Source organism: Lentzea sp. NBRC 105346, from assembly GCF_030269605.1.
GTDB lineage: Bacteria > Actinomycetota > Actinomycetes > Mycobacteriales > Pseudonocardiaceae > Lentzea.
The window spans coordinates 249,085-306,755 of record NZ_BSTQ01000006.1 but is presented as its reverse complement, the minus strand read 5'-3'; the positions used below and the strand labels follow the sequence as shown (position 1 = coordinate 306,755).

The window sequence follows — 57,671 nt, the reverse complement described above, 5'->3', positions numbered from 1 at the left end:
ACCTGCTGCGGGTCGCGGCCGAAGATGGACTCCGGCGGCGCGCCGTTGCCCGCCATCGGGTTGAAGATCGTGCCGTCGCCGACGTCCTTCCAGTCGACGTGCTGCGGGATCGGCGACCACGGCGCGTGGCTCGACACCATCGGGACCGCGGCCATGATCGGGCCCTGCTGCTTGTCGCGCACCTGCTTCTGCAACGCCGACAGCGTGTACTGGTCGGGCATCGTCGCGTAGCTGAACCGCGGGCCGCGGTAGCCGAGGTCGTTGGCGGTGTAGATCTCGTTGTAGCCGAAGAAGTTCCCCTCCGGCCACGCCTGCGTGATGCCGGGGTAGACACCGGCCGTCTGCCAGTTCGCGCGCTTGAAGGCGCCGTTCAGCGTCAGCCGGTCGCTGGTCGTCAGGTTGCGGTAGCGCTGCTGGTTGTCGATCCACAGGCCGGACAGCAGCGTGGCCTGCGCCATCCAGCTGCCACCGCCCGCGGTCGGTGAGGTCAGCAGACCGCTCCTGGACTCGTATCCCTTCGCCTTCAGGCGCGCGGTGCCCTGGGTCAGGGTGGCGGAGACACCGGGGTCGTCGATGGCGTTGCGGCCGTAGCTCTCCACGAACGTGACCACGACGTCCTTGCCGCGCAACGACTGCAGCAGCTCGTTGCCCGGAGTGTCGCGGTAGGCGTCGATCGCGGCCTCCTTCGCGAACTCCTCCTGGTCCTTGATGCCGTCACGGACCTGCGTCGCGTGGCTGTACGCGAGGGCGGCGGCGCTCTGCGACGCGACGGGAACGCCGAGGATCGCGCAGACCAGCCACACGATGCCCAGCACCCGGACCGTGCGCGTGGCCAGCACGTGCCGCCGGGAGGCGACCTTGGTGATCCGCACGACGGACACCGTGACCAGCGCGATCACGCCCAACGCCAGGACTATCGCCGCGATCACCGCACCGACGGCGGCTCCCTTTCCGACGGTCACGTCCAGGAAGTCGACCGCCGGCTTGAACAGCGGCCAGTCCAGCACCAGGTCGAACGGCCGGTAGAGCACGAGGTCGAAGCCCGCGTCCATGATCTTCAGCAGGAGCAGGCCGCCCAGGACCGCGCCTCCGAGGATCGCGCCGATCTTGCGGGCCCGGCCGGGCAGCAGGAGCAGCAGGCCGACGCCGAGGATGCCCTCGATCGGCAGCTTCGCCAGTTCCTCCAGCGAGAAGCGTTCGAGGTCGTACGGCACGACGAGGGCGAACAGCACCAGCAGGCACGCCAGGACCGTGGTCACCTTGGCCGCGATCCCGCGCCAGCGCGGACGTTCGCCTTCATGCGTGGACAAATCCCCAGACCCTTCTAACGGCGGCTTGCTTTAGGGGAAACGCCCCACGCACCCCGGTCGGTTCAGATGGCTGGCGAACGTGACGTTCGGGGACATGGATGTCCACAAACGTCACGTTCGCTAGACGGCACGGCCGAAGCGGGCGCTCCACTCGGCCAGCATCGTGATCAACTCGGGCGGGGAACGCACCTCGAACTCGGCTCCGATCGAGCCCAGAGCCATCGCGGGCCAGTCCAGCGAGTCGGTGTTCATCCGCACCAGACACGACCCCGCGTCGATCTCCTCGATCGTCGCCCACCGCTCGAGCCGCGCCCGCACGACCTCGGCCGTCGCGTGCACGACCACCTCGACCGCGTAACCCGCCTGACGCTCCTTGAGGCCGGCGCGGACGAACGCCGCCGCGTCCTCGCCGGGCAGCTTGCGCGGCGCGAACCGGGCGCCGGTGCGGCGCGGTGACGTCAGCCGGTCCATCCGGAAGGTGCGCCAGTCGTGCCTGGTCAGGTCATAGGCGACCAGGTACCAGCGGCGGCCGAGGGGCACCAGCCGATGGGGTTCGACGTGCCGCTCAGTCGCGGCCGCGCCGTGCCCGGTGTAGCCGAACTCGATGCGTTCGGAATCGCGGCACGCCTGCGCGACCACGATCAGCACCTCGGGTTCCAGCGGCGGCGGCCCGGCGTACTGGCCGAACCCCGACGGCACCGTGACCGCCCGCAGCGCGTCCACCTGTCGGCGCAGCCGCGGCGGCATGACCTGCACGACCTTGGTCAGCGCGCGGATCGCGGACTCCTCGATCCCAGGGATCGCGCCCTGGGTCGCGGCCTGCATTCCGACCGCGATCGCGACCGCCTCGTCGTCGTCCACGACCAACGGCGGCAGCGCCGCACCCGCTGCGAGCTGGTAGCCGCCGTCGACGCCGCGGTTGGCCTCGACGGGATAGCCCAGCTCGCGCAGGCGGTCGACGTCCCGGCGCAGCGTGCGCACGGAGACGCCCAGCCGGGTGGCCAGTTCCTCACCCGGCCAGTAGCGGTGCGTCTGCAGCAACGACAGCAGGCGCAGCGTCCTGGAGCTCGTGTTCGCCATGTTCTTCAGGGTTTCTCAAATTTAGGACAGAAACTGACCGGAGGGCGTCTTACTGTAGTTCCTGTCGAACCGAAGCGAGAAGGAGAACCCGCGATGACCAGCACCGAACAGCTCACGGGCGAGCGTGCGGACCTGCTCGAGACCCTGCAGGCGCACCGCAGGTTCCTGCTGTTCACCGCCAAGGACCTGACCGACGAGCAGGCCAAGGCGACCCCGACGGCGAGCGCGTTGTGCATCGGCGGCCTGATCAAGCACGTCGCCGCGACCGAGAAGAGCTGGTACGAGTTCATCGTCGAGGGCCCGAAGGCGATGGAGTTCAACGAGGAGATGTACGCCGAGCACGAGCGGCAGTTCCGCCTGCTGGAGGGCGAGACGCTCGCGGGTGTGATCGCCGAGTACGAGCAGATCGCCGCGGCCACCGACGAACTGGTGCGCACGGTCGACCTCGACCTGAGCCACGAGCTGCCGCCCGCGCCGTGGTTCCCCAAGGGCTCCAAGCGGTCCGCGCGCCGCGTTTTCGTGCACATCGTGGCGGAGACGGCCCAGCACGCGGGGCACGCCGACATCATCCGCGAGACCCTCGACGGCCAGAAGACGATGGGCTGAGTGCCCGCATGTGGCATGAGGGGACCCTTCATAGCGGTCAGCGCTTGCAAAGCTCCCCTCATGGCACATCCGATTGGGTGAAGGTGAGGGGTGGGTTAGGCACGGCGGTGGTTTGGTGCCTGTTACGGGTGAACGCCGTGTGCGGCCGATTAACGGTTGTGCACAACCCCCATCCCGGAGAGAGGCGACGCCGTGCCCGAGGCACTCGAGGACGACGACGGCTTCGCCGACTTCTTCCGCCGCACCCGACCGCTGCTGACCAGGACGTTGACCGCGCTGACCGACGACACCCGGATCGTCGAGGACGTCGTGCAGGAGTCGCTGCTCATCGCGGGCCACCGCTGGGCCGAGGTCGGCGGGTACGACAAACCCGAGGCCTGGGTGATCAAGGTGGCGCTGCGCCGGATGCGCCGCTGGCAGGCCGGCCACCGCGAGACCACGCTCAAAGCCGTGCACGACGTGCCGCACGACCCGATCGCGCAGCGCGACGACCTCGACGAGCTGCTCGCCGCGATCCGAGGCCTCTCACCCAGGCGGGCCGAGGTGATCGTCCTGCACCACCTGCTGGGCTACTCGATCGCCGAGGTCGCGGAGGTCCTGTGCGTCACCGAGAACACCGTCCGCACCCATCTCAGCCTGGGCCGCGCCGACCTGAAGGCGAGGTTGCGATGAACCTCGACGACCTCCTGCACGACGCCGCCGTCGCCATCCGCGAGCCCGACACGACGTTCGTCCCCCTCCGGACGAACGCGGAGACCCTGCGCAAGCTCGACGACGACGTCGAACTGATGGGTGCGCTCGAACGCGCCTACCGGGCCGCGGAGCAGGCCGAACGGCTCGGCAGGCCGATCGACGCCGCCACGTACTTCCGGGTCGCGGCCGACCAGAACATCGGTGACGCGGCGGTCCGGCTCGCGACCCTGCTGTCCGAGCTCGGTGAGGCCGAGGCCGACGAGTGGTTCGCCGTCGCCGAACAGGAGGGCTTCACGACGTTCCCCCGCGAGCGGTTTCTCCAGCACGCCGCGGCCGTGACGGTCGGGATCACGAAGCCCCTGCGAAACCGCGCCCACGTCAGCCCCGCCGAGGTGAGCCGGATCGAAGCCGCCACGCGGGCGTTGCGCACGCTCGACCGCCAGTACGGCGGCATCGCGTGCCACGCCGCAGTCCTCGACCACGTGCGCGCGCTCGACCCCTTCCGCGGAACCCGGAACGACCGGCTGAACGCCGCGATCGCCGACGCGTACGACCTGGCCGGTTGGACGGCGTTCGACGCCGGTCAGCCGGCCGCCGCGCACACGTACTTCGCGACCGCCATGTCGCTGGCGGGCGAGAACACCGCGTTGATGGCGGACATCATGTCCCACGCGGGCCGGATGTACCTGCACCACGACGAGCGCGACACGGCGTTGCAGCTCTTCCAGCTCGGGCAGCTGCACGCGCGGAACTCGGGTTCCGCGGCCGCGATCGCCAAGCTCACCGCGCTGGAGAAACAGGCACGCGGGTGTCCGCCGGAGATCGATCTCACGGCTCTGCGGCAACAGAAACGGGTGCGTGGACAGACGATTGTTCTCACGGCACTCGCCCGGAACCGGCTGGCCGACGGCGACTCCCGCGCGGCCGCTGAGCTGGCGGAACGCGCGCTGGACGTGTCGGCGCGGCTCCGGTCGCAACGGGCGAACGACCACCTGCGGGCGCTCGGCGAGGAGGCGGAGGAGCTCGCGGACCGGATCGCCGCCAGGTTGGCGTGCGCCACATGACGTTTGGCGCGCGTCGAACCTCGGGTATTCGCCTGTCGTCTTGAGAAGACAGGACAAGAGGGGTTGGTTCATGTGGAGGACACGACGACCGGTGTGCCACTGACGCATGAACTTCCGGACTCGGCCCCTTCGTTGATCAGAGTCCGCCGCTGGGTCGCCACCTGGCTTCACGACCTCTCCGACGATCTCAAGCTCGACGTCATGACGATCTCCACCGAGCTCGTCAGCAACGCCTACGAGCACGCGGCAGGACCGCGTGGCGTCGAGCTGCATCGCACCGGGCGCACGGTCCGGATCGAGGTGCACGACAGCAGCGTGGAACGGCCGAAGCTGGGCGTGTACGGCACCCGAGGACGCGGTCTCGTGCTCGTTCAGGGCCTCTCGACCCGCTGGGGCGTCATCGACCGCCCCGACGGCAAGACGGTGTGGGCCGAGATCACCACGTGACGGGCAGCTCGTAGAGCCCGCAGATGGGCGCGTCGAACCTGAACCGGACCTCCTCGAACGGCACCGCGACCCGCAGCCCGGGAGCGCGTTCCAGCAACGCCCGCAACGCCACCCGCATCTCGACGCGCGCGAGCGTCTGGCCGAGGCACTGGTGCACACCGTCGCCGAACGCGAGGTGACCGCGCGCCTTGCGGCGGATGTCGAGCACGTCGGGATCCGGGTACACCGAGGGATCCCGGTTGGCCGCGAACAACGACGCGATCACACCGTCGCCGGCGCGCATCCCGTCGCCGTCGCTGGTCACCGCGCGCACCACGCCCTGGTGCACGGGGCTGAGGTAGCGCAGCAACTCCTCCACCGCACCGTCCACATCGGACGGCCGCAGCGTCGCCCACTGGTCCGCGAGCGCCAGCACGGACATCGCGATCGAGTTGGCCGTGGTCTCGTGGCCACCGACGAGCAGCAGCACGACCATCCCGACAACCTCGTCCTCGGTCAACGCCTCGGAAAGGCGTTTCAGCAGACCTTGGCCGGGCAGGAGCGCGCGGATGTAGTCGTGCAGTTCGTCCAGCGCCGCCTGGACCTCGGCGGCGGACCGCGTGCGGTCGTGGTGCGCGCGGCTGCGTGAGGAAAAGAACTCCTGGTCCTCCGGTGGAACGCCGAGCAGCAGGCAGATCACGTCCGACGGCACCGGCATCGCGAACCCGGCGACCAGGTCGGCCGGTTGCGGACCGGCGAGCATCGCGTCGAGCCGCGCGTGCGTGATGCGTTCGATCTCGGGCCGCAACGCCTCCATCCGGCGCACGGTGAACTCGCCGGTCAGCAGCCGGCGATAGCGGGTGTGCAGCGGCGGGTCCGTCACGAGGAAGCTGCCCGGTGCGGCCTTCTTGTCCACAACCGGACGCAACTGCGGGTAGCCGGGCCGGCTCGGGTCCGAGCTGAACCGCGCGTGGTCGCGCAGCACCGCGCGCACGTCGGCGTACCTGGTGACCAGGTGGGCGTCCTGGCCGTGCCGCAGCCGGACCAGGCCTTCGTGAGAGCGCAGGCCGGCGGGCGGGTCGAAACCGTGGGAGCGCGGCATCGGATAGTCCACGAGCCTCGACCCTACCGACGACCTGCGGATTGATGCCTTGGATGCGGTAAGGGATCCTTCGTGCCGTGATGCTCTACGAGAAGTCCGCGCGGCGTGCCGTCGAGTGGCTGCTGGAACACACGCCACCCGAGGACGTCGTGGCGCACTACAAGGTGCCCGCCTTGTTCTGCCTCGCGGGCTACCCGCGGGAGGCGCAGCGACGGCTGGACTTCATCGAGGCGCGCTTCGGCACCGAGGACGGCGACTTCGTCACCGCGCCGGGCGTGAAGAGCTCGCACGAGGCGTTCCAGGAGTTCTGGTGCTACCCGAACGGCTGGATCGCGCTGGCCGCACACCGGCGTGGCGCGTTCGTCCTGGCCCGGCGTGCCTACCGGCACCTGCTGACCTACGAGGCGCCCGCGGGCGGCTGCTGCGCGAACCGCCTGGGCATCCCGGACGCCCTGTCGACCGCACACCTGGGCTGCGTCGCGCTGCAGCTCGGTGACGTGACCACCGCCCGCGACGCGGGGCGTTGGCTGAGCGAGCTGCTGACACGCCAGAACGGGCCCGAGTTCCGCGTCCGCGGGCTGGTGGAGGACACGAGCTTCCTGCACGTGGTGCATCCGGACGAACCGGACCAGGCGTACTTCATGCTCGGCTACCCGATGGCGTTCCTGGCGAAGCTCTACCAGGTCACCGGCGACATGCAGGCGCTGCAGGCGGCCGTCGCGTTCGCCGACTACGCCTTCCGCTGCGGCGACCGCCTGGTCACCTCGCGGCTCGCGCACAAGGTCGCGTGGGGTGCCGCCGTGCTCGCGCGCACCACCGGTGAACAGCGCTACGCCCGGCTCGCCACTGCCATCGCCGACAACCTCGTCGCAGCTCAGGCCGCCGATGGCTGCTGGTCCCCCGACGCCGAGGACGTGCAGAAGTTCGACGACACCGCCGAGGTCGCGCTCTGGCTGCTCGAGATCTCGGCGGATCTCGCGGGCTAAGCTCGCGGCCGTGCGTCGTGCCTTGATCGTTGCCGCTTGCGTCCTGACCGCGGGCTGCGGTCACGCCGCGTCCGCCCCATCCGGTCCGGTTGCCCCGATCTCGTCGGTGTCCGTGCCGTCGCTGACGCCGAACTGCCCGGACACCGGGTTCGACTGCGACATGCAGACCCGGATCGCGGCTGTGGAGAAGTACGTCCTCACTCGGCCCGGCACCGTCGGCATCGTGCTGCGCGACCGGAAGACGGGTGCGGTGTGGCGCAACGCGCACGCCGACGACATGGTGTGGACCGCGTCGACGATCAAGCTGGCGATGGTCGTCAACCTGTTCGAGCGCAACGCCGCGGGCAAGATCACGCTGACCGCCGAGGACCGCGGGCTGATCCAGGCCATGCTGCACAGCTCGGACGACAAGGCCGCCGATACTTTGTGGAAGCGCTACTCCGGGCCGACGTTCAACGCCGCTTTTCCCGCGTATGGCATGACGTCGTTGGTGGCGCAGCGCGGGTACTCGTCGACGTTCCCCTACTGGGGGTTCGAGAAGTGCACTCCCAACGATCTCGACCGGCTCATGACCTACGTGCTGGACAAGGCTCCTGAGCGTGACTACATCCTGTCGCAGATGCAAGGGGTCGGGCCTGAGCAGCAGTGGGGTGTGTGGCGGTCCGGCGCCGGGGCCAAGAACGGGTGGTCCGAGGAGGACGGCGGGTGGGTGATGAACTCCGTCGGGTTCGCCGGGCCGGGGCGGCGGTACACGTTGGCCATCATGAACAACCTGGCTGGTAAGGGTGGGTATGACGAGGGGCGGGCGACCGACACGGAGGTCGCCCGCATCCTGCTCGACGGCCGGAACTAGACCTGTCCACAGATTCGGCTGCAGCCCCGGATTCCGCGCCAGAACTGTCAGACCCAGTCGATAGGCTGGAATCGGGGGGCGCCCCCGCGGGCTCGCGGAGTCAAACTTCCGCCGCGAACCCGTCAGCTCCGCCGAAACGCCGGAACCCAGGCCCGCGGGCTCGTGGTGTCAGACCTCCGCCCCGTCCAGGAAATCCCGCACCGCCAGCAACCCCGCCGCCACCCGGTCCCGATGCGCGCACAACACCCGCACGCGTTCCGCCGCCTCCCCCACCAACCGGTCCAGCGCCGACTTCTGCTCGGCCCGCCGCGCGACCATGGCCGTGTCGAAGTCGGACATGATCTGGCGGCGCAGCTCAGCGGCCTCGTGATCGAGCTCGTGCCGCCGCCGCACCGCGTCCTCAGTCATCGAGGCGACCTGCTGGTGAGCGTTGCGCATCAGCGTCGTGTGCTCGGACTGGGCCTCACGGCGCAGCGCCTCGATCCCGTTGACCAGCCAGTCGTACCGGCGGCGCAGCCGTTCCTGCGCCTCGCGGGTGGCGGTCCAGCCGCGTTCGGCCAGCGCGAGCGCGCGTTCGGTGATCTCCTCGGCCTCGGCCTGAGCCTGTTCGATCATCTGGCGGGCGTGTGCGGTCGCACGGTCCAGGTCCAGCGGGCCGCGAAGCGAGGAGTTCTCGCGGCGTGCGGCCTCCAGCTGGGCGGCCAGTGCGTCTGCGCGCGTCAGCGCCGCGTCGCGGTCGGCGATGAGGGTGCGCAGCTCGTTCTCGACGTTGCGGACGTAGAACCGCACCTGGTCGCGGCGGTACCCCGGCCAAGCGGTGTCGAAGCCGGTGCGTAACGGCAGGAGCTCCTCGGTCGTCATGCGCGCACCACACCCAGCGTCGAGCGGCACAGGCCACCGATGCCGCCCAGCGGCGCGCCCGGCGTGTCCGGACGGAGCACTCGGATCCGGGTGCCGCCGAGCAACGCCGTGCGCACGGCCTCGTCCGCGCACCACGTCGGGTCGGGGTGGACGACCAGCAGTTCCTGCACGCGGCCGGTGGCGAGTGCGTCCAACGTCGACCGCGGGCCCTCGACCCCCAGCCCGCGGTCACGGCACCGGCCGCTGAAGTCGGCCACCGCGTCGTCGGTCCACCGGCGGGCGGCCGCCCGCATGATGTCGGCCACGCGGCGGGCGCGGGAGCGTGGGCCCGAGGTGAGGTGGTGCACCTCGATCACCGGGGACAGCCGCCGGGCGAGCGCGTGCGCGGTGAGCCGGTCGCCGCACACGACCAGCAGGCGCGAGCCCGTCCGGTCCAGCACCGCCTCGCACGTCCGCAGCACCGAGGACGCCGCACAACCGGTGTGCTCGCCCGCGGGCACCGCGTAGAGCTCGGCGCCGGTTTGCCCGACGACGGCGATGACGCACGCCGGGCGTTCCTGCAACCACGCAAGCACCGGAAGGACATGTGCCGGCCAGGTGTAGCGGCCTAGGTCGGGCTGCGTGAAGCCGGACACGGGCAGCACGCGTGGTTCCAGGGAACGGCCGGCGAACGCCGCTACCTCGGCGCGGCCCGCGATCGCGTCGTGCAGCGCCCGGATCGTGGGCGGGTCGGCGCCGTCGCTGCGCAGCTGGTCCGCGACCCGGATCCAGCGCACGCTCCACGGCACCGCCGACGCTCCCATGTAGACGGACGCGACGGGTTCCCCGGTGTCCAGGATCTCGGCGAGGTCAGCCAGGTGAGAGGTCATGGCGCAGAGCCTGGCGGCCGGTCCGTCCGGCGGTCGTCACACCACCGGGGTGAATGCCGATCAGCAAACTCACCTGTCACGGACGAAGTGGCGCGCCACACGTGTGTTGACGATCGATCGGGCGGCCTTGAGGAGGGGTCGCTTGTCATGAGCCGACAACCCGATCGCAAAAGATCACGTCGTGTCGTACTCGTCGTGCTGCTGTTCGCGCTGGCTCTCACGCAGACCGGACCCAACAGCTGCACTGCGTTTGTGGGAACGGCACTGCTCCCGTTCGGCCTGCCGAGACTGCTGGCACCGGTGGTGCGCGCCGGATTATTCCTGGCACACGTATTCGAGCCCGGCGAGCACAGAATCACCTCTGAAGATGAATCCGGATCGGCGGAACAGGAGAAGTGCAGGTATGCCAAGGGATGACGAGTCCCCCGCGGTGCCTCCGAAGTCGCGCGTCCCGTCCTCGGCCGTGCCGCTCGTGCGCAGGGAACGACTTCTGTCCACATTGGAAGAATGTGTGACGAGCTCACCGCCACCGGTCACGGTGGTCACCGGACCCGCCGGAGCAGGCAAGACAACGCTGCTGGCGGACTGGGCGCGAGCGTCGGGGAAGCGTGTCGCGTGGGTGACGGTCGACGAGCACGACAACCGGCCGCCACACCTGTGGTCCGCCGTCCGGGACGCACTCGTACTCAGCGAGGCCTGGCCGGACCGTGGCGTGCTGGACGCGGTTCCGTTGCGGGAACCAGGTTTCGCGTCCGCGATCATCGCCGCGTTCGAGCAGGTCACCACGCCCGTGTGCCTGGTGCTGGACAACGCGCACGAGCTACGTGAGGGCGACGTGCTGGTCAGTTTGGACCTACTCGTGCGCCATACGCCGGACCAACTGAGACTCGTGCTCGCGTTTCGGTATCCACCACCGCTGCATCTGTCCCGGCTACGCGTCGAAGGACGGTTGCGGGAGGTCGGCGCGGAGCAGCTGGCGTTCCGCCAACCGGAGGCCGAGGAACTGTTCGCCAACCACCTCGTGCGCGTGACACCGGACGAGGTCGCCGGACTGTTGCGTGACACCGAGGGCTGGACGGGCGGACTGCGGCTGGCGGCGATGGCGCTGAAGGACGGCGGTTCAGCGGCGGCGTTGCCGATGTTCGACGGCGAGGACGAACGGGTGGCGGACTATTTGGTCGAGGAGGTGCTGTCCCAGCACCCCGAGCACGTCCGGGACTTCCTCGTCGCCACCAGCGTGTGCGACTCGCTGTCCGCGGACCTGGCGGGCGCGGTCGCCGGCTGCGAGGACGCCGGCGCGGTGCTGGACCTGTTGGACCGCACCAACTCGCTGGTGACGAAGATGGACTCCCGCGAGCGGTACCGATACCACCCGGTGCTGCGCGGGTTCCTGAGCGCGGAGCTGCGGCGCACCCGTCCGGCGGACCGGGAGCGGTTACACCTCGCCGCCGCACGGTGGTACGCCGGCCGCGACGAGCCGATCGCCGCGCTGGAGCACGCGATCAGCGCGTCGGACGGGGAGCTGATCGGCGAGCTGATCGAACAGTCCGGGCTGCGCGAGATCCTGTTGCAGGGCGGGGAACGGTTGCACGAGCTGCTCACCACGGTGCCGCAGCACCTGCTCGGCCGTCCGGTCGTCGGGCTGGTCGCGGCGTTGGCGGCACTGGACGCCGGTGACCCCGCGGCGGCCGACCGGGTGCTCGATCAAGTGGGCCGGTCGGCGCATCCGTTGCGGTCGGACCACTTGCGCGCGTTGCACGCGACGGTCCTGGTGCACCGGGCGCGGTTCGACGGCAACCACGCCGAACCGTTGAAGATCATGAGCCGGACGCCGGCGGGCAGCACGGGCCAGCCCGAGCTGGACGGGATCGCGTTGCTCAACCGCGGTGTCGCGGCGTTGTGGCGTGGTGAACACCGGCAGGCCGAAGCCGACCTGACGCGCGCGTTCGAGCTCGCGCGCACCGAGGGGTACGACCACGCCGTGCTGCAGTGCCAGGTGCATCTCGCCGCGCTGGCGATCGCGTCCGGCGACGTGGCGTCCACGGTGTCGCGAGCCCAGTCGGCGGTGTCGTTCGCGGAGGAGAAGGGATGGGAGTCCGAACCGGTATGCGGCCTGGCCTACGCACTGCTCGGCACGCACGCCTACCAGCGGCTGGCCGACGCGGAGGCCCGGCAGCTGGCCGCGCGGGCGGTGTCCACGCTGACCAGGCGCAGTGACCCGACAGTCGAGCTGTCGGCGTCCATTTTGGACACGGTGGTGTCGTTCGAACACACCGCGGACCCGCACGCGGTCGCGGCCGACCTGTGGCGCAAGTGGCGTGAGCTGGACGGCATAGAGGTCGCGCCACCGTTGGTCGCCTACGTGGCCCCCGCCGCGCAACGGATGGCGTTGCGCGTGGGCGAACAACAGTGGGCGGCCGGCATCGCGGACCAGCTGGAGTCGATGCTCGGCCCGTGCGGCGAACACGCGTTGCTGCAAGCGGTCCTGCACACCCACCACGCCCGCACGAGCCAGGCGCGCAAGGCGATCGCGCCGGTGCTCAGCGGCGAGCTGCGCCCGGTCGTCGCCACCACGGCGGTCGACGCGTGGCTGCTGGAGGCGACTCTCGTCGACCGCGCGGGCAGTCCCCAGCAGGCGCACCAGGCGGTCAGCAAGGCGCTGGCGCTGGCCGAACCGATCGACGCGATCCGCCCGTTCCACAACGCGGGCAAGCCGATCCGCGACCTGCTGGCGTCGGGCGCCGGGCGGTTCGGCCGGTTGGACCCGTTCGCGACGACAACGATGACGGCGCTCCCACCCGTGGCCGCCGACTCGGTCGACGTACTCACCAGCCGCGAACGCGACCTACTCGTCGAACTGCCCTCGATGCGCACGGCCGAGGAGATCGCGGACGCCATGTTCGTGTCCGTCAACACCGTGAAAACCCACCTGCGCGGCATCTACCGCAAGCTCGGCGTGAACCAGCGCCGGGACGCGGTGATCGTCGCCAGGCAACGAGGACTCATCTGAATTCCTTGGAGGATCCGTGTTCTCGCTGGAGGAGTTCCTCGGCAAGGTCGTGCAGGCCATCGTGCGCGACCTGCCGGGGTTGCGAGGAGTCGACATCGCGGCGTTACGCCCACGCCAGCCGCACCACGCACCCGTCGTGTTCGCCGCGCACGGTGTGGCCGTGGATCTGCAGGACCTGCAGATGCGCAACGTTTCGGGCCCAACGTTGTGCGCCGCGCAGGGACATCGGCCGATTGTCAGCAAGGACGTGTGGCACGACCAGCGGTGGCCGCGGCTCAGTCTGGCCGGTGCCTGTGCGTCCTTTCCGCAGTCGTCGGGGTTGCTGCACTCGACCCGCGGTGCCGTCGCGTTGCCCGGGCTGCACGACAACGGCAGTCAGATCGTCGTGTCGGCCTACTTTTCCGAGGCGCCCGATGATGACGTGGTCGGTGTCGTCATGCGGCACGAGCGCCTCGTCGCGGCCGCGATCGTTGCCGCTTCCGCGTTCTCCGGGCCCGTTGAGCGGACCCGGCGGGTGCTCTCGGTGCTGCAGTCGCGGGCCGATGTCCAGCAGGCTCAGGGCGTGATCATGGCTCTGTGCCGGACCGATCCGCTGACCGCCGCGGCTCTGTTGCACGACATCAGCAACCGGTCGGCATTGCTGCCGGGCGAGCTGGCGGCGGAGCTCGTCCGGTTCGTCGGGGATCCCGGCGCCGTCTCGATCACGCATCCGAAGGCGCGTCGAGTGGCCAGTGAGTTGTGGACCACGCTCAACCTCACACGGGACGGGTGAGGCGGTGAGGTGTTCGCGCCGCGCCTTTCGCGCGGCGCGAACGCCCTGGTCAAGCGGATTCGCGTGTCAAGGGGCCGCTCTACCCCCGGATCGTCACCGAGGACCGCAGCGGAAGGTTGCGCGAAGAGGTGCCGACCGAGATCTCGTGCGCACCGGGCACGACCTTCCATCCGGAGTCCCACATCGAGAACGCCCGCGCGTCGAGCCGCATCGTCACCCGCTTCGACTGCCCCGGTTCCAGGCGCACCTTCGTGAACGCCTTGAGCTGCCTCGGCGGTTCGCCGGCCGCCGACGGGAACCCGACGTACACCTGCACGACCTCGGAGCCGGCCCGATCACCGGTGTTGGTGACCGTCGCGGACACCGACACCGGCGGCCCGGTCCGTGACACGGTCAGCCGGTCGACCTGGAAAGTCGTGTACGACAGCCCGTGCCCGAACGGGAACAACGGCTCGATGTTCTCCTGGTCGTACCAGCGATATCCGACACCGAGCTCCTCGTCGTAGCGCACCTCGCCGTTCTCACCGGGGAACCGGGACTTGGCAGCGGTCGGCGCGTCGGCGAGTGAGCGGGGGAACGTCACCGGCAGCTTCCCGGACGGCACGGTGTCGCCGTACAGCAGTCCGGCGAACACCGGGCCGATCGACTGACCGGGGAACCAGCCCTCCAGCACCGACTTGACCGAACCGATCCACGGCATCGAGACCGGGCTACCGGACTGCAGGACGACGACGGTGTTCGGGTTCGCCTCGGCCACGGCCGAGATCAGCTCGTTCTGGCCGCGCGGCAGGTCCATGTTGCTCAGGTCCGAGCCCTCGGCGCTGATGACGTCCGCGAACACCACCGCGACCTCGGCCTCGCGCGCGAGCCGGACGGCCTCCTGGACCGGCGAGGACCCCGGCAGGCCCCACCCGAGGCGCACGCTCGCGTCGCCGCCGTTCTCGTAGAACTCGACCCGGATGTCGACCGGCTCGCCCTTGGTCAGGTCGACCGAGGCCACCTCGGTGTGCGCGCCCTGGTCGCGCCAGTTGTCGATCACGCGCTTCCCGTTGACGTACAGGCGCGAGCCGTCGTCGCTCGTGAGCGAGAACGTGAACGTGCCCGACTCCGGTGGCGTGAGCCTGCCGCCGAACGACGCCGACCAGTTGTCCGCGGGCACCTCGTTGGCGGGCTTTCCGGTGCCCCAGTTGAAGTCCACGGTCCGTTCCGGCCGGGTCAGCAGTTCCGGACCGGAGAGGTCCTTGCCCGCGAAGAACTTCCCGGTGAGGCCACTGAACCGGTTCGCGGGCACGGCGGGCAGGGCGGAAGCGGTGCCCGGACTGTAGGTGACCCGGACGTCGGAGCCGGCCCGGTCCTGGATGGCACGCAACGGGCTGACCACACCGGGCGGCGTCGCCACCGGGTTGCCCAAACCGCCGGTCGTCTTGACGTTCGCCTCGGCGCCCTCACCGATGACCGCGATCGACCGGGGTGCGTTGAGCGGCAACAGTTTCCCGTCGTTCTTCAGCAGCACCGCGCTCTCGTCGGCGATCTTCCGGGCGATCGTGGCGTGCTCGGGCCGGGCGGCGGGCGCGCCGGGGTTGCGCACGATCGGGTTCTCGAAGAGCCCGAACCGGAACAGCGGGCGCAACACGTTGCCCGCCATGGCGTCGAGCCGGGCACCGGAGACCTGTCCGTTGCGCAGCGCGGTCTTCAGCGCGGTGCCGAAGTGGTCGCCCGTCGGCATCTCCATGTCGAGCCCGTTGTTCGCCGCCGGCACGGTGGACTTGGTGCCGCCCCAGTCCGACGTGACGAACCCGTCGAACTTCCACTGGTCGCGCAGCACCTCGGTGAGCAGGTAGCGGTTCTCGCAGGCGTTCACGCCGTTGACCCAGTTGTACGAGCACATCACGGACGAGGCCCCGCCCTCGCGGATCGCGGCCTCGAACTGCGGCAGGTAGATCTCCTGCAACGTCCGTTCGCTCACCACCGAGTTGTCGGACGGCGAGAACCGGTCGGTCTCCTGGTTGTACGCGGCGAGGTGCTTGACCTGTGCCAGCACGCCCTTGCTCTGCATGCCCTGGATGTTCGCGACGCCCATCCGGCTCGTCAGATAAGGATCTTCACTGTATGTCTCGAAGTTTCTTCCCGCCCTGGGATCACGGATGATGTTGACCATCGGCGCGAGCGCGACGGATGTGCCCTTCGTCTTGTGCTCGGCGCCCTCCACCTCGCCGTACTGCCGGACGAGCCCGGTGTTCCACGTCGCGGCGGCCCCCACCGGTGCGGGCAGCTGGGTGACGCCGGAGAGCAGCCCGCCCACGCCGTTCGGCCCGTCGTGCAACAGGAACGACGGCACGCACACGCGCGGGATCGCCGGGATCACCCCGGCGAACGGGCTCGCGCCGTTCGCGCCGTGCACGACGGACAGCTTCTCGTCGATCGTCATCGCGCCCAGTACGTCGCGAACCCGTTCCTCGATCGGCGCGGACGACCCCACCCAGGGACAGTCCGCGCGCGCGTCGGCGTGAGCCGGCGCGGTCAGAGTGCTTGCGGCCAACACGAGCACCACGGCCGTGCGCAACATGCATGCTCCTTCTGACAACGTTGTCGGCACGTCGCGGCGGCGGGCTCCCGATCCTTCCCGCTCCCCCCACTACCCCGGCATCCGCCATTGGTGCGGGTTTTGCGGGACTGGACCGGGAGCCAGGTCTGCTAGCGGCGTGACTCGTCACATTGCGCGAAATCCCACGACAACGTTGCGAGCCAAGCCATCAGTCGGCCTTGTACGAGCACAACGCCCAGACCACCACGACGTCGAACGCGATGATCAGCATCGACCACAACGGGTAGTACGGGAGGAACACGAAGTTGGCGATCATGCTCAGCCCTGCCAGCGTGATCCCGGCGATGCGCGCCCACAGGGCGCCCCGGACCACACCGAACCCCGTGAGCGCTATGAGGATTCCGAGCACCAGATGGATCCAGCCCCAGCTGGTGACGTCGAGCGAGTAGAGGTAGTTGTCGGTGACCACGTAGAACTCGTTGCGGAACAACGCAACCAGCCCGGCCAGCCCCTGATAGATCCCGACGCAGACCATCAGGACGCCGGCGAACAGCGCGAACCCCGCGGCCCAGCGGGTGTCGGTCGAGTACTCGGTCTGTTTGGTCATAGTCCACGATCGGCGCGAATCCGGCGGGGACGCATCACCCGGCCCGAGTGATGTCACCGCCGGGTAACGCGTGGTCGGCTCGATTCATGGACCTCTACCCCCCGATCGCGGACCACGGCCTCATCGGCGACCTGCAGACGGCGGCGCTGGTGTCTGCCAACGGCACCGTCGACTGGTTCTGCTGCCCCCGGTTCGACTCGCCGAGCGTCTTCGCCTCGCTGCTGGACCACGAGCGCGGTGGCCATTTCCAGGTGTCGCCGCTGTACCAGTCGTACGAGAGCAGGCAGCTGTACTACCCGGACTCCGCGGTGCTGATCACCCGGTTCACCACCGAGTCGGGGACCGGCGAGGTCGTGGACTTCATGCCGCCGGCGGGCAGGCAGCCGACCGGAAACCACCGCCTGGTGCGGATGATCCGGTGTGCGCGCGGCCGGATGGAGTTCGACGTGGAGATCGCCGCGCGTTTCGACTACGGCCGCCGCGGGCATGCGGTCCACCTGACGGGTGCGGGCGTGGTGCTGGACAGCGGATCACAGACGTTGACGCTGCATGGCTTGCCGGACAACGCTTCCGTCACCGACGGCGAGACCGTGCGCGGCTCGTTCACGCTCGCCGCGGGCGAGGTGCGTGGCGTCGTGCTCGAGTCCGACGCGCCCGGTCCGCCCAGCGCGATCTCGCCGGAGCGGTTCCAGCAACTGTTCGACGAGACCGTTGCCTTCTGGCACGACTGGCTGGCCGGTTCGACGTACCGCGGCCGCTGGCGCGAGGCCGTGAACCGGTCCGCGATCACGTTGAAACTGCTGACCTACGCCCCGACCGGCGCGATCGTCGCGGCGCCGACCGCCGGTCTGCCGGAACAGATCGGCGGCGAGCGCAACTGGGACTACCGCTACACGTGGATCAGGGACGCGTCGTTCTCCGTGAACTCGTTGCTGGCGTTGGGTTTCACGTCGGAGGCCCGCGACTTCGCGCAGTGGCTGGGCCGGCGCTACCGCGAACGCCCGGAGCACTCCGACGGTCCACTGCAGATCATGTACCGCGTGGACGGCACCCCGGACCTGGACGAGGAGGTGCTGAACCACTGGGAGGGCTATCGGGGATCGAGCCCGGTGCGCGTCGGCAACGACGCCGCGGGTCAACTGCAGCTCGACATCTACGGCGAGGCCCTCGACAGCCTGCACGACGCCGAACGCAACGGCCTGCACATCGGCCACCGCGGCTGGCAGGCCGTGGTGTCGCTGCTCGACTGGCTGGCCGAGAACTGGGACCGCGCTGAGGAAGGCATCTGGGAGACGCGCGGCGGTCGCGCGGACTTCACCTACGGCCGCGTGATGAGCTGGGTGGCGTTCGACCGCGCGGTCCGCCTGGCCGCCCGCCACGGCCGGCCCGGTCCCCTGGAACGCTGGCGCTCGCTGCGCGACTCGGTGTACGCCCAGATCTGGGAACGCGGCTGGCATCCGGGCCGGCAGGCGTTCGTGCAGCAGTACGACTCCGACGTGCTCGACGCGTCGTTGCTGCGCATGCCGAAGGTCGGCTTCGTGGCGCCGACGGATCCCCAGTGGCTCTCCACGCTCAGCGCCATGCGGACCGGACTCGTCACCGACAGCCTCGTGTACCGGTACGACCCCGCTTCGTCGCCGGACGGGTTGCGCGGCTGCGAGGGGACTTTCTCCTTGTGCACCTTCGGTTATGTCGACGCGCTGGCGCGGGCCGGTGAGCTGACGCAGGCGCGGCTGGTGTTCGAGAAGATGCTGACCTACAGCAACCACCTCGGGTTGTTCGCCGAGGAGATCGGGCCGACCGGGGAGCAGCTGGGCAACTTCCCGCAGGCCTTCACGCACCTGGCGCTCGTGGACGCGGCGATCACGCTGGACCGGGCGCTCGACGCCTAGTCCGGCGGATCCAGCTCATCCGCCTTCTGCCGCAACAGCACGATCCCATCCGGACGTTCCGCCACCCGCATAGCCATGACCGCCGCGTACAAGTGAGTCGACGCGGCCGGATCGCCCTCCTCGGCCAGATAGGCACGGTTCAGCTCGGCCGTGCGCATGGTGTGCGAGATCAACGCCAGCAGGGCGCGAACCCGCGGGCGCACGTCGTGGCGGCCTGCAAGCCACGCCTAGTCGGCGGATCCAGCTCATCCGCCTTCTGCCGCAACAGCACGATCCCGTCCGGACGGTCCGCCACCCGCATCGCCATGACCGCCGCGTACAAGTGAGCCGACGCGGCCGGATCGCCCTCCTCGGCCAGATAGGCACGGTTCAGCTCGGCCGTGCGCATGGTGTGCGAGATCAACGCCAGCAGGGCGCGGACCCGCGGGCGCACGTCGCGCGGCGTCGTCGAGTCGATGATCGGGGAGACGCGCGTCCAGACGACCTCGGGGGTGTCCGGCGGCTCGACCTGGTTCATCGCGGACAGCGTGAACGAGAGCGCGGCCATGTGCAGTTTGAGGGGCAGTTCCTCGGTCGGCATCAGGGCTTCGAGGCTCGCCGTGTCGCGTTCGAAGTAGGCGATCGCCAGGCGCAGGCCCTTGCCCCGCATCCGGACCCTGGTCTCCTCGTCCGCGACGATCCACAACTCGCGCGACGACGGCGACGACGACTCCGGCGGCTGCATCCGCCCAGTGTGACAGTGAATGATCGACTCAACACGCACCGTGGGGGACCTGGGCGTGCCAGGTCCCCCACGAGCCGGTCACTCGGGCAGGTCGTGGAACTCCACGATCTCCCGGACCTCGACCTCGATCTCGTCGAAGAGCGCCGCGTACTCCTTCGCGAGCGCGACGGCCTCCGCCTTGTCCTTGGCGTTCACCAGCGCGAACCCGCCGATGACCTCCTTGGCCTCGGTGAACGGACCGTCCACCGACGAGATCGCCTGGTTGCGCGCCTTGCGGACCTTCGCGCCACGCTCGGACGGGTGAACGCCCTCGGCCGTGATCAGGATGCCCCGCTTCGTCCAGTCCTCGATGAACTCGCCCATCTGCTCAATGAACTCCGGCGTGGGGTTCCACGCGACGGGGTCCGCCTCGTCCACCCGGTGCACCATCAGAAACCGCATTGCCGCTCCCGTATGTCTCTGGCCGGTCCCGCTGACCTGCCGTCACGTCCGCGTCGAACGACGGCACGCAGCTTTCGACAGTTACTACCTCGCGACTTCAGCCGGTGTCACGGAAACGGGTGAGGATTCGGGTTGAGCGAAAACCCCGCCAGCCTCGGCAGGCCGTGCAGACGGCGATTGGCGTGCCCGAACGTGATCGGCACGGTGCCGGGGATGATCACCTTGACGCACGACAGGCCGGAGATCCGGTGCTCGGGCGTGGTCTGGTCGACCACGATCACGTCCATACCGCGGGACAGGTACCTGTCCACCAGGAACAGGAGGTCGTCGCGCAGATCCGCCGCGCCAGGCACGGGAGAACCGAACGCACGCACCGGCGAGGAGTCCAGGAACGAGAACCGGTCGAACGCCTCGTGGGCGCCGTACAACGTGGTGTGGTCCTCCAGTTCCACCACCAGGTCCGGGTCGTCGATCATTAGCCGTGCCTTGGCCGCCAACGCCGGGAAGGTCGCGCGCAGCACCGCCGTGACGTGCCCGACCTCGCCCAACGCGTTGAGGACGGCTCGTTCCAGGTCGAGGTGCGCACCGCCGGCGCACACCACCTTGGGGATGTCGAAGGCGTCGGACGGGCTCACGGCCATCGCCCACGCGCACGGCACGCCGGTCTCCGTCGTCGTGTCGTACACCGACAGCCGGTAGCCCGTCGCCAGCTCGATCGCGGCGGCCTGCACCGGCACGGACCGGTCCCGCGCGCTGTCCAGGTCGACCCGAAAAGGCGGCGTGCGGGTGTACCAGGAGTAGAGGAACGCGTCACGCTCGGCGACCTCCAGGATGCCGTGCAGGATCGCCTCCTCCAGGCATCCGCCCAGCGCACACCCGTTGGAGCACTCGTAGACCAGCCGGCCGCCCGTCCGGTAGTACGCGACGGACTCGGGCACGAGGATCGGCTCCGCCCGGCCGAACGAGTAGCCCCACACCCAGGGGAGCACCTCGTCGGCGTCGAACGGCCGGTACCGGAAACCGGGCCGCAGGTAGTCCTCGGGCGCGTGCGTGCCCAGCTGCCGCGGGTCGAGCGCCTGGCCGGCGAGCTCCCGGTAGCTCGACCGGACCGACGTCCGCTTGCCGCCCGGCTGGAAGCCGCCCCACCGCTCCAGGGCCTCCAGGACGGCGGTCCGCTCGCTGGACCGGTAGTCGCGGGTCTGCCCGCACCCGACCTCGATGTCGCCGTCGCGCGTCGGCAGGACGGCGTTCGTCACGGCCAGGCCGCCCAGCGTCGCCCGCTCCAGCACGCGGATCATGCCGGTCTCCGCGTCGAAGTAGGTGTCGAGGACGTCCGGCAGCGTGCCGACCCGGTAGTTGTCGGGGGCCCGCTTCGGCCGGGACCGCAGGGAAAGCACCTCGGGCCCGTCGTCGGGCAGGTTGCCGCACCGCGGGCACAGCGGTTCGGGCAGGAAGCGGTGGCGGGTGACCCGGAGCGACGCCAGATCCACGAACAGCACGGCGTCCGTCGTGCGCTCGAGCGCCTCGATCTCGTCGGCGACCAGGGCCGCCACGGTGTCGCACGCCAGCGCGGTCGGTGCGACCGGCGGCCGGTGGTCGAGTGAACGCCGCAGCTCGAAGCACACCGGGCAGGTCGACGGCCCGATGACGACCCGGCCGGGTTCCTCCCGCACGGGCAGCCCGCGGTATCCGCCCAGCGACCGTTCGATGGCGGCCGTCATGGTCACGTGATCACCACGGTCACCAGGAACGGCATCACCTCGTGCAGCCCCGCGTCCAAAGCCTCGACCGACACGTGATGTCCCTGGCCTTCCAAGGCCTTTATCAACGTCCGCGCGTCGTGCACCGCTCTTGTGCGAACCGGCTGCACCGGGCCCCGCGCCGCCGGCGGCAGGTCGGGCACCGGCGGTGGAGCGTAGGGCTCGCCGTTCTTCGTTGCCTGATAAGACAACAAGGTGTCGTGCAACCCGTCCCGCAACGCCTCGGCCGCCGTCACCCCGCAGCCGTAGGCGACGGTCCGGCCGTCGAGGCAGCACGCGAACGTCGGCACGCCGAGCGAGCCGGTCACGTCGTACACCTCGAGCGGCAGGCCGGTCGCCTTCAGCAGCGTGACGTACGGCCCGGCCTCCGGCAGCGTGGCCGGATCGACCGCCGGGAAGAGTCCCGGCGGCTCGGCGACCGTCAGCGTCCGACATCGCGCGACGAGCCCGGCCGTCACGGACTCCTTCCAGCTGTAACCGGCGAACGCGGGCACGCCCTCCCGCCGTGCGGCGTACAGCTCCAGCCCGCGCAACGCCGCGTCGTACCGCGCCCGTGCGAAGTCGAGCGCGCTGCCGACGACGTGCTCGTCCCCGACTCGGGCGCGCGTCACGTGCAACGGCGACTGCGTGAAGTCGTGCTCGTCCAGCTCGTGGAGCACGCCGAGCCACTCGTCCACCAGCGGCGCGATCCGCCGCGAGAACTCCTCGTCGGTCAGCTGCTCGATCCGGTCCCGTGGCGCGCCGGACCGCAGGAAGCCGTGTTCCGTCGTCCACAGCCCGTCCAGGTCCACCCGGATCGCCTTGCGCGACAACGGAACCGCACCCGTGACAACGCGGAAGATGTGCTGCACGAACTGGTTCGCGGCCACGGTGACCGCGACCGCGCTCACCGTTCGCGGCGCCTGGTCCCCCAGGCGCGTCCAGGGATCCGCGCAGTCCGCCAGCCATGCCGCGCCACCGGTGATCATCGCGTGCCACACTCCCTCGTGCGCGCGGTCCAGCCGGTGGGCGCGATCGACCATCGGCCGGTCCGCCACGTGGAGCACGAGATCGGCGCCACGTACGAGGCTGATCAGGCCGACGATGTCGACGTGCCGAACCCCGGACTGCCGCAGGGCGCGCGCGACCGCCGTCGCCAGCCGTCCCTCCCCCACCACGAAAGTCCGGCCGCGGCGCCACTTCTCGAAGGCGTGCGGCGACCCGGCCAGCTCGATCTCGGGCGCGAACTCGGCGAGCTCGTCCGCCGACAGGCCGTGCGGCAGGTCGGTGATCTCACGCACCACGCCCTGGCGGAGCAACGCCGACAACAGGCGTTCGACGTGCTCCCGTTGCGGTGACTCCAGGTCCGCGGTCAGGTCGGTCAGGGAACGCGTGCCGTCGAGGTGCGGTGCGAGGCGCTCCACCCACGGGCGCAGCGACGGGACGACGTTCCAGTCCGGCCGCAACAACAGGCCGCTCACGCGGGCCTCCCCAGCATGAACTCGCCGACGCTGTTCTCCACCAACGGATCCCGCCCGGTCGCCTCGGCGAACGCCTGCGAGTCCCCCGCCCCGACCGCGCACGGCGCGAGCCCCATCGCCGTCGCCACCAGGTACATGGTCTGGAACAGCACCCCGACGTGCTTGAGGATCGCCGAGTACGGGATGGCCTCGTACTTCCACATCAGCCGCCCGAACCGCGCCGCGACCACGATCAGCACCTGCGGCTCGGCCGCGCCGGTCCCGCGCGCCGCCGCGATGAGCAACCGCCGCACCGCCGGATCTGTCGACGACCGGACCAGCCGCAGCACATGGTCGTGCGAGTCGTAGTGGTACATGCCCGGCGCGACGCCGGCGGCGTGCCGGATCACCGGGTACAGCTCGAGCTCGCCTGCGGCCCCGCCGTTCGGGTACGGCCGCGCGGCCAGTTCCTGGTAGCCGTCGTGATGCACGGAATCGGTGCGGCCACAGCGATACAGCAACTCGCCCAGTTCCCCGGCCGTGATGGGGTGGTCGTCGTCGTGCACGCGGATCGACCGGCGGGTCTCGAGCACCTCGGTGAGCGACGGGTCCTTACGATCGCTGCCGGGCTTGGCCAGCTCCACGACCGGTCCGGGATACTCGGGCGGCCGGACCGGCAGTGGCTCGAACCTGCCGTGCGCCCAGTAGGTCGCACCGGTGCGGTCGCCGGGAACTCCCCGGCTGCGGTGGTGGAACCACAGCTCGTGCGGTCCCCACTGACTCAGCCGCAGCTCGTCGTCCTCACTGCCCGCGGGCACGAGCACACCCGCCCAGGCGAGGTCCAGCCGCATTCTGCCGTCCACAGTAGACTCCAGCAGCGCGGCGACGACCGATGCGTCGTGAACCCGGATCTCGCACCAGGACCGCGGCGACTCGATGACCAGGCCCCAGTCGCCCTGCCGCATGACCGCGAACCGGGACAGCACGAGCTCGCCGTCGTCGAACGGCCGCGGGGGCGGCGGGGTCAGTGGCATGATCGTGTAGATCGGATGCCCGTTGTCGACAACGGTGGTGGCGAGCCAGCCACCGGAACGCAACCGGTCCAGCAGCTCATCGTCCAGGTCGTGCGGATCGAGCGGGCCGGAGGCGAGCCGGCGCAGCGCGGCGTCCTGAGCCGCGGTGCGCGGCCCGATGTCCTGCGCGTGCGGCCACGCCGCCAGCAGCCGCCGCCCCCGCGGGGTGACGACGCCGTGCACACCGGACCGCAACACCACGAGCTCTCTCATCTGCTCACCAACTCCAGTGCCGACACGCCATAGACCTCCTCGACCGCGTTCGCGGCGAGGTGGCAGAGCTGGAACCGTTGCGCCTCGGTCACTCCGATGCGCTCCAGGAAGAGGTAGGTGTAGTTCAACATCACCCGGAAGACCGCGAACCGCACCGACGGCCGGACCGTGCGCTGCCACCGCTCGTTCGCGAACATGGCCAGGTGGAACGGACTCCACGACGCGTTCTCGTCGATGTCGGGCAACGACAGCTCGCCGGTGGCGACCAGCCGGTGCGCCCGTTGCCGCAACGGCAGCAGCAGCTCGATCCACCTGTGCGCCAACGGTTCCCGGCCGGCGACGACCGCCTCGACCCGCGTGGTGAGCGCCCCTGCGTGTCGCGCGTAGTGCGCGTCCCACGACGCCCGGACCTCCGGGCGCGCGGTGTGCAGCACGGCCTCCGCGTGCGAACGGAACGACACGGCTCCCCGGAGCACGTCGAGGCCACTGAGACCGTGTGCGGTCGCGATCATCACCGTGAACGCGGCGTTGGGTCCGCGGAGGTCGGCCGCGAGACCCGCGGTGGTGGCGTGGAAGTCGGCCAGCAGCCGATCGGGATTCACGAACCCTCCTCGATGACCGGCCGGGCAGCCAGGTAACGCAGCACGTCGAGGCGCCAGGACGCACCCGTGAACGCGGCGCCGCGCCCGCCGAGGCCGGCCGCGAGACCCGCGGTGGTGGCGTGAAAGTCGACCAGCAACCGTCCGGGATTCACGAACCCTCCTCGATGACCGGCCGGGCAGCCAGGTAACGCAGCACGTCGAGACGCCAGGACGCGCCCGTGAACGCGGCGCCGCGCCCGCCGAGACCGGCCGCCAGTTTCGCCGTGGTGGCGTGGAAATCGGCCAGCAGCCGTCCGGGGCTCATAAACCCTCCTCGTTCAGCTCGATGACCGTCCGCGCGGCCAGATAACGCAGGTAGATCTCCTCGGTGATGGACAGTCCGAGGCGGTTGCACACGAGATGCGCACAGATGTCCAGCACCGGCAGCACGTCGTAGAGCCGCCTGGACGCGCCGGTGAACCCGGTCTGCGGCGGCACGAACGCTCCGCACAGGGTGAGCTCCGCCAGCCGGTCGCGCAGCCGGCGCACCGAGGCCCGCCACTGCGCCAGCGGGCCCGCGCCGGGATGCCGGAGGATCCGGGTGCCCAGCGTCAGCAACCGCGGCGCCTGCCGGTGGAAGCGCTCGTTGAGCTCGTCGGGCCCGAGCACCGCGTCGGCCCGGCGCGCCACCGCGTCCAGTACGTCGCAGGCCAGCCGCGCTAGCCGGTCGACACCGGGTTCGCCGCACAGCCAGGTCGAGAGGATCAGCGCGAACGCCGCGGTGTCACGCTGTTCATGTGTGGGCCGGCCGCGCAACACCCGCAGCGCGATCTGGCTGGACTCGGCGAAATGCCGTTCCACGGCCTGCAGCGACGCACCCCGGCCGTACCGATCGTGCTCGGGCCGATACGTGATGAAGGCAAGAGAGTTGTTGGGCGCCAACGACTTCGCGTAGTCGTCCAGTCGCTCACCCCGGGCGAACTCGGCGGCCATCAGCTCGTACTCGTCGGGCCGCATCCGTTGTTCGCTCGGATGCGCGGCGAAGTACTTCTCGGCGTGCTCCTCGATCCGCACCCGCACCCGTGCGACGGCACCGCTCGTGGGCAGCACCCGCAGCCGCAGGTGGTTGCCGCGCTCCCAGTAGCGCAGGAAGAACCACGCCGACGCCAGTCCCTCCTCGACCAGCCCGTCCGCGACCGGAGCGGCGAGGTCCACCGTCAGCCCGTCCAGATTGTCCTGGTAGAACAGATGCGCACTCACCCACGACGTCATCGCGCACCCGCCAGTTCGATCAGGAACTCCACGACGCTCGGGTCGTCCGGATCGGGACCACGCGCATCGCTCAACTCCGGCAGCGCCTCCTCGAAGACGACGCACGCGGCCGACGCGGTCTCCCGCTCGAACAGGCCGAGCAGCAGGCTGCTGGAGAAGTCGATGTAGATCGGTTTGCGCGACTTGGAGAAGCCGGCATGGCTGCCGCCGTGCCATGCGCGCACGTAGCACCGGTCCGGAATGCCGTTGGCGCGCAACCAGTCCAGCAACCGCAGCAGGTGGCCGGCGTCCGGTTCGCCCTTGTGCCGCGCGGGCACGAGCCCCGCGGGGATCAGCCACTTCTCCCGGCCCAGCACGACCCGCCCGACCTCGATGCGCGGCCGGTGCACCGGCTCCTCGGGTAGCTCGACGCTGCCGGACCCGGTCAGCATCCGCAACGACGGGTGGGTCAGCAGGGCGCGCGGGCCGAACGCCTTGGTGAGGAAGCGTGCCGCCGGTGGCAGGGCGAAGCCCGCCTGGTTGCCCAGGTGCAACGGTGTGATCGTCGTGTCCAGCGCGGACAGCGACACGAGATCGCGTTCCACGTCGTGCCGGACCGTCAACTCCGCCAACGGGATGCGCTGCGGCGACGGCCGGTCGCCGACCGTGAACGGGTAGTCCACCTCGAGCCCGGCGCTGGGCAGCCGCGCGTTCAGCGTCGAGCCGAACAGGCCGCTCAACTCGGCGAGCGCGTGTCCCGGCGGCGGTTCCCAGCCGTCCTCGTCGACGATCGCCTCGCCTGCCTGCGCGATGAGATGCCGCACGCGGGCGATGCCGTGGCCGTACCCGCTCATCATGGTGCTCAGCACGAGTCGCACGTCACCACCACCGTCCACAAGGGACTGAACGAAGCAGCCGACCGAGTCCGGCGGGATGATCCACTCCGGCCAGGTGGCCGCGAGCTCCGCCAGCGCGGCCGGGTTCACCCGCACCCGCCCGTCCGGGTCGGGCTCGGGCAGCGCGATCCGCCGGGCCTGGGCCCGCAGGTTCTCCAGCAGCCGCAACCGGGGCAGCCGGAACTCGGCGGGTCCCTCGAACCACGGTGCCTCCGAGCTCAGCAGCGCCCGCAGGTCCGCCGCGGCGGCGGTCCCGGCAGGGTCATCAGCAGCCAGGTCCTCCTGAACCCGCCGGTAGACCTCGAGGAACGGCACCGAGCTGCCGGCGCCGAAGCGTTCCCGGCAGTAGGTGCCCAGCGCGAGCTGCAGCGGCACGGCCCGGTCGAAGATCGCCAGGAACCGGCGCAGCACGTCGAGATCGTCCAGCGCGAGACGCCATTGGGCCAGCGACAGCGTGGCGGGCCGGTGCCGGACGACCGAGGTCTCGTGCACCGCGTCCCCGAGCGGCGTGACCGCGACGTCGAGGTGGGTGGTGAGCTCGTCGACCGCGCTGTGCACGGCGGCCAGCCGCTCGCGGTGGCCGGTGATGTCGGCGACCGGCACCGGGCGGCGCAGCTCGTCGTGCAGCTGGCCGACGAGCTTGGCGGTCTCCGGCTGCGAACGTGCGTCCAGCCAGTCGCGCAGGTCGCCCCACCAGTCGAGCGAGAAGTCCGCGACCGGCACGAAGAGCTCGAGCACTCCGGCGGTGACGAGGCGATCGACGAACCGGCGCGCGACCTGGATCGACTCGTCGCAGGCCAGCGCCAGCCCGGCGCGCAGCGCGGCGAGCGTCATGCCCTCCCGCCCGGCGATGCGCAGGCACTCCCGCACGGCCTTGGTGGCGAGCAGGCCGGTGATCGGCTCGGCCGGGGGCGCGCCGAGGAACCGCAGCCGCTCATCCGCTTCGTGGACGCTCGGGTTGACCCGCACGCGCACCGCGTCGGCGAGCTCCGGACAGGTCACGAGGGCACCCTTGACGGCGTCGAGATAGGCGCCGTCGAGCTCGAGCACACACTCCGGCTCGCCGGGGCCGGCGAACGCCAGCGCGGGACCACGCCGGGCCCATTCGCCGATGCCGGTGGTCATGAACGTGCTGTAAGGGCTGGTCTTCGCGGCGGCGCGGGAGACGTACTTGGCCAGCCGCAACAGCTTCTGCGGTTTCGGCCGGCGTCCGGGATCGGCCAGCCACCGGTGCGCCTCGTCCAGCAGCGTGGGGGCGGACAGCGCGAGACCGCGCCGCAGCCGGGGATCGGCGAGCGTCCAGCGCAGCGCCGTGAGCTCGGAGTCGCGTTCGAGGACGAGCAGGTCGGCGAGCCGCGTCTCGTCGTTCGCGGCCGCGGCCAGGCGGTCGATCCACTCGCACACCTGCCCGCGCAACGGTTCGCCCAGCACCTCTGCGACCGAGTCGTTCCACACCCGAGGTGGCGGCGTCTTCGAGCCGTGCAACGCGCGCCGCAGTCCCACGAGCTCAGGACGCGCCTGCGAGGTGGACCCGATGATGTCGAACAAAGCGTCCGCGAGAATGGCACCACGTCCGGTGAGCCACGATTTCTCGCGAATAATCCGCTGGGCCAGTCGAATCGATCCCGCGCGCCGCAGACCGTGCACCGCGGACACCGGCAGACCGGCCACGCGCACCACGGGCCCGGACCGCACGCGCCAGGAGTCAGCTGAAGACATCGCACTCTCCCCCATGGCGGGGGTGGTGCCGCCCCACGGCTGGCAGGGCGGCACCACCGTTGATCAGCGGCTCGTGCTGCAGCTGGTCTTGTGGTAGCTCGACGCCGTCAGTTCGGTGCCGTGGCCGGCCGTGAGGGACTCGATCTCCAGTCCGTCGGTGTCCGTGAGGTCGAACACGTCAAGGTCGTTGAGATCCAGGGACTCGCGATTCATTTCATCCTCCGATGTCGTTCAAATTCGAACAGCGCGCTGCAAACGATTTCAGCAGCGCCGCATCGAGGCGTCAATCGCGATCGGAGAGATTGCAGAAAAGATGAAATCCCGTGTTACGTAAGCTCTGCGGTCTTCGCGGCCCACGCGACCAGTTGAGACCGGGACTCGATTCCGAGCCTCGTCCGGATACTCCGGACCCGGCTCTCGACCGTGCGCTCGGACAGGCCCAGACCTGCGGCGATCTCCCGGCTCGTGCGGCCGCGCGCGAGCAGGCGAAGCACCTCCACCTCGGGCTCGCTCAGCTCGTCCACGGCTCGCGGGTTCTCCGTACCCAGCGCGTAGCCGACGACGTCGGCCAGCTCGACCTCCTGGGCCCACTCGGCGATCGACTCGGCGAGCGCGGCGGGCACGGCGGCCACCGCCGCGCTCTCCGCCTCCCGCACCCGGCCCCGCCACCACGGGTCCGCGACGATCCCCCGCTGGTCGCAGAGGTGCCCCACGGCCGTGAGCAGCCGGAGCGCGCGCTCGGGTTGCTTGCGGCGCAGGGCGAGCATGGCGACGCCCTCCAGCCGCCAGCGGCTGAGCATCATGCTGTCCCGGTTGACCGACAGGGCCTCCGTGAGCAGATCGTGCGCGGCCGCCAGATCGCCGCGTTCCAGCGCGATCACGGCGGCGGTGTGGGCCGTGGAGCTCGAATCCTCCCCCTCCGCCGGGACGCTTCTCGCGAGCTCGACCAGCCGGGCGGCCTGCGCCCAGTCGCCGTGCGCGAGCAACGCCCACGCCAGCCCGTTGAGCGCGTGTGCGTGCTCCCTGGCGTCACCGAGCACGCACGCGACCTCCGCACGCTCGCGGTCGATCCGGATCGCGTCGGCGTAGTCGCCGCGCATGACCGCGAGATACCCGGCCGTGCGCAGCAACGGGGTCAGATCCTCGTCCCGGCCCGAAGCGCGTGCTCGTTCGATCGCCTTGCGCAGCAACTCCTTCGCAGCGTCGGCGTCCCCGAGCATCTGTGCGATCCTGGCCGCCTCACGTACCGCGAGGACCCGGCTCGGCGAGTCCGGATGGTCGTGTTCGAGCTCCTGCACCAGCAGCCGGCGCGTGTCCTCGGCGTAGCCGTAGTTGATCCGAGCCGCCGCCAACGCCCCGGCCAGCAGCAACCGCCGCTCGTCGCCCGGCATCAGGTGGTCGATGGCGTGCACCAGGTTGTCGTGCTCGAGGAGCATCCGCTGCCAGGTGAGACTGCCCGCGCGCCGGACGTCGCCGACCAGGCCCACCAGCCACGCCACCATCCGTTGCCGCACCACGGTTTCCTCGCCGCTGGTGGTCAGTCGCTCGTGGGCGAAGTGCCGGATCGACTCGAGCATCCGGAACCGGTCGGCTCCGTGCCGCGTGACCAGCGACTTGCGCTCCAGGTTCCGCACCACCGCATCGGGTCTCGGGTGCGAGCCGGCCGCGACCGCCCTGGCCGCGTCGAGGTCGAACCCGCCGGCCAGCACCGACAGCCGCCGGAACACGGCCTGTTCCTCGGGCGTGAGCAGGTCGTGGCTCCAGCCGATCGCCGCCCGCAGGTCCCGATGCCGTCCCGGCGCGGACCGCCATCCGCTCACCAGCACGGAGAAGGGTTCGTCGAGCCGCGCGACGATCTCCTCCAGCGGCAACGGCCGCACCAGCCGCGCGGCCAGTTCGACCGCGAGCGGCAACCCGTCCAGCCGCTCGCACACCTCGGTGACCCGCACGAGCGTCTCGTCGGTCAGCTTGAACTCCGGCGTGACCCGCCGGGCCCGGTCGGCGAACAGCTCCACCGCGTCCGTGCCCAACCCGTACACCGGCAGCACCACCTCGCCGGGCAGGTGCAACGCCTCGCGACTGGTGACGAGCACCCGCAGGCCAGGGCACTCGGTGTGCAGCAGCGGCACGAGGTTCCTGCAGTCGTCCAGCACGTGTTCGCAGTTGTCGAGCACCAGCAACGCCTGCTCGGCCACCTCGTGCCACGCCGAGACGCCCAGCGCCGCCGCGACCGCGTCCGCGACCCGTGTCACCGAGGCGAGCTCGACCACCTGCGCGTGCTCGTACCGGCCCGCGAACTCCATGGCCAGCCGGGTTTTACCAGCGCCGGCCGTTCCGACGAGCGACACCAGCCGAGACGTGCGCACCGCGGCCGCCAGCTCGGCGAGCTCCGCCACCCGCCCGACGAACCGGTCCAGGCCGACTGGTTTCGGATGCTTTTCCCGTTGCCGGTAGGCGCGCTGCCGACACGCGTTCGAGCAGTAGCGCCCCCGTCCGGACAGGTCGCGACCGCACGTTACGCATCTCCCCACGAAACACCCCGCACTGTGGATGAACCGATTTCGAGGGTGCCACAAACCGTCACGAAGGAAGACGGCCGTCTCGTTTGGGCGCCTTGGGCTTTCGGGGAACCGACAGGTAATTCGGCAGCGTCACGCGGAACGTCGAGCCGCTGCCCGGCTCACTGCTGACCGACACGCTGCCGCCGTGCGCCTCCACGAGGTGCCGCGTGATCGCCAGCCCGAGGCCACTGCCTCCCGTCGCCCGGCTGCGCGACTTGTCCGCCCGCCAGAACCGGTCGAACACGTGCGGCAGGTCCTCGGCCGCGATCCCCGCGCCGGTGTCGGCCACCTCGACCACCGCGGAGCCGCCGTCAGGAAAGGCGCGCACCGTCACCGTTCCGCCGGACGGCGTGTAGCGAACGGCGTTGGCGACCAGGTTGCCGATCGCCTGGCGCAGGCGCACCGGGTCCGCCGTGAGGTGAGTCGGCGTCGTGTCCGCGGTGAGCGTCAGGTCCCGGCTCTGGTGCGCGGCCACGACCTGGGCGACGACGCCGGCGAGGTCGATCGGCTCGGGGTGCAGTCGCAGCGTGCCCGCGTCGGCGTGCGCGAGGTCGCGCAGGTCGTCGACGAGTCGTTGCAGCAGAAGGGATTCCTCCAGCAGCATCGCGATCAGCGCCGGGTCGGCCCTGGCCACGCCGTCCTGCGTCGCCTCCAGCCACCCGGTGATGTTGCCCAACGGGGTGCGCAGCTCGTGCGCCACGTCGCTGACCAGTGCCTGGCGCTGGCGTTCGGTCTCGGCGAGCCGCTCGGACATCGCGTTGAAACCGCTGGCGAGCTCGCCGAGCTCACCCGACCCCGCCTCGACCCGCACGGTGCGGTCCCCGTCGCCCATCTGTTTCGTCGCGGCGGTCAGCGCCCGGATCGGCCGCACCAGCTGCGTGGCCGTGAGCCACGACGCGAAGCCCGCCAGCGCGAGAATCCCGAGTGCTGTCAACGCGATCCTCGTGACCCCCGCCGTCGACAGGTCGACCGGCCGCGGCTCGTCACCGGTCGGCGTGGTGAGGAACAGCAGCGCGGGCGGTGCGACGTACGGGCGCAGCTGCTCGCGCCGGGCACTCGCGAGACACGCGGCGACCTCGGGCTCCTGCGGGCGCGCGGTGCGGTACCAGTCGATCGACTCCGGCCTCGCCCACTCCAGGTCGTCCTTCACGCGGTTCGGCAGCCGGTCGACGCAGCCGCGCAGCAACCCGATGAGCTCGGTGCTCGCCGCGCGTTCGGTGTCGGTCGGGACGAGCAGCGAGTTGCCGAATGTGCAGTCCCCATCGAACCTCGCGCCCCCATGCTCGGCCCTGGGGTGGCCGTTGGGGGCCTCGACCACCTTGTACATCGGGTCGCAGAGCGCGAGCCGGTCCGCCACCGTGCGCAGCTTCTGGTGCTCCAGCTCGGTGAGCCGGAACGGGCCGACCGCCCGTTCGTCGATGTCGCCCCGGTCTCCCGGCTTGAGCACCAGGTTGACGTTCAGCGGGTCGACCTGCGCCTTGGGGGTCACCGGCAACTGCGGCGAGCTCGCGTCGCCCGAGTCGGCGAGCGGCCGGCGGTCCGGGGTGGTCAGGGCGATGCGGCGGCCGGTCTGTTTCGCCAGCTTGTCCACTGTGGACTTCACGTCGTGCCACGAGTTGTTCTTGGCGGCGTAGCCCAGGAGTTCGTCGTACAACGCCGCGTCGGTCGCGAGGGCGTCGCCCTGCTCCTGCCGGATGCTGCCGGTGGTCGCCTGGCTGGCGAGCCACGCGGTGAGGCCGATGGCGCAACCCGCGATGAGCAACGACATCGTGAAGATCCGGCCGAGGAGACTCATACCAGTTTGTAGCCAATGCCATAGACGGTGAGCAGCCGCTCGGGATTACGCGGGTCGCGTTCGATCTTGCGGCGCAGCTTCATCATGTGCACGTCGACCGTGCGCGCGGTGATGAACCCGTCCTCCAGCAGCTGCCCGCGCGTGAACACGCGCTGCGGCTGAGCGGCCAAAGTGGACAGCAGCCGGAACTCGGCCGGGGTCAGGCTGATCGGCTCGCCGGCGAGCGTGACCTCGTGCCGGATCGGGTCGACGACGAGGTCGCCGACCTTGAGCACGGTGGCCTTCGTCTCGCGCGCCCGGCCGGTGCGCCGCAGGATCGTGCGCACCCGCGCCACCATCTGCCTGGGCCGGAACGGTTTGGTGATGTAGTCGTCGGCGCCGAGGTCGAACCCGAGCAGCACGTCGTCCTCGTCGGCCCGTGCGGTGAGCAGCACGATCGGCACGTCGGACTCGGCGCGCAGCGCGCGGCACACGTCCAGGCCGTCCACCGCGGGCATCATCACGTCCAGCACGAGCAGGTCCGGGTTGCGTCTGCGGGCCTCGTCGATCGCCGCACGGCCGTCGTGCACGACCACCACCGAGTGCCCGTCGTGCTCCAGGTAGCGACGGATCAGCTCGGCCTGGTTCTCGTTGTCCTCCGCGACGAGGATGTGGGCGCACACGCCGGCAGTATGCCGGGCTTCACCGGAGTCAAGCGCGGCGTAAACAGGTTCTTCACAGGTTCCGGCGAACGTCTGTCCCATGCGGACCCGACTCGTTCTCTCGACCTGCGCCGTCACCGCACTCGTGCTGACCGGCGTGCACCTCGGGCAGCGCTCGCTCGCTGAGGAACCGGTCACCCCCACCGGTTCGGTGGCGGCTGTGGCGACTCCCACAGCTCCCTCGAAGCGCGTGTACGCGTCGAGCTCCGACCTGCCGGACGGCGAGGCGATCCCGGCAAGCGGTGCGGGCACGTGGCACGTGGTGCCCGGCACGTCCGCCAAGACGGGATCCGGGCCGCTCGTCACCTACTCGGTCGAGGTGGAGGACGGGGTCACGGTCGACGAGCAGGCGTTCGCCCGGTTCGTGGAGACCACGCTCGCCGACCCGCGCGGCTGGACCGCCAGGGGTGAGCGTTCGGTGCAGCGGGTCGACAGCCGGCCGGCGCTGCACATCAGGCTGACATCCCAGCACAGCGCGCGGGAGATCTGCGGCTACGAGATCCCCGTCGACGTCTCGTGCCGCGACGGGCAGGCGGTCGTGCTGAGCGCGGCCCGCTGGATCCGCGGCGCGGTGGCGTTCGACGGGGATCTGGAGAACTACCGGCGCTACATGGTGAACCACGAGACCGGGCACTTCTTCGGTCAGGGGCACCGGGCCTGCCCGGCCGGCGGCGGGCCCGCGCCGGTGATGATGCAGCAGACGTTCAGCGTGTCCAACGACGAGATCGTCCGGATCACCGGCGGCGTGCCCCAGGGCGCGGACATTCCGCAGGACGGCAAGGTGTGCAGGCCGAACCCGTGGCCGTACTGACCACGGGCCCGGCCGTACGCACTCAGCCCACGGTGCCGCGCACCGCCAGGCCGGCCACATCCGAGTAGAAGCACCCGGCCGCGCTCTTGCCCGGAGCGCAGTCGATCTCGGGATGCAGGGACACCTGGTTGGCCAGGATGGTCAAGCGGAGGAACCGCACCTTCGCCGTGCTCCCGGACGCCAGCGCGATCGGATGCAGCGCGCCGAGCTCCTTGGTCGTGTAGCTCGCCTTGCCCGCGGCGACCCACGTCGTGCCGTCCACCGACGTCTCCACCGTGACGTCCTTGGCCGCCGCGGACGAGTCGTCGCCGCAGGTGCCCGACGGGTCGATCTCGACGGCCGACACGTCGACGGCCTGACCGAGCTTGATCGTGATGGACCTCGGTTCGAGCCCGCCGCCCGCGGCCTTCGTCGCGTCGGTGGACCAGCCGCCGCTGCCCGTGGGCGTCCGCCGCAGCAGGTCGGACGGGCCACAGCCGTACTGGGAGTAGTCGGCGCCGTTGAACGCCGTCACCTCGGCACCCGTCGTCGACGTCGCCCAGTCGCGGCGCAGCGCCCAATCGACGGTGTTCTTGCCGGACCGCACACTCACCGCGCGCTGCTGACCGTCCATGCCGGGGATGAACGCGTACATCTTCGGGTACGTGCCGGGCACGACGTTCTCGATCGTGTAGCGACCGTCCTCGTCGGTCGCCGCCCACTTGTCACCGAAGAAGCCCGAGTCGTGGCCGGCGATCCGCACCGCCGCGCCGGTCACGGGCAGGCCCGTCTCGGAGTCGACGACCCGGCCGGAAACCGACCCGGTGGGCGTGCCCGTGGGCGGCGGCGTGCTGAAGTCCTCGGCCGGCCTGACGTCGGCACCGGTCACCGAGCCCGCGAAGAAACCCATGCCGCGTTTGGCGAAGACCTGCCAGATCTTCGTGTGCGCCTGACCGCCGTTGACGACGGAGTCGGCCTGGAGGATCGAGTTGCGCATGTCCAGGAAGGACGGGCTGGCGGGCGTGAGCTCCATCGCCCTGGTGACCAGCGACCTCGTCAGCGGGACGCCCAGCGCGGTCCGCAGGTCCCACAGCGTCTGCGCCCAGATCTCGCCGTCGGCGTGCACCTCGGCGAAGTCGATGACGCGGCCGTAGTCGCCGTAGGTGTAGCCGCCTGGGCCGGCACCGGGCGAACCGGGGCACTTCGGCGAGGTCGTGCCCACCGGGCAGTCCGTCGGCTCGCTGCGGAAGTTGTTCTGGCCGGCCGAGAGAGCGCCGCCGTTCACGATCTCGCCGGGCTCGGCGGTGTCCTTCACCAGCTTCTTCTCGGCGAGGTAGTCGAAGGCGTACCAGTCGCCCCAGGCCTCGCCCATCGCATAGGACTGCTCGGCGTCCAGAGTGGACAGACCGGAGGAGTCGACGACGAGCCGGTTCGACAGGCCGTGGACGTACTCGTGGAAGACGACCTCCGCCACGTCACCCATGTTGCCCGCGATCAACGTGTCGTTGGGGTCGTCCGGGTTGTGGGTCAGGAACATGCCCATGTTGGGCGGCTGCCCGTCGGGCGGCGTCGCCATGAAAGCGTTGTTGTAGGGCACCTTGTCCTTGCCCACGCCGAGCAGGGTGTGCGCCTCGACGGCGTCGCCGTCGGTCTTCTCGAAGTTGCCCGCGCTGCTGGTGAAACCGATCGGGAACGACGCGAGGTGGTCGTGGAACGTGCCGATGTAGGACAGCACCTGCACCGCGTTCTGCTCGCGGTTGACCTTCCAGGAGCCGTCGGTCTTCGGGTCCCAGGTGCACCGGTACGCCGCGGAGCACGGTGAGCCGACCTTGGTGGTGAAGTCCTTGAACCTGTAGCGGAAGGTGCCGTCGGCGTTGCGGCCGACCTCCTCCTCGGGCTGGATCTTGTAGTCGCCGTTGTAGTCCGATCCCACGTGGGCCACGTTGCCGTCGAGGACCTTGGCGCCGGCCGGCAGCCAGCCGCGCGCGGCCAGGTCGACCTCCTGCTGCTTGCCCGGCTTGGCACCCCAGGCGAGCCCGGTGGTGTCGTCGGAGTGCTTCTGCACGAGGTTCTTGCGGAACAACAGGGTGCCGTCGCGGGCGTCGACGACCTCGAGGTACATCTCGTCGAGCTTCGGCCTGGCGATGGTCGACCAGGCGAGCCGCACGGTGTCACCGTCGAAGAACGCGACCTGCTTCGAGTCCTTGGCGGGCGCCGCCTTCGCCGCGACGCCGAGCCGCTGCGGCAGGCCGCGCACCGGCGAGCCGTCGAGCTGGATGAGCCGGCCGTCCTTGGCGACGTGCGCCTTCAGGCCATTGCCGAACAACGGGACCCCGCCCGCCTGCTGCACGAAGGACAGGTGGTGCGTGCCCGCGGCGTCGACGTAGTCCTTGCGGAGCTTGAGGTTGCCCTGGTCGGCCGCGGTGAGGCCGACGGCGTTCTCGTGCTCCCGCAGGTACCGCAGCGCGATCTCCTGCGCGGGCAGCGAGCTGGGGCCGGTGAGGAACCCGTCGGTGCGCCCGAGCACGCGTGGCGTGCCGGTCAGCTCATCGACGTCGACGAGCGCCTGCTGCCCGAGCTCGGCGCGGATCCGGCCCGTGTCGGCGACCCGCTGGGCGGCGAGCCCGTGTTGCCTGGTCTTGCGGATGTCGAAGTCATTTGTGGTTCTTGTCTTCGCGTCTTCCGGGCCTTTGGCGGCGGCGCCGATGGCGGGCGCTGCCGTGAGCGTGAGGATCGCGGCGCCGGCCACGGCACACGCCGCGACTCGTGACCGCGTTGAACGCAGCATGACGGGATGTCCTCGATTCATCAGGGCGGGGCATCGAAATCACTACCAGCCCGAACCCGCGGGACATCAGACGTCGATCGACCAGGAAACCGTTTCCACAAGTAGCCGTAGGACGCAGCCAACCGAGACGCGCGACCGTCCACTGCGGACTATTTGCACGACTGGCCGGTCAGAACGCCGGCGGGTCGGTGCGCCGTCCGATGGATGCGCGCCGGCGCGTTGCAAATGGCCTGGACCACTTCGGAACGCGGTCACCTCGGCGACCGAGTCCGGTTCACCAGCGCCGCGATCCGCTCGGGCCACAACTCGCGCGACAGGTTGTGCCCCATCCCGTCGAACACCACCCGCAACGGTAGCGAAAACTCCACAATGGACCTTGTGTCGTTTCGCTGACATGAACTGCTTGCGCCTGCAACACTGCCCGCCATGATCGAGACCGCGGCACTGGCCGGCTTCTGGGCGGCCCACGGCATCTGGAGCGTCTCCGACGGCGAGACGCTGATCCCGATCCTCGCCTACGAGCACGCCGACGGCGAACGCGGCTGGGACCGCTACCTGATCGACGACGACATCGGCGTGTCCGCGCGTGCCGCGCAGGAGGCGTTCGAGACCAACGAACACGGCGCACTGCGCGCGGTGCTCGTGATCGACACCTACCTGCACTCCGACGAGGGCCGCCGGGACGCGTTGCTCGTCGAGGCCGTGCGGTACGGCCTGGAGCCGTTGTCGATCAAGATGGCGGTCCCGTACCTCCCGAAGACGGAATCGTCGGACTTCGCGGTTTTCAGCCCGAAGTTCATGGAGGATCCCGGGTTCGACGAGGCCGCGGTTGCAGATGCGTTCTTCGCGGGCGTCGACTCACACGACCATGCCGCGCCCGTGTGGAATGCGCATCTGCACCCGTCGGCGGTCCAGGAGTACTAGCAGCCGACCTTGACCGAGCTCAGCCGCGTCGCGGTGTAGGTGGTGCTGTTGGTGCCGTCGCTCAGGTTGCCGGGCCACCCGAACAGGTGGTCTCCGCGGTAGTTCGGGTCGCTGTAGCCGTGGAAGCACTTGCCGCTGCGGTTGCGGATGGACCAGACGTTGTTGTCGACGCCCTGCAGTCGCAGGTCGCTGGAGCCGACCCGGAAGTAGGCCATCTTGCCGGTGCCGTTGGACCCGGTGAACAGGCACGCGTAGCCGGCCGGGCAGCGGTCGAAGCCGGTCGCGGCCGAGCTCGGGCTCACCATTCCCAGCATCGACACGCCCGCTACCAGGCCGATCATGGCTGCCCTGAAGGACTTTCGCATCTTTCTCCCCTTGTGCGTCTCAGCGTTCGCGCGAAAGCTAGCAACGCTCCGGGGGAGCCCGCGGAAGTTTTCAGCCATTACTGAAACGAACCGGTCCGTCTCGAATGGACACCGCCCGATCGAGTCACATCGGCTCAAAAACTTGACTCATTCAAGAAAACGGGCAAGACTTCGGCTGTGCCCACGGCCTCCGACTTCAAGCGCATGCTGCGCGACGCCTCGTTGCGTGTGACGAGCCCGCGGATCGCAGTCCTGTCCGCGGTGCACCAGCACCCGCACTCGGACACGGACTCGATCATCGGGATCGTGCGCGACGGGCTCGGCGCAGTGTCCCACCAGGCCGTTTACGACGTGTTGCGCGCGCTGACCGCGGCGGGACTGCTGCGGCGCATCGAGCCGCCAGGGTCCCCGGCGCGCTACGAGGCGCGGGTCGGAGACAACCACCACCACATCGTGTGCCGGTCCTGCGGCGTCATCGCCGACGTGGACTGCGCGGTCGGGGAGGCACCCTGTTTGACCGCATCGGATGATCATGGCTTCGAGATCGACGAGGCGGAGGTCATCTACTGGGGCATCTGCTCTGGTTGCTCGACTTCAACCAGTTCCTGAACACCTGGAAGGATTCCCGTGTCCGACAGTCCTAACGCCGTCATCGGAGAGATGAACGAGGAGGGGGCGGGCGGCTGCCCGGTCTCGGCAGGGCGTTTCAACCACCCGACCGAGGGTGGTAGCAACCGCGACTGGTGGCCGAACCAGCTCAACCTGAGGATCCTCCGCAAGCACCCCGTCGTGGCCAACCCAATGGGCGGGGAGTTCGACTACGCCGCCGAGTTCAAGACGCTCGACCTCGACGCCCTGGCCCGGGACGTCGACGAGGTGCTCACCGCGTCGAAGGACTGGTGGCCGGCCGACTTCGGCCACTACGGCCCGTTCATGATCCGCATGGCGTGGCACAGCGCCGGCACCTACCGGATCGAGGACGGCCGCGGTGGCGCCGGCGCCGGCATGCAGCGGTTCGCGCCGCTGAACAGCTGGCCCGACAACGGAAACCTGGACAAGGCGCGCCGCCTGCTGTGGCCGGTGAAGAAGAAGTACGGCCGCAAGATCTCGTGGGCCGACCTGATGATCTTCGCGGGCAACCGCGCGCTGGAGACCATGGGCTTCAAGACGTTCGGCTTCGCCGGCGGCCGCGCGGACGTGTGGGAGCCCGACGAGGACGTCTACTGGGGCCCCGAGCGCACCTGGCTCGGCGACGAGCGCTACTCCGGTGACCGCGAGCTGGAGAACCCGCTGGCCGCGGTGCAGATGGGCCTCATCTACGTCAACCCGGAGGGCCCCAACGGCAACCCGGACCCGCTGGCCGCGGCCCGCGACATCCGCGAGACGTTCCGCCGCATGGCGATGAACGACGAGGAGACCGTCGCGCTCATCGCCGGTGGTCACACGTTCGGCAAGACGCACGGCGCCGCCGACCCGGAGAAGTATGTCGGCGCCGAGCCCGAGGCCGCTCCGCTCGAGGAGCAGGGCTTCGGCTGGAAGAACAGCTTCGGCTCCGGCAAGGGCCGCGACGCGATCACCAGTGGCCTCGAGGTCACCTGGACGTCGACGCCCACGCAGTGGAGCAACGGGTTCCTCAAGAACCTGTTCGAATACGAGTGGGAGCTGACCAAGAGCCCGGCCGGCGCCCACCAGTGGGTGGCGAAGGACGGCGCCGGCGCGAACACCGTGCCGGACCCGGAGGACGGCTCGCTGACGCGTCCGCCGACGATGCTCACCACGGACCTCGCGCTGCGGTTCGACCCGATCTACGAGCAGATCTCGCGCCGCTTCTACGAGCACCCGGAGCAGTTCGCCGACGCGTTCGCCCGCGCGTGGTTCAAGCTGACGCACCGCGACATGGGCCCGATCCAGCGCTACCTCGGCCCGCTGGTGCCGCAGGAGGAGCTGATCTGGCAGGACCGCGTCCCGGCCGTCGACCACGAGCTGATCTCGTCCGACGATGTGGCCGCTCTGAAGGAGCAGATCCTTGCCTCGGGTCTGACGGTCGCCCAGCTCGTCTCGACGGCGTGGGCGTCGGCCTCGACGTTCCGTTCGAGCGACAAGCGCGGCGGCGCCAACGGTGCCCGCATCCGCCTGGAGCCGCAGCGGAACTGGGAGGTCAACGACCCGGACAACCTGGCGCAGGTGCTGCGCACGCTCGAGGGCATCCAGCAGTCCTTCGGCAAGAAGGTGTCGCTGGCCGACCTCATCGTGCTGGGCGGCGCCGCGGCCATCGAGAAGGCCTCCGGCTTCACCGTGGAGGTCCCCTTCACGCCCGGCCGCACCGACGCGACGCAGGAGCAGACCGACGTCGAGTCGTTCGCCCCGCTCGAGCCGACCGCGGACGGCTTCCGCAACTACCGCGGCAAGGGCAACCGCCTGCCGTCGGAGTACCTGCTGGTCGACCGCGCGAACCTGCTCGGTCTCAGCGCGCCCGAGCTGACCGTCCTGGTGGGCGGCCTGCGGGTGCTGGGTGCCAACTACCAGCAGTCGTCGCTCGGTGTCCTCACGTCCACGCCGGGGGCGCTGACCAACGACTTCTTCGTGAACCTGCTCGACATGGACACGGAGTGGAAGGCTGTTTCGGAGGACGCGGAGACCTTCGAGGGCCGCGACCGCGCCACCGGTGCCGTCCGGTGGACCGGCAGCCGCGTCGACCTGGTGTTCGGCTCGAACTCCGAGCTGCGCGCCATCGCCGAGGTGTACGCCAGTGACGACGCGCGCGAGAAGTTCGCGCGGGACTTCGTGGCCGCCTGGGTGAAGGTGATGGACGCCGACCGGTTCGACGTCTGATCTCTCGCCAGCCGAAAGGCCGCTCACCGATTTCCGGTGGGCGGCCTTTTCGCATTGGCGGCGCGTTGGTCCGGCGTTGGCGGCTACCCCCAAGCTCGAGGCTGACCCAGTAACCGCGCGCCCAGGGGAAGCCCGATGTACATCGATGAGCCCGCGAACGCCGCCGACCAGCAGCCGCCGCCCCCGTTGTCCGTGAACGGCCACGCCGTCGCGCTGGGCACCAACGTCAGTGCGGGTCAGGTGTCCCTCGACCCGGCCACCGGCGACCAGCTGCGCAAGCTGCTGCGCGAGCAGATCGACCAGGTGGAGTCGTGGCTCGAGCGCGCGGGCCGGCTCGCACGTCCCGCGCCGCTGGGCACGAACCCGGTGGGTGACGCGATGTCCTCGAAGTTCGAGGCGCGCGCGGACGGCGACCAGCTCTCGTTCATGAACGTGATGACCGCGTACCGCACGGTGCTGGAGCAGACGCACGAGTCGGTCGACACGGCGATCAAGAACTTCGTCCAGGTCGACGACGACCACCACGGCGACATGCAAAAGCTCAGCGGCAGCTGACCATCCCCCTGAGAGCGAGTCATGGCCACCGAGAACTTCCTCGTGCTCAAGGACACCCAGAACTGGGCGTCCCGCTCGCACCGCGAGCTGTACGACTCCGTGCACAACAACAACGACCCCGGCCAGACCGGCCAGATCGGCTCCGAGTGGGGCCAGTTCGGGTCCGAGCTGACCGAGTGCGCGCAGCACATCACCAAGCAGGTCGAAGCGACCGAGACCGGCTGGACCGGTGAGGCCGCGGACGGTGCGCGGCTGGCGTTGAAGAAGCTCGCGGAGTGGGTGACCGAGACCGCGCGGACGGCCGTCGAGCTGGGCAACCGGGTCGCCGAGCAGAGCCGCGTCATGGAGACCGCGCGGGCCAACATGCCCGAGCCCCTGGAGTTCGACTGGGCCCAGGCGGCCGCGACGATGAGCGGGACCGGGCTCGCCGCGTTCAGCGCCTCGGCCGCGGACGTGCAGGCCGCCAACGAACAGGCGCGCGCCGCGCACGACCAGGCCGTCACCGTGATGTCCACAATGGAGCAGGCGTCGCGGACGATCGACGAGTCCACGCCGGTGTTCACCGCGCCGTTCAACCCGGTGACGGGCAAGGAAGAAGCGCCGCCGCAGCCGATGATGCTGCGCAGCACCGAGGGCCCGACGCTCGGCACCGCCGCACCGCCCGCGACCGCGCAGCCGGCCGGCGGTGCCGCCGCTCCCCCGCCCCAGTACCAGCAGCAGTCCGCCACCACCGCGGCGTCCTACGCCCCGCCCGCGGCACCTGCTGCCTCCGCGCCGGGCGGGTACCAGGCGCCGGAGCAGCCGTATTACCGGCCGGACAGCACGACCGCGGCGGCGGCCGCGTCCACGGTGACGCCGTCCGGCACGTACACGCCGCCCAAGCAGCCCGCGTACCAGAACCCTTACTCGGGCAACTACCAGCAGCAGCCGGGCATGTACCCGCCCGCCGCGGCCAAGTCCGGCCAGCCGCCGATGAACAAGGCGCCGCAGGGCGTTCCTCCGCAGAACATGCGGCCGGGCATGCCTGGTGGTGGCGGTGCGGGCGGTGGCGGCCGGGCCGGGTTCGGTGGCGGCTTCGGGCCGGTTCCCGGTGGTCCCGGCGGTGGTCAGACGGCTCCGGGTGGTTCGACCGGCGTGATGCAGCCCGGTCGCGGTCCGGTGATGCCCGCCGGTGGTGCCGCGGCGGCAGCGGCAGCGGGTGGCGGCGCTCCCATGGGCGGCGCCCCGATGGGTGGCGCGCACGGCGGTCGCGGTGACGAGGACAAGGAACGGCGTTCGCCCGGCTACATCATCGGCGGCAACCTCTTCGAGGTGCCCGGCGCGGACCTTCCGCCGCCCGTCATCGGCGGTGCCAAGAAGAAGAAGGCGGACCCGTCGTGATCACTCCCGAGTACCTGCTGACGCCCGCCGAGCTGGACGTGCTGTGGCACGAGCTCGAACTCGGCCGGCTGCCCTACCCGCTCGACGTGCCGAGCGTCGGCGGCACGGCGGACGAACGCGCGCGCATGCGCCGCACACTGCTGGACGAACGCCCTGATCTCGTTGGCGACCAACGACTCGCGGACTTCCTCCGGCTGCTGGCCGAGCACGAGATCGCGGTCGACGCCGTCGCGCACCTCGAACGCCCGGTGCGCGCGGTGGCCGTCTCCTCCGGTGACCGCGCGGTGCTCGCCGTGATCGACAGCGACCGGGTCGGGCTGCTGGAGATCCGGCCCACCGCCCTCGCCCGGTCGATCGTCGAGGTGTTGCCCGACGGTGCCGCCGGTCCCGGTATCGCGTTGTCGTTGCGGCAGGAGACGCTCGACGCGGCGGTGCGGCTCTACGAGGACCCGCCCGAGGATGACGACGATCCTTGGGGCGGCACGGATCTGAACGAACGTGACGCGCTGCGACAGGCCGGACTGTCCGAACAGGACGCCGCCCAGATCGCCGAGCTGGCCGCCGGGCGGGTGGCCGGTGGGCAGTTCGGGGTCTCTCGCTGGTCGCAGTTCCGGACCGAACGCGCCGGTGCGCTCATCACGTGGTTCGACACGCACAACGGCCGGTATCTGATGGTCAACGAGAACGGGTGGCTCTCCTTGTCTCCCACCGACAACGAGCGGATCGCCGCCCGGATCTCCTCGGTGCTGACCACAGTCTGAGGAACCAAAGCGCCCGGCTTCGTAAGGTTAGGCCGCGAGGGCCTGAGCTCGGTATTCAACCGGGCTCAGGCCCTTGAGCGTGGTGGAGATGCGGGTGGTGTTGAACCAGTCGATGTACTCGTGCAGTGTCGCGGTGAGTCCTCGGCGGTATCGGACCTGTTGTGGTGGAACAGTTCTTCCTTCAGACGGCCGAAGAAGTTCTCCGCCGCCGAGTCGTCCAGGCAGTTGGCTCGCCGGGACATCGACTGAGTCAGGCCCGCGTGGTCGAGCAGGGCACGCCAGGAGGCCTGCTGGTACTGGAAGCCCTGGTCGGAGTGCACCAGCGGGTCTGACAGTTTCGGGCCGTCGCGTCAGCCCGGAATCGTCATCCTCGCGTAGACGTTGCGCCGATCCACCTCTAGGTTCGTGGATCCCTCCGGCACGTCCCGCCCGTGCGAGATCGGCAGAATCCGGATCTGGTCGGCCCCGAGCCGGTAGGCCGGCGGAATGTCACTCTGCAACTCGTCCAACAGGCGCGAAACCTCGGCCCGAGTCCAGGCCGCGGCGACATCGGCCCGCTGCTGACCCGTACGAGTGCCGTGCAGCCGGTCGTTGCCGTACCCGTGCAGGTGGATCTCGGGCAGTCGCATCCCGTTGCGGTGCCGCCACAGCGCGGCTTCGACCGTGGTCGAGGCGAGCCCGGTCAGCATGTTGTTCGCGATCCCCGGCAACCGCTGCTCGCCGGACGCCACGCGCGCCGGGTCGAGGTTCTTCGCGTCCGCCATGTCCATCTTGAACTCGGCCGACGTGCGGTTGGCCGCCGTCACCGCCACGAGCGGGTTGGCGACCTGCATCTGCGCGCTCGGGTCGTCGACGTGGCCCCACTTGTCGAAGAACGAGTCGCCGTTCGACTTGCTGTACTGGCCGAGGAACCACATCTGGCCCGGCTGCGGCAACTGGGCGCCGGCGATGCTGTTGATGGCCGTCCGGGCGGCCAGGTCGGCACCCTTGAGCGCCGTCTCCGCGGCCTGCCGGTCACCGCCGACGACGGCGGGGTCGGCCAGTCGCAGGCGGCTGTCCTGGATCACGGCGAGCGCGTCAACGAGCTGGAGCTCCGCCGCGGGCGGGCCCGGCTGCGACTGCAGCCAGGCCTTGACGGCGGGCAGGTTGTGGCCGTGGTTGCGCAGGTTCTCGTTGATGGCCTGGTCCAGCAGGTGCTTGCGGTACCCGCCCTGCCGCACGGTCTCGACGGTGATCTGCATGTCGTTGCTCGCGCTGTTCACCGCGACCGAACCGAAGTGGTAGCCCCACACCTGCGCCAGCTGCTGGCCGGTGCCCGTGCGGGCGAAGTTCAGGCCGTAGTTGGCACCCTGCGCGTCCGGCGCCGCGATCGACTGAATCACGTACGCCTCACCCGGTTGCGCCCACGCGAACTGGTTGACGCCCAGTTGTTCGGCCGCGGCGTCGAGACGGGCGCGTGCGTCGGTGCCCGGCACCAGCGCGGCGCCGTACTGGCGGCCCACGAGCGGCGGGTCGATGGCGGTATCGGCCATGGCGGCGCTCACCTGCTGGGGCGTGAGGCTGTTTGGCCCCAACGGGTTCTGCGCGAACTGGGCCAGTGCGAACGCCATCTCGTGCGTGCCGTTGTACACCAGCGGCCCGCCGTTGGAGACCTTGCCGGCGACCGGCGTCCCGCCAGGCGGGCGCATGATCGCCAGGCTGTGCGAGCCGCCGATCACGCCCTGTGAGAACTCGCTGCAGACGCCCGGTGGCGTGCTGTTGAAGTGCGGCGTGACCTGGAGCAGCGTGGTGCCGTCGTGCGTCACCGTGTTGCCGGGCACCACCTTCAGCCGCAGCTTGCTGCCGACCTCCTTGAGCCGCGCCTGCGCGTCCGCGATCACCTCCGGCGTCGCGTAGAACTCCTTGAACTGCGTGGTGTTGTCACCCAGTGGCAGCGCGATCGTGTTGTCCACGGCGAACATCAGCGGCGGCTGGGCGCCGACGCCGGTCTGGACGACCGGCAGCACCGACGGGAACTGCCCCGGCCGCGTCTGCATCGTGACGTCGCGCGCGTGCCGCAGGAACTGCGGCTCCACGCCGTCGCTGGAGAACTGGTAGTCGTACGTCGCGACCGGCGCGGTGTAGCCGTCGAGAATCGAGGCGGCGTAGTCGGAGTTCGCGTCGTACGCGGAGATCATGTCGTCGAGGAACGAGTTCATGGACTGCCGGTCCGCACCATCGGGGTCCATCACCTCGGCGACACCGGTCTCCGGGTTGAACGTGATGACGTGACCGGCGTCCACATCGGACACAGTGGACTCGGCGTACAGGTCACCGGTGCGGCGGGTCGGCGAGTTCGGCAGCTCGGCGTCGCGGTCGAACGTGCCGGACGGCGTGGCGAGCGCGTCCGCGACCGCCCGCGCCGTCACCGGACCGCTGTTGTGCAGCGTCAACGCGATCTGCGCGACGTCCACACCGTTCGCGATGGTCGCCGCGTGGACCATGAGGTCCTGCAGCTCGGCGGGCGGTAGCCCCAGGGCCAGCACCGCCTGCCCCGCCGGGTTCGCCTCCAGGCCGGCGACCAGCGCCGTGTGCCGTGTGGGCGCGTTGGGCAGCGCGTCACCGATCTCGCGGGCCGCGGTCTCGGCGGCGACCGCGCCGTTGTGGTGTAGCTCGAACGCCACGTGCGCGACCGCCGCCGGCGTGGCCGCCGCGGGGTTCGGGCTGAACTGGTCGACGAACGTCTGCGCGTGCACCATCAGCGACTCGATGTGCGGCAGGTCGAGGTCGGCGAGCACGGCGCCCTCGGCTCCGCCGTCGCGGCGCAGTCCGGTCACCACTGGCGACTCGGTGTGCACCGGCGGCGGGTCGGCGAACACCAGCGCCGGCGGCTGACCGGGGCTGAACCTGATCAGCGGCTCCGCGTCCGGCGCCGACTGCTGGTGGCGCGTCACGATGTCGTTGAAGATCTTCTCCTGGAACGCGCCCTGCGGCTCCCAATACATGTGCGCGCCGTGCTGCACACCGATGTTGCGCTTGGTCAGCAGCCACACGTCGAGGTCGTAGTCGTCGACCTCCAGCGCGCTGCCGTCGTCGGGGCGGCGGATGTGGTAGACGTCGTGGTCGCCGGTGATGTGCCTGAACCCGTTGGGCGTGTTGGCCTGCACGATGCCGTTCTCGATGCGGTACCGGCCCTGCGCCTCCAGCGACTCGAACTCCTCGGCCAGCTCCGCGAACTCCCGCTTGCGGTTCTCGTAACGCTGGCGCACGCGTTCCCGGACGTCCGGATCCAGCGAGTCGTAGTCGGGTTGCCGAGGATCGAAGTAGCCCACCAGGCCGATGGTGTCCGGCGAGGCGCCGAGGTGGACGTCGAGACTGCTGATCGTCTTGGCCTTGATGTCCTTCGGCTTCGGGACCGCGCCCTCCTCCAGCCACCGCACGGAGTCCGGGTTCGTCGGCCGCACGTCGTAGACGAGGTTGAACCGGTCCGCGAGCTTCTGGAACCGCTGCTGGTTCACCTGCGGCATGCCGAACTCGTCCTGCAACCGTTGCGGCGTCAGCGGTCCGCTGATCGGCCGCGGCGACGACCACTCGCCCTCGAGCAGGCGCGGCGGGCGCGGTGCCGTGTCGACCTGCGCGTCCAGGTCGTCGAACAGATCCTCGACGAACGTGTCCGCGACCTTCGGCACCTCGGTGTCGATCTTCGGTGCCTCCACGGCGTTGTGCACCTCGGCGGCGAACCCGTCGGACACCGTCGGGATGTTCACGTCGTCGAGGAACGTGTTGGGCGGCACCGCGTTCGGGTCGATCGCCACCGGCGCGGGCGCGATGTTGAACGACTCCAGCGCCTTCATGCGGTTCTCGATCAGCCACAGGTTGCGTGGCTTCAGCGACGCGTCCGGTGCGTCGATGCCGGCGGTCATGGGCGCGTTGTCGTTGACGACGCGACCCTTGCCGTCCTGGTGCTGGAAGATCGGCTTGACCTTGCCGGTCTCGAAGTACTCGTCGTGCAGGCCCAGGAAGTGCCCGACCTCGTGCGCCAGGCGCCTGGAGTCGGTGTCGGACGGCCAGTTGAGCTGGTTCGCCCGCCCACCGGGCTCGGTGATCTTGATGGCGCCGTGCGCGTCGGCCTTGTTGTCGGTGAACTCGACGGTGACGTGCAGCTGCGCGCCGCCGGGCATCCGGTTGCCCTGGTTGAACAACTCCTCGACGCCGGCGCGGGTGCGGTCCTGGATCCCCTGGACGTCGCCGGCCTTGCCGTCGAGGAACACCTTGACGGTCAGGTCCTTCACCGGGACGCCGTTGACGTCCAGCGTCCGCACGTCGTAGGCGATCGGGCCGCGCCAGGCCTTGAGCTTGATACCGCCCGGCGTGATCTCGGAGTTGGACAGCACGCCGGCGTCCTCGCCGCGCACCGTGCTGCTGATCGGCGCGTTCTTACGCGCGTCCGCGATGTCCTGTGAGGTCGCGGGGTTGTGCGCGTCGAACCAGTCCGCGGAGGCCGCGGGGCTGTGCTTCCAGCTCAGGTCATCCAGCACCGAGGGCCGCAGCGGGCTGGGCGCGGTGGTCACCGGGTCGGCGACCCGCACCTCCGGCGCCGCGCGTGGTGGCGCGTTCGGCGGCTCGACGTCGGAATCCGTGTCGGAGTCGTCGTACTCTTCGGAATCCGAGTGCTCCTCGAACTCCGGCGCGGTCGCCGGAATGTTGTTGTCGGTCAGGTCCTGCTGCTGCCCGCGGGCCAGCGCGTCGCCGATCTGCTCCAGCGACCGGCCGCCCTGGAACAGCTGGTCCATGTCCTGGAAGATCACCGGCTGGAACCCGGCCTCCAGCAGCAACCGCGGCAGCAGCACGTGCACGTTCAGCCGCCGGTTGGCGTCCTCGAACGGGTGCACGATGTGGATCGTGCGCACGACCCGGCCGATGGCCTCGAAGCGTTCGGCGTCGGTGTTCGCGTTCTCCAGGTCCGTGTAGAACCGGTCGAACACCGCGTCGACGATGCCCTCGACCTCGTTGCGGTGGTAGTTGGTCCGGATCGTCACGTTGCCGAAGCTGAACCGGTCGAGCATCACGATCGGCTGGGTGGTGAGGCGCCCGCCCTGCCGGAAGAACGCCATCGCGTCGATCATCAGCGGCCGGCCGGCGACGGTGTCGGCCAGCACGTCCGGGCTCGGGTTCTGGCCGCGCAGCGGGAAACCGGTCGTCTTGCTGCCCGACCAGTCGAACTGCTTGTCCAGCCGCGACGTGACGACCTCGTGCATTTCCTTGTACAGCCCGGAGTTCAGCCGCTGCGTGGCGAAGTTCTCCGGGTTGAGGAACCGGTTGTACGCGGCCTCCATGCTGGCCTGGAACCCAGGCGACAGGTCGTTGTCGTAGTACGAACCGGGGTTGTCCGGGTACAGCCGCTGCGCGGTCGCGTGATGACGCGGGTCGAGGTAGAGCCGCCACCACTCGGACTTCGGCAGCACGTCCTCCAGCCGCCGGGCCTGGTTCGGGCCGGACGGCTCCGACGCCGAGCTGACCGCGTCGTCGGTGCTGTGCAGGGACTCCGTGTCGGAGAACTGGCCTTCCAGCCACGAGTTGTACTCGGCCGCGCTGAACTCGGTGTGGAATTCCCACGCCGCCAGGTTGTTCATGGCCACGGCGAGCGCGTTCTCGGCCAGGTCGATCTGGGCCTGGTCGAGGCTGCGCTCGGCGAGGTCGAGCTGGTGCCCCGCGTTCTCCACCGCGAGCCGCGCGTCGGCGGCGGTTTCCGGGAACGTGTTGAAGATCGTGTCGAGGTCGGCGTTGACGTCGGCCGCGAAGTCCTGCGAGAGGTCGATGTCGATCTGCGGCGGGTCAACCGGGACGCTGGTGCTCGGGATCGGCGCGGGATCGACCCTGTTGCGCCCGAACAGGTCGCGCAGGCTCGGCGCGTTCGGTGGCGGCACGTTCATGTCCGGCGCGTGCGTGGTCGACGACGCGAGCGCGTTCATCCGGTTCTCGATGAGCCAAAGGTTGCGTGGCTTCAGCGACACGTCCGGTGCGTCGATGCCGGCCGTCATCGGCGCGTTGTCGTTGACGACGCGGCCCTTGCCGTCCTGGTGCTGGAAGATCGGCTTGACCTTGCCGGTCTCGAAGTACTCGTCCTGCAGCCCGAGGAAGTGCCCGACCTCGTGCGCGAGCCGCCGCGAGTCGGTGTCGACGGGCCAGTTGAGCTGGTTGGCGCGGCCGTCCGGGTCGGTGAGCTTGATCGAGCCGTGCGCGTCGGCCTTGTTGTCCGTGAACTCGACCGTGACGTGCAACTGCCCGCCGGTCGGCAACCTGTTGCCCTGGTTGAACAACTCCTCGACACCGGCGCGAGTCCGTTCCTGGACCGCCTTGATGTCGTTGGCGTTTCCGTCGAGGTGCAGCTTGACGGTGAGGTCCTGCACCTTGACGCCGTTGACGTCCAGCGTCCGGACGTCGTAGGCGATCGGGCCGCGCCACGCCTTGAGCTTCACACCCTCCGGCGTGATCTTGGAGTTGGACAGCACACCGCCGTCCTCGCCGCGCACGGTCGTAGTGACCGGCGTGTTCGCGCGGGCGTTCGCGATGTCCTGCGACGACACGGGGTTGCGGGCGTCGAACCAGTCGGCGCTCGCCGCGGTGCTGTGCTTCCAGCTCGGGTCGTCGAGCAGTGACGGCGACTGCGGGGCCGGTGAGGTGATCACGGTGTCGGTCACCTTGACCGACTGGGGCGCGGCGGGCGGAACATAGCCCTCCGGCCGCTTGAGGTCCCAGTCCACGTGGACGTCGGTCGTGTTCTGCGGACCGGGCCTGGCTTCGGCCTCGATGCCGTGCGCTGCCAACGAGTCCACGACCGCCTGCGCGTTCGCACCGGTCACCGAGACGACCGGCGGCAGGTAGCCCTGCTGGTTGCGCTTCGTGTTCGCGTCGACGAGGTCGTTGACCAACGGTTGCAGCTCGGCGGCCGTGGGCGTTGCGGAGAACGACCGCTCCGGCGACGGGCCGCGTGGAGCCGTGGCCGGGGTCTTCGGTGCGGACTCGGGTGCGATGGACGGCGCCGAGGACGGCGGGACGCTCCGGGGCGACGAGTTCGGCGGGGGCGGAGGCTGGTTCTGGGTGTTCTGGTTCGGCGTGCTCGGACCCGCCACCGCCGGTTGGTTCTGCGGCGGGGGCGGCGGCTGGTTGTTCTGGTCGGCGGGAGACGGCGGCGTGTTGAAGCGCGCGACCTCCTGTTCGACCGCCGTCTTCGCGTTCCACCAGTTCTGTTGCGCGGCGTCGGCGTTGTTCCGCGCCGCCTCGACCGGCGCCTGCGCCGCGTCGATCTGGTTCTGGATGCCCAGCCGCATCGTCTGCGCGGTCTGCAGCCGCTGCTGCGCCAGTTCGAGCTGGGCCTGCGCCTGCTGCACCTGCTGCTGTGCGTTGAGCAGGTTCTGGTTCGCGGTCGTCAGGTTGCCCTGCGCCACGCCCAGCTGCGTGACGGCCGCGTTGTGCTGGTCCTGCGCCTGTCGCAGCGCCTGCGCGGTCCTGTTCGCAAGCGCTTGCGCGTTCTGCTGGGCCTGCTGCGCCGCCGCCACCTCCGGCCCCTGAGCGCTCTGCAGGTCGAGGTTGGCACCGAGCAGCAACTGCTCTGCCATGGTGTTGCGGTTCTCGCGGTTGGCGACCTCGGCGGCGAGGTCGTTCACCGTGTTCTGCAGGGTCTGGACGGCCCCGGCCGCCTGCGCCTGGGCGTTCTGCGGACCGGCCAGGTTGTTCTGCGCGCCGGTGAGGTTGCCCTCGGCGGTCTGCACGGCCTCCTGTCCGGAGTAGACGGCGTTGTTCGCGCCGCGCAGGGTCCCGGTGAGATCCTTCACCGTCGGCTCGGCCGCGTGCCGGGCCTGGTCGGCCGCGATCTCCGCCTGGCGCCACGCCGCCGCGGCGTCCTTCACCTGGGTCTGCGCATCGCCGAGCTGGTTGTCGAACTGCTTGCCCAGCGCGGTCTCCGCGTCCGGCGCGGTCATGCGGACCTGCGCGGAGTCCGACACCGTCAGGTCGACCACACCGACCTTGCCGCCGCCGAGATCGGCGACGACGCGGTACTCCACGTCGAACTGCACCAGGCCCGTGCGGCCGTCCGGCTTGATGGTGCGCACCGGGTTGTTCTGCGCGCCACCGGAGTCCGCGGAGCTGTCCTCGCCGCCGTGCTTGACCTCCGCGCCGCCGGTGGTGAAGCCGACGGCCGGGTTCTTCGACGAGACGCCACCGGACGCGAACCCGGCGGTGACGTCCGCGGTCTCTGAGTGCTTGACCTCGCTGGAGGTCGTGCTGACGGTCGTGCGCGGGTTCTCGATGCGCACGCCGTCGCTCAGGCCCGCGAGCCGCGGGTTGACCATCTTGGCGTACACCTTGACGTTCGCGTGCTGGCCGAAGGTCAGCGCGGCCTCGTGCAGGCCGGGCACCTCGAACGCGCCGTCGAGCATGCCGGGCAGGTTGGGCTGCAACGACTCCGAGCTCAGGCCGGACTTCAGCGCGTTCAGCGATCCGGTGCCCTTGCCGGTGATGCCGGTGTTCGCGCCGGCCCGGTTGAGCGCCTGCAGGGCGGCGTCCTGCAACGCCTGCGCGCCACGGAAGTTCTCCACGGACGCGGTCGGCGGCAGGTTCGTCCCGTTCTGCTGCTGCCAGTTCGTGGCCGTGTTCGGGTTGCCCTGCGCAGCGGGCTGTGGGGTCGGCGTCGGGTTGAACGCGGGTGAGGCGACCGGGTTGACCGACTGGTTGTCGGCGAGCAGCCGCACGGTCATGTTCTCGGCGGCGGTAACGCGGCCGACCTGTTGGGTGCCCTTCTCGACGACCAGCTCGAACGTGACGGGCACGTTGTACTTGACCGCGGGACCGCTGCCCGCGCGCAGGTGGTTGACCTGGTTGGTGGTCGAGTTCGTGGTGGACGTCGAGTGCGACTGGTTGTACCCGGCCGCCGCGAAGCCACCGACGTTGCCCGAGATGTTCGGGTTTGCGGAACCGGGCAGCGCCGCACCGGGCACGCGGACGCCGACACCCCAGCCGGTGCCCTTGCCGCTGCCGTCGGAAACCTTGCCGGTGCCCGAGATCGTGTGCTCGATCTCGACGCCGTCGTTGACCGCGGAGTCGAACGTCGGCGTGCCGGGTGTGGCCTTGAGGGTGACCTGGTAGGAGTCCTTGCCGAACGTGCCGGGGTTGTGCACGAGCAGCGGCACCCCGCCGTCGAGCGCGCTGTCCATCAACGCCTTGACGCTCGCGTCGGACGTGAGGTCCGTGAGCCGGCGCAGGTTGTTCATCGAGTCGTTGAGCACCGACGGAGGCAGCAGGTTCGGGCCGAGCGTGCCGAGCTGGTTGCGCAGTTGCGGTACGAGGTTCGTGAGGTTCGGCGCGTTCTCGACGAGGCCGAGGCCCAGCGACCCGGGTTCGCCCGGCTTCAGCGTCGACGGCGGCTGCATGGTGCCGAAGTCCGGGCTGGTGTGCTCGGGCGCCGGGTCGAGCAGACCCATGTCGCGCGCGACGTCCTCGCTCACCCGGACGTACACGCCGCCCGGCAGGTCCACCGAGACACCGGCCTTGTTCGGCGCTCCCTTGTGGACGGTGTTGGCCTCGCGGCTCTCGCCGACGAGGTTGAACGTGGCGTCGAGCTGCAGCAGCACCGTGCGCCCGTCGGCCGGGGTGACCCGGTTGCGGTCGACGCTGCCGCCGACCTCGGTCGCCTGCGTCGACGACTTGGAGTACGGCGTCCACTTGGCGTTCGCGCCGACCGCGCCGGATCCCTTGGCCCCGGTCGCGGGCCGCATCGGTGTGTTGAGGCCGGCGGTGACGTCGACCGAGTTCGAGGTCGTCTTGCTGTCACCGGCCTTGAACCCGCCGGTGCTCGCGTTCTCCGTGCCGACGTTGTCCGAAATGGACACCACGCGCGGCTGGCCGAGCTTGACGGACACGCCGAGCGCGCCGCTGCGGTCGTACACCCGGCGGTCGTACTTCATGCCGCCCTCGGTCATGCCCTTGTCGACCAGGGTGCGCAGGTTCGCGCGCAGGCTCTCGGGGCTGAGCATCTTGTCGATGCGGTTGCGCGCCTCGGTTCCCGGGATCGTGAGCACCGAGTCGCCCTTGGCCGCGGTGTTCAGCGCCTGAATCGCGGCGTCGCGCACGGCTTCCGCGTTCGCGACCGCCTCGACGTGCAGCCACGGCGACTTCTCGATCTTGCTGGCGTTCTGCTTCGTCGACGTGAGCAGGTCGCTGATCGACGGCGGGTTGTCGATCTTCGTCGGGTTCGGCGGGACGCTCGGCTGGAACTGCGCCGGGTCGGCCTTCATCGCGGCGCTGTCGGACACCCACAGGTTCGCCGTGCCGTTGATCTTCGGCAGGCTGACCTTGGTCGGGGCCGGAACCTGCCGGAACGGCGAGCCCGGTGTCAGCCGCTTCACCCACGACCGGTTGCGGTTGTGCGACGTGATCTCGATGTCGAACTCGATGTTGCCGGTGAAGAGCTGCGCGTTCGGGCTGCCGGTGTTGAGCGAGGTGCTGCCGACCGTCGGTCCCGCACCGGTCTTGGTGTTCGTCGAACTGTTGTACTTCGCGCCCACGCTGGGCGTCGGCGTGGCGCTCGTGTTGCCGGACGTGCTCGGGATGACGACCCGGCCCTCGATGCCCGCGTTCCAGCCCTTCTGCACGTTGCCCGAGCTGTCGAGCTTCGGCCCGGTGGACGCCGCGTTGCGGACGAACCGGTTGTCCGCCTGGCCGACGTGCTGCGGGTCGGTGAGCCGCGCCTTGACCGTGACGTTGACGTACTCGTTGGTGGCGAACCCCTGCTTCTTGAGCTGCACCTGCACGCCGGGCCCGAGCAGACTGTCCATTTGGGACTTCAGGGCGAGCGGCGACAGCTCGGTGTTCAGCTTGCGCTGGTTGTTCATCATCTCCGCGAGGTCGGCCATGTTCTTGCCGGTGCTCTGCGGGTTGCTGCCGGTGTTGAAGTTCGGGAGGAGGTCTCCGAACTTGGCGCGCAACGCGTTCTCGACGCTGGTCTGCACCTGGTCGGCGTTGGCGAGCTCGCCGACCTTGACGTGCCCGGCGGCCGCGGCGGAGGCGAGGTACGGCGGCAGGTGACGCGTTTCGGTTGTGGGCGTAGCGATCGCGGGCGTGGCGTCCGGCGTCGGCAGGCCGACGTTCTTGGCTTCGGGCAGCCCCATCCGCATGTGCGTCGTGACCGGGACGGTGACGCTGCCGTGCGGGGTCTGGAACTCCAGGTTCATCTCGACCTGGTAGACACCCGTGTCGCCCTTGAGCTTCATGCCGGTCTTGACACTGGTGCTCGTGCCCGCGTTCGCGGTGACGGCCGTCTTGCTGGACACGCCGCCTGTGAGGCCAGCCGTGCCACCGACCTGTCCGGCGACGGTCGCGCCGCCGCCCACGCCGACGTTGACGTCGAAACCGCTCTTGCTGGACGACGACACACCCGCTTGGGTCGAGACGGACTCGTGCAGCCGCAGTTCGGTGGATGTGTTGGTACCGACCAGAATCGCGTTGACCGGGGTCGCCTTCATCCGCACGACACCGCCGCGGCTGCCGTGCGGGCTCACCAGGTCCGGCGAGGTGACCCAGCCGTTCAGCGCGGCGCCGAGGTTGTCGCGAATCGTTGTGGGGTCGAGGAAGTTTTGTAGGTCTGTCCGTCCGGGCGCGCCGAGTTTCGTGATGGACGGGTGCAGCTGCGCGGCGATGTTGTTGAACGCCAGATCGGTGTCCAGCTCGACGGCCTCGGGTGCGGCGTGCTCGATCTTCGGGCCGACGTCGTTGGGGAGGTTTACTCGTTGCGCGTCCGGGTTCGGCGTCATGTCGCCGATGTCGTCCGGAATGTGCAGCGTGACGTCGCCGTTGACGTGCTGCGTGTTCACGGGGTTGAGGTTGGCGTCCGTGATCGTGATCTTGTAGTCGACGGGCACTACGGCCGTCTTCTCGCCCAGGCCGGCCCTGATCGCGCGCTGGTCCGTTGTCGAGGTGCCGGTGTTCGTGGACTGGACCGGGGTTGCCAGCTGGGCGCTGCCGGCTACTGAGCCGTAGGGGCCGACCGGGGCGGCAATTGTGGCGCCGGCTCCGACGCTGCCCGACGTGCCGATCGTGTTGGTGTTGCCGGTGTTCGTGCCGCTGTTGGTCGTCAGGTCGACCTTGGTCTTGATGTCCGGTGCCGTTGGGTTCGTCGCGGTCGGCAGGATGGTGGCCTGAACGTTCGCCTCGAACCACTGGTTGCCGACTTTGATCGGGAAGTTGCGGCCGTTGCCCAGGAAGCTCTCGAAGTTCTGGTTGAGCGCGGTCTGGATGTCGTTCGTGCTTCCCGGCAGCATCGTGTTCACGGCGGTAGTGATGTCGCCGGTCGGGTTCGTCGGGGCGATCGTGCCCAGGGCTTGGCTGTTCTGAACGAAGCTCGGCAGTTGCTGGGCCGGCAGGGCGGCGTTCGGTCCGATGCCGCGCGGTGCGTTCGGCAGCGCGATGTCCTCGTCGCTGTCGTAGCCGTCGTCGTCCGCGTCGTAGCCGTCGTCTACTTGTTCTTGGGGGGTTTCGGGGATGCTTTGCGGTTCTGGCGCTGGTGCCGGATTTGTTTCCGGCGTGGCGAAGCCGTCCTTGGCGTAGACGACCTTCGTCTCACCGGTGAACGGGTCGACCGCGATGACCGCGTCGACCTTCGGGTTCGCCTGCAGCGCAGGCAACTCCATCGTGTCGAACACGTTGCCCTCGCGGCGCTGCGGCCCGAGGATGACGTGAACGACGCCCTCCGCCCCCTCGGCGAAGAACTTGGACGCGTTCTCCCACACCTCGGTGGACTTGGGGTCGCGCTGGGTGAAGTCCGGCATCTCCAGCGCCCAGCCGTCGAGCTTGTCCTCGAGCGTGGTGCCGAAGTCGGCGCCGAACGCCTCGTGGCCGGCGATGCTCTCGACGCTGACCGTGATGTTCGGGGGGAGGAACGGGGTGGCGAAGCGGCCGGACCAGAACCAGGCTCCGTTCGGCTTGGTCTTGAGCATGTCCTTGAACTGCTCGGGGGTCAGCTTGAACGGGTCGACGGGGATGTCGATGTCTTCGTCCGCGTCGTAACCGCTCTCGTCTGCTTCGCTGTCGAGGGGTTCTGTCTTGGGCTTCTTCGGGGTTGGTTGCGGGGACTGCTGTTGCGGGATCGGGGCGACGACCGGTTGCGCGTCGGGGGTTGCGGGGGTGGGGCCTGATTGGGTGGCCGGTGCCGGGTTCGCCGCCGGGCTCGGGGTCGCGGTGTCGGGTGCCGGGTTCGGGGCCGAGGTGTTCGGGGCCGAGGTGTTCGGAGCCGGGCTCGGGACCTTGGGGCTCGGCACGGACGGGCTCGGCGCCGGGTTGGGACCGACGCTGTTCGGCGCGGCAGCGTTCGGCGCCGAGGACTTCGGCGCCGGGTTGGGCGCGGCTGTGTTCGGCGCCGGATTCGGCGCGGCAGCGTTCGGGACGGGCGTGGCCGGTGCGGCAGTGTTCGGC

43 protein-coding genes and 1 pseudogene (1 of these 44 running past the window's edge) are annotated in these 57,671 nt (G+C 70.0%); 18 read left to right on the top strand and 26 right to left on the bottom strand.

Features of this window, described 5'->3' with window-relative positions:
- Together QSK35_RS15815 and QSK35_RS15810 are read right to left on the bottom strand one after the other, a co-directional pair.
- Positions 1-1,310 carry the 5' portion of a sulfatase-like hydrolase/transferase gene (locus tag QSK35_RS15815; RefSeq protein WP_285746694.1) on the bottom strand. Its footprint begins 310 nt before the window's first position, so 1,310 of the gene's 1,620 nt are visible here — the first part of the coding sequence; the start codon lies at positions 1,308-1,310; its stop codon lies beyond the left edge, outside the window.
- Positions 1,311-1,430: 120 nt separating this feature from the next.
- Entirely contained in the window at positions 1,431-2,390 is a 960-nt protein-coding gene (locus QSK35_RS15810; RefSeq protein ID WP_285746692.1) for a helix-turn-helix transcriptional regulator, read from the bottom strand.
- Positions 2,391-2,483: 93 nt separating this feature from the next.
- On the opposite strand from QSK35_RS15810, the gene QSK35_RS15805 reads away from it, so the two are divergent.
- From QSK35_RS15805 to QSK35_RS15790, 4 genes are all read left to right on the top strand, one after another.
- Positions 2,484-2,996: a DinB family protein gene (locus tag QSK35_RS15805; protein ID WP_285746690.1), complete on the top strand. Its 513-nt coding sequence runs from the start codon at positions 2,484-2,486 to the stop codon at positions 2,994-2,996.
- A 192-nt stretch (positions 2,997-3,188) separates the two neighbouring features.
- Positions 3,189-3,668, top strand: a complete 480-nt coding sequence (locus QSK35_RS15800) for an RNA polymerase sigma factor (protein ID WP_285746688.1) — start codon at positions 3,189-3,191, stop codon at positions 3,666-3,668.
- Positions 3,665-4,753, top strand: coding sequence for an NsdA family TPR-like regulatory protein (locus tag QSK35_RS15795; RefSeq protein ID WP_285746687.1), 1,089 nt, complete (start codon positions 3,665-3,667; stop codon positions 4,751-4,753). Before QSK35_RS15800 ends, QSK35_RS15795 begins: the two co-directional genes overlap by 4 nt.
- 72 nt (positions 4,754-4,825) lie before the next feature.
- A complete protein-coding gene (locus QSK35_RS15790; RefSeq protein ID WP_285746686.1) occupies positions 4,826-5,200 on the top strand; it encodes an ATP-binding protein in 375 nt (124 codons plus the stop codon).
- On the opposite strand, the gene QSK35_RS15785 is transcribed toward QSK35_RS15790, so the two are convergent.
- A complete protein-coding gene (locus QSK35_RS15785) occupies positions 5,190-6,293 on the bottom strand; it encodes a cytochrome P450 (RefSeq protein WP_285746684.1) in 1,104 nt (367 codons plus the stop codon). The two genes, QSK35_RS15790 and QSK35_RS15785, sit on opposite strands and share 11 nt — an antisense overlap.
- 68 nt (positions 6,294-6,361) lie before the next feature.
- Here QSK35_RS15785 and QSK35_RS15780 point away from each other — a divergent pair, with 68 nt between their 5' ends.
- Together QSK35_RS15780 and QSK35_RS15775 are read left to right on the top strand one after the other, a co-directional pair.
- Positions 6,362-7,267 carry a beta-L-arabinofuranosidase domain-containing protein gene (locus QSK35_RS15780; RefSeq protein WP_285746964.1) on the top strand — a complete coding sequence of 302 codons (906 nt, stop codon included), beginning with the start codon at positions 6,362-6,364 and terminating at the stop codon, positions 7,265-7,267.
- Between the two features lie 10 nt (positions 7,268-7,277).
- Positions 7,278-8,120 carry a serine hydrolase gene (locus tag QSK35_RS15775; RefSeq protein WP_285746682.1) on the top strand — a complete coding sequence of 281 codons (843 nt, stop codon included), beginning with the start codon at positions 7,278-7,280 and terminating at the stop codon, positions 8,118-8,120.
- Between the two features lie 168 nt (positions 8,121-8,288).
- Here QSK35_RS15775 and QSK35_RS15770 read toward each other — a convergent pair whose 3' ends face one another.
- Together QSK35_RS15770 and QSK35_RS15765 are read right to left on the bottom strand one after the other, a co-directional pair.
- A complete protein-coding gene (locus tag QSK35_RS15770; protein WP_285746680.1) occupies positions 8,289-8,981 on the bottom strand; it encodes a DivIVA domain-containing protein in 693 nt (230 codons plus the stop codon).
- Positions 8,978-9,850 carry a hypothetical protein gene (locus tag QSK35_RS15765; protein ID WP_285746678.1) on the bottom strand — a complete coding sequence of 291 codons (873 nt, stop codon included), beginning with the start codon at positions 9,848-9,850 and terminating at the stop codon, positions 8,978-8,980. The genes QSK35_RS15770 and QSK35_RS15765 overlap by 4 nt, the downstream gene beginning before the upstream one ends.
- Before the next feature lie 195 nt (positions 9,851-10,045).
- Between QSK35_RS15765 and QSK35_RS15760 the strand changes: the two genes are divergently transcribed.
- The 3 genes from QSK35_RS15760 to QSK35_RS15750 are packed head-to-tail and all read left to right on the top strand — an operon-like array spanning position 10,046 to position 13,632.
- Positions 10,046-10,267 carry a hypothetical protein gene (locus QSK35_RS15760; protein ID WP_285746676.1) on the top strand — a complete coding sequence of 74 codons (222 nt, stop codon included), beginning with the start codon at positions 10,046-10,048 and terminating at the stop codon, positions 10,265-10,267.
- Positions 10,254-12,860 (top strand): winged helix-turn-helix domain-containing protein, encoded by a 2,607-nt coding sequence (locus QSK35_RS15755; RefSeq protein ID WP_285746674.1) that lies wholly within the window; start codon positions 10,254-10,256, stop codon positions 12,858-12,860. The genes QSK35_RS15760 and QSK35_RS15755 overlap by 14 nt, the downstream gene beginning before the upstream one ends.
- A gap of 16 nt (positions 12,861-12,876) precedes the next feature.
- On the top strand, positions 12,877-13,632 hold the full coding sequence (locus QSK35_RS15750; RefSeq protein ID WP_285746672.1) for an ANTAR domain-containing protein: 756 nt from the start codon (positions 12,877-12,879) through the stop codon (positions 13,630-13,632).
- Positions 13,633-13,711: 79 nt separating this feature from the next.
- On the opposite strand, the gene QSK35_RS15745 is transcribed toward QSK35_RS15750, so the two are convergent.
- Both QSK35_RS15745 and QSK35_RS15740 read right to left on the bottom strand, forming a co-directional pair.
- Positions 13,712-16,198, bottom strand: coding sequence for a glycoside hydrolase family 3 C-terminal domain-containing protein (locus QSK35_RS15745; protein WP_285746670.1), 2,487 nt, complete (start codon positions 16,196-16,198; stop codon positions 13,712-13,714).
- 187 nt (positions 16,199-16,385) lie between these two features.
- A complete protein-coding gene (locus tag QSK35_RS15740) occupies positions 16,386-16,784 on the bottom strand; it encodes a DUF7144 family membrane protein (protein ID WP_285746669.1) in 399 nt (132 codons plus the stop codon).
- Between the two features lie 86 nt (positions 16,785-16,870).
- Between QSK35_RS15740 and QSK35_RS15735 the strand changes: the two genes are divergently transcribed.
- Positions 16,871-18,676, top strand: coding sequence for a glycoside hydrolase family 15 protein (locus tag QSK35_RS15735; protein ID WP_285746668.1), 1,806 nt, complete (start codon positions 16,871-16,873; stop codon positions 18,674-18,676).
- Here the strand turns inward: QSK35_RS15735 and QSK35_RS15730 are convergent.
- The 15 genes from QSK35_RS15730 to QSK35_RS15660 all read right to left on the bottom strand — a co-directional run bounded on the left by QSK35_RS15730 (position 18,673) and on the right by QSK35_RS15660 (position 33,791).
- On the bottom strand, positions 18,673-18,879 hold the full coding sequence (locus QSK35_RS15730) for a hypothetical protein (RefSeq protein ID WP_285746666.1): 207 nt from the start codon (positions 18,877-18,879) through the stop codon (positions 18,673-18,675). The two genes, QSK35_RS15735 and QSK35_RS15730, sit on opposite strands and share 4 nt — an antisense overlap.
- A complete protein-coding gene (locus QSK35_RS15725) occupies positions 18,846-19,400 on the bottom strand; it encodes a hypothetical protein (protein WP_285746665.1) in 555 nt (184 codons plus the stop codon). The genes QSK35_RS15730 and QSK35_RS15725 overlap by 34 nt, the downstream gene beginning before the upstream one ends.
- A gap of 78 nt (positions 19,401-19,478) precedes the next feature.
- Positions 19,479-19,841 carry a YciI family protein gene (locus QSK35_RS15720; protein WP_285746663.1) on the bottom strand — a complete coding sequence of 121 codons (363 nt, stop codon included), beginning with the start codon at positions 19,839-19,841 and terminating at the stop codon, positions 19,479-19,481.
- Positions 19,842-19,948: 107 nt separating this feature from the next.
- Entirely contained in the window at positions 19,949-21,562 is a 1,614-nt protein-coding gene (locus QSK35_RS15715; protein WP_285746962.1) for a TOMM precursor leader peptide-binding protein, read from the bottom strand.
- 2 nt (positions 21,563-21,564) lie between these two features.
- Positions 21,565-23,061: a hypothetical protein gene (locus tag QSK35_RS15710; RefSeq protein ID WP_285746661.1), complete on the bottom strand. Its 1,497-nt coding sequence runs from the start codon at positions 23,059-23,061 to the stop codon at positions 21,565-21,567.
- Positions 23,058-24,326, bottom strand: coding sequence for a SagB family peptide dehydrogenase (locus QSK35_RS15705; RefSeq protein WP_285746659.1), 1,269 nt, complete (start codon positions 24,324-24,326; stop codon positions 23,058-23,060). The genes QSK35_RS15710 and QSK35_RS15705 overlap by 4 nt, the downstream gene beginning before the upstream one ends.
- On the bottom strand, positions 24,323-24,928 hold the full coding sequence (locus QSK35_RS15700) for a lantibiotic dehydratase C-terminal domain-containing protein (protein WP_285746657.1): 606 nt from the start codon (positions 24,926-24,928) through the stop codon (positions 24,323-24,325). Before QSK35_RS15700 ends, QSK35_RS15705 begins: the two co-directional genes overlap by 4 nt.
- On the bottom strand, positions 24,925-25,080 hold the full coding sequence (locus QSK35_RS15695) for a hypothetical protein (protein WP_285746656.1): 156 nt from the start codon (positions 25,078-25,080) through the stop codon (positions 24,925-24,927). The genes QSK35_RS15700 and QSK35_RS15695 overlap by 4 nt, the downstream gene beginning before the upstream one ends.
- The gene (locus tag QSK35_RS15690) at positions 25,077-25,232 is read right to left on the bottom strand and encodes a hypothetical protein (RefSeq protein WP_285746654.1); all 156 of its coding nucleotides are present in this window, start codon (positions 25,230-25,232) and stop codon (positions 25,077-25,079) included. The genes QSK35_RS15695 and QSK35_RS15690 overlap by 4 nt, the downstream gene beginning before the upstream one ends.
- Entirely contained in the window at positions 25,229-26,167 is a 939-nt protein-coding gene (locus QSK35_RS15685; protein WP_285746652.1) for a thiopeptide-type bacteriocin biosynthesis protein, read from the bottom strand. The genes QSK35_RS15690 and QSK35_RS15685 overlap by 4 nt, the downstream gene beginning before the upstream one ends.
- Positions 26,168-26,175: 8 nt before the next feature.
- Positions 26,176-28,773: a lantibiotic dehydratase gene (locus QSK35_RS15680; protein WP_285746650.1), complete on the bottom strand. Its 2,598-nt coding sequence runs from the start codon at positions 28,771-28,773 to the stop codon at positions 26,176-26,178.
- A gap of 63 nt (positions 28,774-28,836) precedes the next feature.
- Complete coding sequence (locus tag QSK35_RS15675; protein WP_285746649.1) at positions 28,837-28,986, bottom strand: thiomuracin/GE37468 family thiazolyl RiPP peptide; 150 nt, start codon at positions 28,984-28,986, stop codon at positions 28,837-28,839.
- Positions 28,987-29,099: 113 nt separating this feature from the next.
- Positions 29,100-31,304, bottom strand: coding sequence for an ATP-binding protein (locus QSK35_RS15670; RefSeq protein WP_285746647.1), 2,205 nt, complete (start codon positions 31,302-31,304; stop codon positions 29,100-29,102).
- Positions 31,305-31,353: 49 nt separating this feature from the next.
- Positions 31,354-33,129, bottom strand: coding sequence for a HAMP domain-containing sensor histidine kinase (locus QSK35_RS15665; RefSeq protein ID WP_285746645.1), 1,776 nt, complete (start codon positions 33,127-33,129; stop codon positions 31,354-31,356).
- Positions 33,126-33,791, bottom strand: coding sequence for a response regulator (locus QSK35_RS15660; RefSeq protein WP_285746643.1), 666 nt, complete (start codon positions 33,789-33,791; stop codon positions 33,126-33,128). The genes QSK35_RS15665 and QSK35_RS15660 overlap by 4 nt, the downstream gene beginning before the upstream one ends.
- Before the next feature lie 79 nt (positions 33,792-33,870).
- On the opposite strand from QSK35_RS15660, the gene QSK35_RS15655 reads away from it, so the two are divergent.
- Entirely contained in the window at positions 33,871-34,641 is a 771-nt protein-coding gene (locus tag QSK35_RS15655; protein WP_285746641.1) for a DUF3152 domain-containing protein, read from the top strand.
- Positions 34,642-34,663: 22 nt separating this feature from the next.
- Here QSK35_RS15655 and QSK35_RS15650 read toward each other — a convergent pair whose 3' ends face one another.
- Complete coding sequence (locus tag QSK35_RS15650; protein WP_285746639.1) at positions 34,664-37,408, bottom strand: M36 family metallopeptidase; 2,745 nt, start codon at positions 37,406-37,408, stop codon at positions 34,664-34,666.
- 426 nt (positions 37,409-37,834) lie between these two features.
- Here QSK35_RS15650 and QSK35_RS15645 point away from each other — a divergent pair, with 426 nt between their 5' ends.
- Positions 37,835-38,332 (top strand): hypothetical protein, encoded by a 498-nt coding sequence (locus tag QSK35_RS15645; protein WP_285746637.1) that lies wholly within the window; start codon positions 37,835-37,837, stop codon positions 38,330-38,332.
- On the opposite strand, the gene QSK35_RS15640 is transcribed toward QSK35_RS15645, so the two are convergent.
- A complete protein-coding gene (locus QSK35_RS15640; protein WP_285746635.1) occupies positions 38,329-38,697 on the bottom strand; it encodes a peptidase inhibitor family I36 protein in 369 nt (122 codons plus the stop codon). The two genes, QSK35_RS15645 and QSK35_RS15640, sit on opposite strands and share 4 nt — an antisense overlap.
- Positions 38,698-38,874: 177 nt before the next feature.
- Here QSK35_RS15640 and QSK35_RS15635 point away from each other — a divergent pair, with 177 nt between their 5' ends.
- The 5 genes from QSK35_RS15635 to QSK35_RS15615 all read left to right on the top strand — a co-directional run bounded on the left by QSK35_RS15635 (position 38,875) and on the right by QSK35_RS15615 (position 44,225).
- Positions 38,875-39,306 carry a Fur family transcriptional regulator gene (locus QSK35_RS15635; protein WP_285746633.1) on the top strand — a complete coding sequence of 144 codons (432 nt, stop codon included), beginning with the start codon at positions 38,875-38,877 and terminating at the stop codon, positions 39,304-39,306.
- A gap of 18 nt (positions 39,307-39,324) precedes the next feature.
- Positions 39,325-41,529, top strand: a complete 2,205-nt coding sequence (gene katG, locus QSK35_RS15630) for a catalase/peroxidase HPI (protein WP_285746631.1) — start codon at positions 39,325-39,327, stop codon at positions 41,527-41,529.
- A gap of 135 nt (positions 41,530-41,664) precedes the next feature.
- A complete protein-coding gene (locus QSK35_RS15625) occupies positions 41,665-42,084 on the top strand; it encodes a hypothetical protein (RefSeq protein ID WP_285746629.1) in 420 nt (139 codons plus the stop codon).
- A gap of 21 nt (positions 42,085-42,105) precedes the next feature.
- Positions 42,106-43,464 (top strand): PPE domain-containing protein, encoded by a 1,359-nt coding sequence (locus tag QSK35_RS15620; RefSeq protein WP_285746627.1) that lies wholly within the window; start codon positions 42,106-42,108, stop codon positions 43,462-43,464.
- Positions 43,461-44,225, top strand: a complete 765-nt coding sequence (locus tag QSK35_RS15615; protein WP_285746625.1) for an ESX secretion-associated protein EspG — start codon at positions 43,461-43,463, stop codon at positions 44,223-44,225. Before QSK35_RS15620 ends, QSK35_RS15615 begins: the two co-directional genes overlap by 4 nt.
- A 27-nt stretch (positions 44,226-44,252) precedes the next feature.
- Here QSK35_RS15615 and QSK35_RS15610 read toward each other — a convergent pair whose 3' ends face one another.
- Positions 44,253-44,351, bottom strand: coding sequence for an IS3 family transposase (locus QSK35_RS15610; RefSeq protein WP_502881664.1), 99 nt, complete (start codon positions 44,349-44,351; stop codon positions 44,253-44,255).
- Positions 44,352-44,575: 224 nt separating this feature from the next.
- Positions 44,576-57,196, bottom strand: a complete 12,621-nt coding sequence (locus QSK35_RS15605) for a hypothetical protein (RefSeq protein WP_285746623.1) — start codon at positions 57,194-57,196, stop codon at positions 44,576-44,578.
- Between the two features lie 187 nt (positions 57,197-57,383).
- Between QSK35_RS15605 and QSK35_RS15600 the strand changes: the two are divergent.
- Positions 57,384-57,671 (top strand): annotated as a pseudogene (locus tag QSK35_RS15600) (hypothetical protein); the annotation flags it as partial.

Bases quoted from the DNA above. Each gene is read 5' to 3' on its own strand.
- QSK35_RS15810 (WP_285746692.1), bottom strand. From the start codon at position 2,390: ATGGCGAACACGAGCTCCAGGACGCTGCGCCTGCTGTCGTTGCTGCAG.
- QSK35_RS15805 (WP_285746690.1), top strand. From the start codon at position 2,484: ATGACCAGCACCGAACAGCTCACGGGCGAGCGTGCGGACCTGCTCGAG.
- QSK35_RS15795 (WP_285746687.1), top strand. From the start codon at position 3,665: ATGAACCTCGACGACCTCCTGCACGACGCCGCCGTCGCCATCCGCGAG.
- QSK35_RS15780 (WP_285746964.1), top strand. From the start codon at position 6,362: ATGCTCTACGAGAAGTCCGCGCGGCGTGCCGTCGAGTGGCTGCTGGAA.
- QSK35_RS15770 (WP_285746680.1), bottom strand. From the start codon at position 8,981: ATGACGACCGAGGAGCTCCTGCCGTTACGCACCGGCTTCGACACCGCT.
- QSK35_RS15765 (WP_285746678.1), bottom strand. From the start codon at position 9,850: ATGACCTCTCACCTGGCTGACCTCGCCGAGATCCTGGACACCGGGGAA.
- QSK35_RS15755 (WP_285746674.1), top strand. From the start codon at position 10,254: ATGCCAAGGGATGACGAGTCCCCCGCGGTGCCTCCGAAGTCGCGCGTC.
- QSK35_RS15745 (WP_285746670.1), bottom strand. From the start codon at position 16,198: ATGTTGCGCACGGCCGTGGTGCTCGTGTTGGCCGCAAGCACTCTGACC.
- QSK35_RS15740 (WP_285746669.1), bottom strand. From the start codon at position 16,784: ATGACCAAACAGACCGAGTACTCGACCGACACCCGCTGGGCCGCGGGG.
- QSK35_RS15735 (WP_285746668.1), top strand. From the start codon at position 16,871: ATGGACCTCTACCCCCCGATCGCGGACCACGGCCTCATCGGCGACCTG.
- QSK35_RS15725 (WP_285746665.1), bottom strand. From the start codon at position 19,400: ATGCAGCCGCCGGAGTCGTCGTCGCCGTCGTCGCGCGAGTTGTGGATC.
- QSK35_RS15720 (WP_285746663.1), bottom strand. From the start codon at position 19,841: ATGCGGTTTCTGATGGTGCACCGGGTGGACGAGGCGGACCCCGTCGCG.
- QSK35_RS15715 (WP_285746962.1), bottom strand. From the start codon at position 21,562: ATGACGGCCGCCATCGAACGGTCGCTGGGCGGATACCGCGGGCTGCCC.
- QSK35_RS15705 (WP_285746659.1), bottom strand. From the start codon at position 24,326: ATGAGAGAGCTCGTGGTGTTGCGGTCCGGTGTGCACGGCGTCGTCACC.
- QSK35_RS15690 (WP_285746654.1), bottom strand. From the start codon at position 25,232: ATGAGCCCCGGACGGCTGCTGGCCGATTTCCACGCCACCACGGCGAAA.
- QSK35_RS15680 (WP_285746650.1), bottom strand. From the start codon at position 28,773: ATGTCTTCAGCTGACTCCTGGCGCGTGCGGTCCGGGCCCGTGGTGCGC.
- QSK35_RS15675 (WP_285746649.1), bottom strand. From the start codon at position 28,986: ATGAATCGCGAGTCCCTGGATCTCAACGACCTTGACGTGTTCGACCTC.
- QSK35_RS15665 (WP_285746645.1), bottom strand. From the start codon at position 33,129: ATGAGTCTCCTCGGCCGGATCTTCACGATGTCGTTGCTCATCGCGGGT.
- QSK35_RS15655 (WP_285746641.1), top strand. From the start codon at position 33,871: ATGCGGACCCGACTCGTTCTCTCGACCTGCGCCGTCACCGCACTCGTG.
- QSK35_RS15650 (WP_285746639.1), bottom strand. From the start codon at position 37,408: ATGCTGCGTTCAACGCGGTCACGAGTCGCGGCGTGTGCCGTGGCCGGC.
- QSK35_RS15645 (WP_285746637.1), top strand. From the start codon at position 37,835: ATGATCGAGACCGCGGCACTGGCCGGCTTCTGGGCGGCCCACGGCATC.
- QSK35_RS15640 (WP_285746635.1), bottom strand. From the start codon at position 38,697: ATGCGAAAGTCCTTCAGGGCAGCCATGATCGGCCTGGTAGCGGGCGTG.
- QSK35_RS15625 (WP_285746629.1), top strand. From the start codon at position 41,665: ATGTACATCGATGAGCCCGCGAACGCCGCCGACCAGCAGCCGCCGCCC.
- QSK35_RS15620 (WP_285746627.1), top strand. From the start codon at position 42,106: ATGGCCACCGAGAACTTCCTCGTGCTCAAGGACACCCAGAACTGGGCG.
- QSK35_RS15605 (WP_285746623.1), bottom strand. From the start codon at position 57,196: ATGCTCAAGACCAAGCCGAACGGAGCCTGGTTCTGGTCCGGCCGCTTC.